Raw genomic sequence first — 57,671 nt, 5'->3', positions numbered from 1 at the left:
CTGAATAAATCTCCTGCAAAAATACTTGCCTCATCACCACCAGTACCAGCCCTTACCTCAACAACTACATTTTTAGCATCGTCAGGATCCTTTGGTATCAGCAAAAATCTTATCTCTTCCTCAATCTCTGGTAATGCTTCTTTGGCTTCTTCTAATTGCATTTTAGCCATTTCTACCATTTCCTCATCAGAACCATCAGCAATAATCTCCTCGGCTTCTGAGATATTGCCCAATATCTCTTTATAAACAAAACCCTTATCTACTATTTTTTTTAAGTCTTTGTATTCCTTATTAAGCTTGACATACCGCTTTTGATCTGCGATAATATCTGGCTGGATTATAAGGTCATTTACCTCATCAAATCGCTGCTTTACAATTTGGATTTTCTCTAACATCTATCTAGTACAATTGAATTTCAAAAATACGATAATTTATGAATTTTTCGCCTTGTAATTAAAGGACATATTAATAGTAAAAAATAAAACACTATAATCTTACGTTTAAATCATTATATGCATCGTTTCCTGGCTATACTTGCATTTTACAAACCGTTTGTAGTTTGGTCTTTTGTAGTTAATGCCTTAATCGGATTTTTAAATCCGCATTTGGTTCCTGCAATTGTTACTAAATTATTTTTAACGGTTTTTGCATGGTACTATGTAAGTGAAACTCCTAACAAAAGAAAACTAATATTTTTTAGAAATTTAGGAATATCACCATTCCGATTATTTTCTATAGTATTTATGGTAGACTGCATCTTAACCATCATCTTCCTTACCGTTTTTAGTGAGTTTACTTAATTAAAAATAAAATTTGAATTAGATAATGTAGAACTTTACTTTAAAAAGAAACGAATTTTAAGTGGTATTTATCTCAAAGCTGAAAGTGGTTTGGTCACCACCATTCTGGGAGCTAATGGCTGCGGTAAGAGTAGTTTACTGCGTATAGCATTTGGTGATTTAAAACCAAAGTATAAACTTATAAGGATTAATGGTAAGCCTTTACTGAAACCACTTTACAAAACTGGATATGCCAAATTTTTACCGCAATACAATTTTATTCCGAATGGAATGAAACTTAGTTTTGTCCTAAAAGCTTATGATCTTAGTTGGGAAAAGTTCATAAAGAACTTTGACGAATTTGAAATTCTAAAAAATTCAAAAATCAATAATCTATCCGGTGGTCAAAGACGTATTATCGAAACTTATATTATCTTAAAATCTAAAAGCCAAATCGTGTTATTGGATGAACCTTTTTCGCAGATGTCATCTTTGCAAGTTGAGCGAATAAAAAAGTTAATCAATAAGGAGAAAAAAGATAAAATAGTCATTCTAACTGATCATATGTACAAGCACATCATTGATGTTTCTGATTCAATCTATCTGCTTAAAAATGGTGCAACAATGCAGATTAAGAAATTAACTGATTTAGAAGACTACAGTTACTTAAATGAAGGTAGTGTCAGTTAGTACTTTTATTATTACTTACAAACTCATCTAAATCAATAACTACACCAATACCAAGTAATTGCTTCCATTGTAATCTAGGACCTTCAACAACAATATCCTCATTTGTAATCTCATTACGAACAATTTCTGTTTTAATGTCATCGTCATATCTCAGATGAGACCCAAACATTGCACTTATATATTTGTTCACCTTAAAATCAAAGTTAACTTCCCATTCTAAATCAATATTCCCAAAACTATTAAGGTAATCTGTATAAAGACGCAGTAAACTATTAACCTTAATATTCTCCATAATCTCCTCTTTATACTGATTAGTTATTAAAATACCCAACTCAGTCCTTACTCTATCACCTTTATTCAAAAGATTACCCTCCATATCATAAATTGCTGGATTTACTCCAAAAGCACCCGAATTAGCCAAATTTTCATCTAAAACAAAGGTGTTTTTCATTGTAAATGGAGATACATAAAGTGACAATTTCTCTATTGCCTTACCATATTCAAATCCAGCTCCCAAAAACAAATAACCAGGTGCCATAAATCGTGAAATAGGATCTTCATCTGGATCATTAAATCCATTTGCAAACTGTGTATTAAAACTAAATCTAATGGAATAAAACCAGTTGCTATCAGGTCTTGATTGAAAGCCAACATTTGAAATTATTGAAATAGCATCATCAGTTTTTCTAAAGGCTTCATCTTCTTGTTTATTGATACCATACCTCAACAACAAAGATGAATTCCAGAAGAACTTGTCATTTTTAAAATTAGCCTCAGCTTTACCGTTGAAAATTGCAGAGATTGAATTTGCACCACCTGCATTCCAATTAGTAAAAGATACTTGATTGACATATAAACCTATTTCCTCATTTAAAGTCCAGCCTTGGTCTTCCTTTTCAACGGGATTTAAAAATAATGAGACAGGTTGAGAATTTATTAAGTTGGTAGAGATACTAAGGATAAATAATAAAATTAAATATCTGTTGTCCTTCATTTGTTTAATACTCAAAGGTTCCGTACTCGCTTTGTATGGTAAGTTGTTTCTTATTTGACGTCTCCACTCTTCCTATAATTTTGGCATCAACGTTAAATGATTTGGAAATTGCAATAATATCCTCAGCAATTGAAGGTTTTATATAAAGTTCAAGTCTGTGTCCACAGTTAAAAACCTGGTACATTTCTTTCCAATCTGTTTTGGATTGTTCTTGTATCAATTTAAATAAAGGTGGCACTTTAAATAAATTGTCCTTTATGATATGGAGATTGTCTATAAAATGTAAGATTTTAGTTTGTGCCCCTCCACTGCAATGAATCATACCATGTATAGTTTTACTACTATATTTGTTTAAAATACTTTTAACGATTGGCGCATAGGTCCTAGTTGGTGATAATACTAATTTTCCTGCATCAATTGGTGAATTATCAATGTTATCAGTAAGTTTTGTGTTACCAGAATAAATTAATTCTTCTGGAACTGCACTATCAAAACTTTCAGGATATTTCTCTGCCAAATATTTTGAGAATACATCATGTCTAGCAGAGGTCAATCCGTTACTTCCCATTCCACCATTGTATTCTGTTTCATAAGTGGCTTGCCCAAAAGATTCTAATCCAACAATAACATCTCCTTCTGAAATATTTGCATTATCGATAACGTCTGCTCTTTTCATACGAGCCGTTACCGTAGAATCTACAATAATAGTTCTAACCAAATCACCTACATCAGCTGTTTCACCACCTGTTGAATGAATAGTCACTCCAAAAGACTCTAAATGTTCAATTAATTCTTCTGTACCATTTATAATTGCAGAAATAACCTCTCCAGGTATTAGATTTTTATTCCTACCTATTGTTGAAGAGAGCATAATATTATCAGTAGCACCAACGCACAATAAGTCGTCAATATTCATAATTAGGGCATCCTGTGCAATTCCCTTCCATACTGATATATCTCCAGTTTCTTTCCAATACAAATATGCCAAAGAAGATTTTGTTCCTGCGCCATCTGCATGCATTATTAAACAATAATTATCATCATTGGTTAAGTAATCTGGAACTATCTTACAAAAAGCCTTTGGAAATAAACCCTTATCAATATTTTTTATGGCATTATGTACGTCTTCCTTTGATGCCGAAACACCTCTTTGTGCATATCTTTTACTAACCGAATTACTCATGAAGAAATAAAAAGTTTAAGGTTATGCAAAAGTAATAATAGATATTAATTATCTCGTATAATTGGGTTTGAATTCTTTATTGTTTTCACCTCTTTTTGAATCTTCTCTTTTTGATTCGTACCACCAAAATAATAATTGACTCCAATACCCAAACGCATAAATTTATCATTTTTACCATCAAACACTAATACCTCTGTATCGTCATCAAAACCGTAATTATATTCATAGAAAATTTTAAAACCTAATTTTTCAACAATTAGTGCTTCAAAACCAAATCCAACTTGAGCTTTCATCGCACTGACATCGGTTTCGGAATCCATACTCATACCAAAACCACCATAAATTAAAGGCGTAAACATTTCATTTGGTATAAATAAATACTCTAAGTTAAAATCCACAGAAAGTAAACTCTGATCTATATCGTTATAAGAAAAATTAAATCCATTTGCAGTTATTCCTGCAAATATAGAGGGTGAAAGTGCGCGTTTATAGCCAGCTCTATAATAGAACCCAATAGAAGTATCTTCATAATCACCAAAAAGCGTTGAACCTCCAATACCTACATCAACGACATTAGTTCCTCTTAAATTGTAAAAATCTAATTTTTGGAATTCTTTTTGGTCGTCAGAGGATTGTTCTTCGTCTTCTTGTCCTAAAATGGAATTGATACTTAATACAGAAAATAAAATACTAAAAAAAAGTAGTCTAAATTTGGTATTCATAGTTCTTCATTGATTAATTATACTGTTGGTTAAGGAGAGGCTTAGGACTGACGCAATATAGAAAAATAATCTTCAAATTAACAGAATATTCTTAATCACAGGGCATAAAAAAAGATAAAACCAAGTATTGATTTTATCTTTTTTTATCTAAATAAGACTAAGTAAACTTTATTGTCTTTTTAAATTTTTAAGATTCAGCCTGTAGCTTAGTCTGTGTATTTACAACATCTTCATTTGTGATGTCATTCAAATCTCCAGAGTTATCTTGAGAAAGTATTAAGGTTGCACCAACTAGTATAGCTACGCTTAAGAATAACTTCTTCATATTTAATAAGTATTGATTAATAGCACTACAAACTTACTAAATATTCTGTCGTCAAAACTGATAGGAATCAGTTTTTTATTGATAAATGACTACCTTTTCGATTATTAGCCTTTGAAATCGATAAACGACATAAAAATGACACAACTATTACAAAAATATACGATGAGTTACCTACAAAATAGAGTGAAAACCCAATCAAACAGGACTATTTCTGTTCAAAACAATTAATTAATTTATAAACAAAAGCTCTCTATACTTAGTTAAAGGCCATAACTCATCGTCAATCATCAACTCTAATTTATCACTATGGTAACGTATTTTTTCAAAGAATGGTTTTACCTTCTCACAATACCCTTTGGCTTTTTTATTGACGTCAATCTGTTTATTATATAATTTACGAGCTTCAATCATGTCAGTAACCAATGAATTTATAGCTTCAATATGACCTGATATTTCCTCAATTAATGTCAATTGTTCTTGAGCAAGACTTTTAAATTTATCACCATAAATATTCTTTAGCCCAGTAACATTTTCAATTAATATATTTTGATAACGAACAGCGGTAGGCACAACGTGATTCCTAGCAATATCACCAAGAACTCTACTTTCAATCTGAATTCTTAAAATGTATTCCTCTATTTCTATTTCATAACGAGCTTCAGATTCTATTTTATTCATAACACTGAGATTTTCAAAAAGATCTATTGATGATTTTGCAATCTTAATCTTTAAGGCTTCTGGAGTTGTTTTATTGTTACTCAAACCTCTTTTTTTGGCCTCTTTTTCCCACGCATTACTATATCCGTTCCCTTCAAACAAAATAGTCTTAGAGTCCTTGATATATTCTCGTAACACATTGAATATTGCATCATCCTTTTTCATAGACTTTTTATCTATCAAATCATCTACCTCGATCTTAAAATCAATAAGCTGCTTGGCTACAATAGAGTTTAAAACTATCATAGGGTTAGCACAATTTGCAGAAGAGCCCACAGCCCTAAACTCAAATTTATTTCCAGTAAAAGCGAAGGGTGATGTTCTATTTCTGTCAGTATTATCTAATAATATTTCAGGGATTTTGCCTACAACATTCAGTTTTAAATCCGTCTTTTCTTTTGGAGATAATTTTCCCTTGGTCACTGACTCAAGTTCTTGCAATACATTTGTTAATTGTTCACCAATAAAAACAGATATAATTGCTGGTGGTGCCTCGTTAGCACCTAATCTATGATCGTTACTTGCAGATGCGATAGCAGCCCTAAGCAATTCCTCATACGCTAAAACTGCCTTTATGGTACTAATAAAAAAGGTTAAAAACTGAAGATTACTCATTGGTGTTTTTCCTGGAGATAAAAGGTTAACGCCAGTATCAGTACTTAAACTCCAATTATTATGTTTACCTGACCCATTTACTCCTGCAAAAGGTTTTTCGTGCATTAATACAAGAAAATTGTGGCGCTTTGCCACTTTTTGCATTATATCCATTAACAAGGAATTGTGGTCTACAGCTAAATTTGCTTCCTCGTAAATTGGAGCCAATTCAAATTGATTTGGAGCTACTTCATTATGCCTTGTTTTTGCAGGAATACCTAATAGCATGCACTCATGCTCTAAATCTCTCATAAAAGCCATTGCTCGTGCTGGTATGGTACCAAAATAATGATCATCTAACTGTTGACCCTTGGCAGGTGAATGCCCAAGTAATGTTCTACCGGTTAATACAATATCTGGACGTGATGCTGCCAATGCATTATCAATTAAAAAATATTCTTGCTCCCAACCCAATGAAGCACTAACCTTTCTTACATTCTTATCAAAATATTTACATACAGCAGTTGCAGCACTATCAACAGATTGTAGCGCCCTTAGCAATGGTGTTTTATAGTCTAAGGCTTCACCTGTATATGCAACAAACACCGTAGGAATACATAAAGTTGTGCCATAGATAAAAGCTGGCGATGTTGGATCCCATGCAGTATAACCCCTAGCTTCAAAAGTATTTCTGATACCACCATGAGGGAAACTTGATGCATCTGGTTCTTGCTGCACTAATTGACTACCATCAAATCGTTCAATAGCTAATCCACCCTCAATTGTTTCAAAAAAAGCATCATGCTTTTCAGCAGTCGCACCTGTCAATGGCTGGAACCAATGGGTATAATGGGTTGCGCCTTTTGAAATGGCCCATTCTTTCATGCCGGTAGAAATATGCTCTGCAGTAACCCTATCTATTTTAGCACCCTTTTCAACAGCTTGTAATATTCCGTTCAATGCATGTTTACTTAAATACTGACGCATTGCTGTTTCATTAAACACATTTGAACCAAAAATTTCAGATCTTCTGTAATCTTCATTTATGGTTAATGGCGTTCTTTTTAGAGATTCCTTTAAAGCGTAAAATCTTAGTGTTGACATTTTGATAATATTTTAGGTCAAAAATAAGAATATTATAATTTTTACCACACTAACCCTTAAAAAAATAGGGTTATCAACAATTATTAATAATATTTGATCTAAAACACCCTATTTTTTTTGACTAAATAAAAAAAATAATAATATTTGCATCGTCAAATTATAAATAGTTTAATGATGAGTAAATCTAAATTGGAGTACATATGGCTAGATGGTTATAGTCCAACTCAAAACATGAGAAGTAAAACTAAAGTTGAAGAAAATTTTAGTGGAAAATTAGAAGATTGTCCTTTATGGTCATTTGATGGTTCTTCAACAAGACAAGCGGAAGGTGGATCTTCTGATTGTTTATTAAAACCGGTTGCTATATATCCTGATCCACAAAGAAAAGATGGTTATTTAGTAATGACGGAAGTTTTAAATGCAGATGGAACACCACATGAATCAAATGGTAGAGCTACAATTGATGATGATGATAACGATTTCTGGTTTGGTTTTGAGCAAGAGTACTTTATTATGGATCGCAAAACACAGTTACCTATAGGTTTCCCTGTAGGCGGCTATCCAGCACCTCAAGGAATGTACTATTGTTCTGTAGGTGGTAGAAATACTCATGGTAGAGAATTAGTTGAACGTCATGCTGATTATTGTATTGAAGCAGGATTGAATTTTGAAGGAATAAATCAAGAAGTTGCTTTAGGCCAATGGGAATTCCAATTATTTGCTAAAGGAGCAAAAAAAGCTGGTGACGAAATTTGGGTTGCTCGCTATCTGTTAGATCGTTTAACTGAAGAATATGGTTGGTATATTGAATATCATCCAAAACCATTAGGTAAAGAGATGGATTGGAATGGTTCTGGTATGCACGCTAACTTCTCAAATTCTGTTTTAAGAACTTGCGGTAGTAAAGAAACTTACGAGAAAATATGTGAAGCATTTAGACCGGTGGTTGAAGAACATATTGCTGTTTACGGTGAGGACAACGACCAACGTTTAACAGGTGAACACGAAACTCAAGCTATCGACGAATTTAGTTTTGGTGTTTCCGACAGAGGTGCTTCAATTCGTATCCCTATCATTACTGTTGAAAAAGGATGGAAAGGATGGTTAGAAGACAGAAGACCAGCTTCTAATGCTGACCCATACAAAGTAGCAGGTAGGATTATAAAAACTGTAAAAAGTGCAGATATATAGATGTATACACTATCAACAAACAATTAAAAGTCCGCAACTGCGGGCTTTTTTATTTTAGTGCTAAGAAAATAAACAGAAGGTAAGCACCAAAGATAAGAATTCCTTTAAGCCTTCCTATTTGATAACGTTCAGGAATTAATATGAGTGGAACCAGAATAAACGCGAATCCAATCATCCAAAAAATATTGGTTGAGAGTATTTCTGGTGTATCTGGATTTACTGTTATAGGTTTAATAATTGCTGTCAGCCCTAAAACAGATGCTATATTGAAAATATTTGAGCCAATTAAATTACCCAATGATATGGCCTTTTCATTTTTAAGCGCAGCTATAACAGAGGCTGCCAATTCTGGTACACTTGTACCAATAGCTATTACAGTAACCGATATAGCATAATCACTGATACCAACTGCTTCCGCCAACTGTATTGCACCTTTAACCAGCCACTCAGAACCATAAAATAATCCTGTAGATCCAATAAGCAACCAAATAATAATTTTAAAATTAGAAACTTCCGCCAATGCATCATCTACCTCTTCTAATTCAATATTTGCGGACTTTGTAGAGCTCCTTATCAGAATATACAAGAATACAATTAAGGCTACAAACAACAATAATCCTTCTAATGTAGTTAGTACATTATCATCTTTTAAAAAGAAATAGAGTGCAAAGGACACTACCATCATCATGGGCCAATTATACCGATAGAAATCTCTATCAACTGACAATGGTGAAATTATCGCAGTAATACCCAAAACAAGACCAATATTAGCAATATTAGAACCAATCACATTACCAAGTGAAATATCTGAAATTCCATCAAAGGCAGCCTGTAAACTTACTAAGAGTTCAGGAGCGGAGGTCGCAAACGAAACAACCGTCATTCCGATTACAAGTTTTGATATTCTAAGTTTAAATGAAAGACCAACGGATGCTCTAACTAAAAAATCTCCACCTACAACCAACAACGCAAGTCCTGCAATAACAAGGAAAATACTCATTTAATTCATTAATTATTTAACCCTCTATTCTATGGATTTGCGAAGATAACATTTGTAATTCATTCTATCACAAAACTAAATATTTCGTTAAATAACTATTAATTAGTTTTTATAAAGATAGTTGCTATTAAATATAGAATTATTGGAAACAAACTAATTGTAAGGCCAAAAAATTACAAGAACCATCAATAAAATAAAGGAAAAGCCAAACTTAATTTATAGAAATTGGCTTTTTAAATATTCTAGTTAATTATTAGTTTTTTGGTATATATCCGATTACCCTGCTTCAATTTAATAATATAAATACCTGACGAAACGTTTAGATCGACATAATTACCTGTACAATAATATTCACTAAGTAACTTGCCATCAATTGTATAAAGATCTATTTGCGTCTCTTTATTTAATCCTTTGATTTGAAAGTGTCCATTTGATGGATTTGGGTAGATTGTCAAATCATTAGAAACTATCTCTTCAATTGACAAAGTTTGATCCCAATTTTCCCCAACATTATTACCCCAAATATACTCAACCAATTCTGGCTGGTCAATAAATGGATTTCTATTGTATTGCCAATTATATACCAAATTATTTCTATTCATTTCATAATCGTCTGGCGGGTCATTTCTATGCCAATCTAATAAGGTGTCTAAATCACCTATCTGACCAACTGCACTTGGAAAACCATTTACAACTTCTAAACCATTATACCGTATCTCTAAATAAAGTACACCCCTTGCCACATCACCACGGAAACTACCAAGTGTGCCTGAAGGTCCAATATATTGTCCATAATGCTGATTCCCTCTAGAACTGTTTTCAGCAGCATCGGCTGCCCTTAATGCATGTGCGTCAGAATTTGCATGGCGCAAAGAATCCGCTTTAGTCTCCCAAAAAATATTGATGCCATCAGCAATTTCATCATCTTCAATATTATTAAAACCGCCTAGAGATCTAGGAAAAGTATGTTCCCTATTCCATTTACCTGCATTTGAACTTGTCGTTTGTAAATCTAATTTTGCCCTTCCTTCTTCTGAATAAACCAACCAAACCTGATTACTATTTTCTGGATTTTGATCTGCCTCCTTCAAAATATCAAAAACATCTGCATATGTTTGGGCTCTCACTACACTAGGATTAGCGATTATATTTTGAAGTGCTTGACGTAAGGCCACACCAGACAAACCATCTAAAGAGTTATAATATCCTGTAGGCTGAGTACTTGTAACCTGTCCAAAAGTCGGATTTACGGGTGTTCCCCAAGGCGCCATGGTAAAATCATTATCCACTACCCTAACCTCTACTTTATTATTGAATGGAACAATTGGTTCAATTAAATTAATAAAACTGATTTCTAATACTTCATCACCTTCATCATCTGTATCATCAACTAATAAAATTGTAGTACTTATTGAATTCTGTCCGTTGGCAATAGTCAAACTAGTGCTTCCTGCATAATCTGAAGTATTAAATCCAAAATTATTTAATGTTATATCAAAGTTTAAGTCTGAGGTAACATTAACTTCACTTGTGAAGGTTATCTCCAAGGAAGCACCTTCATCAATTTGAATATCACTCACAGAAATAGTTATAGGATTAATGGGGTTACCTGAACCATCATTTAATCTCCTTGGTGTGGGAGTTGCAGTAAAATAAGACCCATCATTATTTCTTTGAATGGAATTAGCACTTCCGCTCGAGCCTTCATTTATTTGAGTAATAGAAGCAAAATTTGGGTCATCATTAAAAATATCAATCAAACCAAGATCATCTGGATCACTAGTATCATAAATTAAAACATCAATCAAGTTTGTAATATTAGCCATAGTACCTTCTGGAAATGCGGTTGGTGAATCCTGGTAAATAGCCACGGCATCTGCACCATTTTGAATTAGATTCTCTGATATTAACAGCTGAGGGAATGGTCCTACACCAGCACTACCGATGACTAACAAACCATTGTTGTCGGTTGTATAACCATTAAGATCAATAACTAAATAACTAGAATCATTACCACTAGTAGATCCATTAAAAAAAACTAGAATATAACCATCTGTAGAAAAATTTGGTGTCTGAGATTTTATTTCCACAAATTCTGCTGTATCTGTACTTGGATTATCAGAATCTAGTTCATTTATCACTAATACTTGAGCACTCAGTGTGCAAAAAACAAAAAATAATAATGAGCTAACTAATATTTTCATTCTTTAATTTTTTTATAAAGATAATCTTATAAAATTGACCTAATGTTAAATTTTTAATTTGATGGTGTAATAGAAAAGTTAAGTAAATTATTTAATGATATTTACTAGATCAACTTTTGTAAAAAATAACGAAATGTGTATTTTTTGCGTTTTTTTAAACCAATTGCCTCTACGATTTTTAAAATAGCTCGAAAAACCCCCTATAATTATTTCATTTTTAAACATAAAATATATTTTAATATTACATATAGTAACTTATTTGTAGATAGTTATCATAATTTTATAACTATATCAATTAATATACTTACAAAAGTAAATTCAACTTCGCAGATTTATAACAAATTGTTTGGAGAATTATTTATCGAGGATATATATTGAGAACTCAATCAAACAAAAACACATAATATTAACCTCTAAACCAAAGTAATTATGATGACATTAGCCAAACTGATCATAGATATTATTTTTTCAATGATCTAATTTAAAATTCAGCCAGTCAACCAATCAAAAAAAGTAAAACCTAGTTCTAGAATAAGTTTTACTATTTTTGTTTTAAAGCGCATTACAATATTAAATCTTCGCTTTAAAATTCATGAAAAAAATATTCTTCAAGACCTTAGCCAAACTAAATAAATCTATTCTGCCTTCATACAGCAAAAAACAACTGGACTTAAGCAAGGCCTCTAAATTTCAATTAGCAATTATAGCTTGGCGTGCCTTTATTACAAAGAATGCATTATAATAAAAAAGACCACCAAAAGGTAGTCTATTTCAAAAACTCAATTTGATCAATTGCAATAGCGCGGTATTTATATTGATTCATTTTAAATTCCTTGTAACAGAACCCATAGGTAAAGAACTAAGGTTTTGTCCAAATGCACGAACTGCTGACGCTGTATCGTTACCAGTTATTTCAACTAGTGGTTTCAATACAAAAGGTCCAGCAGAATCTTATGGAACTGGCTCAACTGAAATTACTTCTGTACGACATCTAACATCTAAAAGGAATGTTTCACCTTATGGTTCATTTTCAAAAAAGTTTTCACAAGCTACTAGTTGTCTAGCAGATAGTCTGCTATATGGCGTAACTTCAAATACGGTATTAAATGCTGTAAACGCTCCTGTACACAATCCTGAACCACCTATTACCCATCCTTCATATATATGATCTGTACCTAAAGCTTCTAATCCATCGAGATTTAAGATCAATTCTGAGGTAGAAGGAATTCCATTGTCATTGTCGCTACTGCAGGATACAGAAAAGAACTGTATGCCATTAATCCTAAAACTGTTTTTTTAATCATTACTCGTTATTTTAAATTAATGGTGTAAAATTATAGTACAACAACGCGCCTAAAAGTTAGAACCCTAACAGTTACAGTTTTTTTTATTTCAATAATCTTTTTTTAAATGAATTTTGTGATAGATTAAATTTAATATCACCGTAGAATTGAAACTCTTCTAATAGTCCAAAAAATGGAGTTTATCAATTTGATTTATAATTTGTTAAAGTTATAAATTTAAATAACTTTATATCGCTATTAACTAACACAATTATGAAAAAATATTATTCTTTTTTTCTATTAGCATGCATTGTTATTTCTCTAAAAGCCCAAGAAAATTTGCAATCCAGAGAAATTGAATATCCATTCGCCGCCCCGAAAAGTGAGGTAAATAGAGATGTTTTTGGAAGTAAGGACGACAGAAAAGAAGTTAAAGATGCTGAGGGTTATGAGGATTTTGTGAGAGCTACAGCTGTAATGATTAGAAGGCCAGAAAAAGTGGCGAAAAAATCTGGACACAAGAGTTTGGCAAAATATCTGAAAAAAGCTAGAAAAGGAAGACTCTAAAAAATGACTAACTCTGAATCCATTTGAAAAATGTTTAACAAGATTTCATCCTTTTTATTCTTTACTTTACTCTGTGTGGTTGTCAGTACATCGCAACTTAATGCACAGAACAATCAGTACCTCATTTTTGAAGACGAAACTTTAGTGAAAGGAGATTCTTGCCTATCCAACAGAAGTGATTACAGCAAATTTAGGCTGGACTATGTTAACGATTCTACATTAGTGAAAAATCTTCAGATAATAGTTGGAGCCAATTACAAAAGTGAATATTTTTCTAGCGTCGAACAGTTCAATATTTTTGATTTTAAGTTTTGGTTACTTTCTAATGATAGCTATAAATCCAATGGAGACCTAGAACTAAAAATTACATACAGGGTCAAAAACAAGCTCATGGAACAGGTATTTTCCATCTGTCTTACATATGTTGACCCCAATCCTATTGATAGAGGCGCCAACACACCAGACTTTGTTAAACTACCAATTTATTTTGGTACGGACAGAAACTATATCAAATCAAAAGATTTAAATGATACTTTTGGAATTAAACGTTCTAAACTCAAATATGGCATTGTGGAAGTCAGCATTCCACACGACCATAGAGTTGGTGAAATTGAAAGTCCTGCAATTTGGAAGTTCGAATTTACAGAGGACCCTAAAAAGCACATGATGCTTCAAAAGATCTCGCTATTAGAAAAGAATGAATTTTTCGATAAGCTTTCAAAAGATATTGAAGAATCCGAAAAGAAGAGTACCTTTTTATTTGTGCATGGCTACAATACATCATTCAGTGAAGCCGCGAAGCGCACAGCTCAAATTTCTTATGATTTAAAATTTGATGGTAAAGCAGTATTTTATAGTTGGCCATCACAAGCATCGACATTCAGATATGGAAAGGACGAAGAAAATATTGCTTGGTCCCAATCAAATATGCAACGATTTTTAGAGGATTACCTATCTAAATCACAAGCAGAAGAAATCTATCTTGTAGCTCATAGCATGGGTAACAGAGGGTTAACCCATGCTATCGTTCAGGTAATGAAAAATCACCCTGATTTACGTAATAAAATAAAAGAAATCATTCTAGCAGCACCAGATATTGATGCTGATGTTTTTAAAAATGAGATTGCACCGCAAATGGTTGCTGAAACTAAAAAACCAATTACACTATACGTTTCGGCAGACGACTTAGCCTTAAAGGCCTCAAAACTTCTACATGGTAATCCCAGAGCTGGAGATGCTGGCGAAAAAATGGTTATTGTTGATGGTGTTGAAACTATTGACGCCTCTGGTATAGACACTAGTTTTTTAAGTCATTCTTACTTTGCCGACACAAATTCAATAATTTCAGATATATTCGACATTATACAATCAGGACAACGCGCACTAGATAGAAAGCGTTTATCCTTAATAAAACTCAAAAACAATATTTTTTACTGGAAAGTGAAACAGTAAGAAGAACTTAAATTAGTTATTATGAAAATTAAGCACCTCAAAACAATCAGCATACTAATCATTCTGTTGTCTTCATGTTTATCCTATGCACAAAAACGCTATAGAATTACCTATGACTATGTAACTGATAAAATTGACTACTTACATGTCGATAAAAACAACAAGGTTATTGACACTTTGGATAAACCTAAAATTAAACGGAATAGTCTAATCGAGTTAAAATTATCCAATGTTAATCCATTTGCTGTTCAAGTAGAAACTGATGTGCAAGAAGAAGATCTTATAAATACCGGACAAGGCTTTAATTTTAGTTCGTTATTAGGAAGTATTAATTCCTTTACTGGTGACAACATAGACCTAAACACTTCAAATCTACCTGACTCAAATTTGTTTAAATCCGAAAGAGGCTCCAGAGGAAGTAGTTCTGCCCAAAGTAGTTTAGATGATTTGAACAATCAAATAACCAATGTAGCCGCTTTAAAATCAACTTTAATTTCTAACCTTTTAAATCCAAATTTAGATAAGGAAACTATTATAGAAAATTTAATTAAAACTGCAGACGCAGAATTAGATGCGCGGCTCCCAAGTGCTCAAGACAATTTTTTCGTGTACTTGGCAAAAGTTGAAAAATCAATTAATGATAGTAAATCTCAACTTGAAAGTAACATTAATGTTTTGTCTCAAGAGATTGAAAATACAAGTGCCTCAAAAGATGGAGTGGTTTCTAGAGGTGAATTAGTGTCGCGAAATATTGCCATGGCCGACCTACAACGCTTAATGACAAATCTCAATAGTTCTACAGGAAAAAGTCTTCAAAATTTAGATGAGCTACGTTCGCTTTATACGATTCTAGAGGCATCAAACTTTGAGCAAACCTACGATTACGAATTATCCGCAGATAAGGTGAATATAGAGCTCAAATTTGTTCAAAGCGATTTCTCAAATGATATTGATAATGATGACAATGCCACAATCCTAAAAACTAGAAATATTAAAATGTTTTCGAAAGGTGGTTTCAAAATAAACACGAGTGTTGCAATGACTCTCAATAATTTTGGAAGCAATTCTAACGATTATTTTATTGATGAGTCTGGTGTTATTGGGGCAGATAACAACGACTTTTTTGTTCCTAACCTAAGTACCATGATTAATTTTTACCCGTTTATGGGAGAAAACTTTAATGTTGGTGGTAGCTTTGGATTATCCATACCAATTTCCGGTGACAATAGTATTTCTGGTGTTAACTTCTTGTTAGGACCATCACTATTTTTTGGCAGTAAAAGTAGATTAGCCCTTTCTGGTGGTGTTGCTTATGGACCAGTTAAACGCCTAACTAACGGATTAGAAGTTGGCGATAGCACAAGCTTTACGAGTATAGATAACTTTACCAAAAATGTCTATGACTTTGGCTACTACTTCGGAATTTCTTTTAGCCTTTTTGATCTTAATTAATATTTATCTGCCATGAAAAAAATAACATTACTTATTTTCTTTTTAGCTTTCAGTATAAGCGTTCAGGCAGAAAAACATGCGCTCATCATTGCCGTTGGTGATTATCCCGTAAAAACAGGATGGTCATCCATTAGTTCTGCTAATGACGTACCCTTAATTAAAACAACCTTGTTAAATCAAGATTTTAAAGAAGAAAATATAACCGTTCTTAAAAATGAAATGGCTACTAGAGCAGGAATTTTGAATGCCATTAAAACACTTCAAGCCAAATTAAAACCTGGAGATATTGTGGTCATTCACTACTCGGGACATGGACAACAAATCTATGATGACAATAATGAAGAAATTGATGACAAAGACGAATCCATTGTGCCTTATGATGCTTTAGTACGATTTATTCCGAACAAATACGAAGGCCAAAATCACATTAGAGATGATGAGTTGGGAAATATCATTGCGACTTTTAGAAATATTTTAGGTAATGAGGGTCAACTGTTAATGTTATTAGATAGTTGCCATTCTGGTTCTGCGACTCGTGGTGGTAAAGCACGTGGTGGCGAAGCCACTTTTGCCCCACCAGGTTGGACTCCAAACTCAGAGCAGAATAACAACGGTAGTGGATTATTAGAACCTGTAAAGGCTGGTCCAAATGCTGCTCCTTTTGTAATGCTGTCTGGCGCTTCTGCAGACGAACTTAATTACGAATATGAAGGCTATGGCTCACTGAGCTTTGCATTTTCAAAAGCTATGAACGATTTAGGATCTGATGTCACCTACAGAAAACTCTTTTCTGCTATATCAGCTAATATGAATGTCATTTCACCGAACCAAACACCAACGGCAGAAGGTGATTTAGATTATAAACTGTTTGGTGGAGCGTACGTAAAGCAACAACCTTATTATCCTATTTCTAAAATATCTAGAGCAGACATTATAAAAATTAATGCTGGAAAACTTCAAAGCTTATTCGATGGAACCACAGTCAATATATTACCAGCCGGAACATCCAAAGTAGAGGATAAAGACATTATTGCAAAAGGCGCAATAACAAGAGCACGTTTTAATGAGTCAATCATAAAACTAGATACACCACTTAAAACAACAAATGAGAAGGAATTCTGGGTGTTTGTGGACGAACCAACTTATGGAGATATTTCTCTTAACATTTATTTTGACGAATCTGTAAAATCCAATGCCACTAAAAAGGTTATTGAAACCTTTTTAGTTGAGAAAAAAATAGGACAAATTGTGGAGTCTGCTACAGAAGCAAAATTGATTATTGCCGAAGAAAAAGGTACTATTTCTATTCTTACGGTAAGTGGTCAAGACACCCAACTTATTAGTGATGAGTCTATTTTTAGTCAACCTAAAATAGACGGCAAATATGATTACGATGAAATTACAACTACCCTATTCAATTATGCACAAGGATCTTATTTAAAGGACCTCAATCTTAAGAATTATGATTATGAGTTTGAGTTTCGTTTATTACCTGGAAAATATAATGCCGAAATTGACGAAATAGAACTTTTAGAAGAAGACGCATTCATTGATGAAGCGGGCAAATTTAAAGTAAATACAGAAGATGATGTGGTATTTCTAGAAGTCACTAATAAAAGTGATAAACCACTTTACTTTAGTATTATAGAAATTAATTCTAAAGGTGAAATTGCCACATTTCTGCCAAATGATGATTGCACACTAAATGACAATGAAAGACGTATTATGCCTGGTAAAACCATGGTATTTGAAAACTGTTATTTTCAATTTGGTGATCCATACGAAACACTAATTCTTAAAGGATTTGCAACACCCAAACCAATCAATTTTAAATCAACCGTACAATCTAGAGGCGAAAAAGCCGATACTCGCGGTGCAGGAGATAATAATCCTTTAGAAGATTTTGTGGGTGAAACCTATACACAAACTAGAGGAAGAACAGCCAATAGCAGATCAAGCGGAGGCAAAATTGATGGTTATAGTACAGAATTTGTATATGAGATTGTAAAAAGTAAGGGGTAATTTAATGTAGAAATAAAATATACAAATCATGAAATTCTTAATTGTTATAATCCTTTCAATTCCTCTTCTTTTTAGTTCTGACAGAACTTATGAATATGGTGGAAACCTAGGAGTTCGAAAAAAGAATCCCATTAACATTCATGTTATTTCCATAGGAATTAATAAAATTACACCTTATGGCAATTTCAAATGAATTAATGCTTCACGAAGCACTTCGAAATGCCATTTTAAAATACAAGAATGAAATTAATGATAATCCAAAATTTTGGGCTGCATTCTCAATTTTTGGTGTTCCATATTAATAATAACACTATTGAAATCTCAGTTTATACTTAAATCATTGGTCATTTTAATAATTATCTGCTCTTACGCTTCATTATTTGCCCAACCCAATAAAGAACTTCAGCAACAATTTAGGACTCAACTTTTTAAAATTGATAGTTTAGCCAAAAGTGGCAACCTCACCAGTGCTATTATTGAAGCAGAAGATGCCAAAGACTTTGCTTTTAAGAATTTTAAAGATAGTTACGATAATCAACGTATGATTCTCTTTAAACTGAACTTTTATTATCGGGTTTCGAGAGACAAGGAAAATGAGTTAAAAACTAACATTGAATTAGGAAAACTGCGCAAGAATGAACTTGAATTGGAAAGTGAATCCTTTAAAACATCACTTAAAACTTTAATTGAGTTTTATAAGGCTACAAAAAACCCAAGAGAGGTAGTTCCAACATTTAGCGACGTTAACACGAGATTAGTCAACCACACCAACGATGTACTAGGTAGTAGACTTAATGATGAGAAAGAGTCTTTTTTAAACAAAAATATTATTCCTTATTTCCATTTATTTCAATCGTTTGGGTTTAAAACTAAATACAGATATGGTAGCTTTAATAATCTGTTGGTTGATAATACTTTACTAATAAAAGGAGCATTATTGAACACATCAAAGGATATACTTAATAAACTAAGAGCTCTTGAAAAACCAGAAATTACAAATTTGATTAATGCCTATGTAAATGAAAAGGAATTTATTGCCCAACAACTCAGTATATCAGAATCACAACGTGTGCCAGATTTTGGAATAAGATATGACAGATTAGGTGGTTTAGAGTCTGAAATACTGTACTTATACCATCAGAATATTAATGACAATCGTAAAAGGTCTATTAATTGGAGACGCACTGCTTTAAAAGAAGATGAAATTTCAGTTGAATTCAGTCATTTTAGATATTTTGATCAAACTTGGACAGACAGTATTATTTATGTGGCTCAACTCTTTAAAAAAGAATGGCAACATCCAAAGATATTATCCTTATTTGAAGAAAAAGAACTAAGAGCAATTTTGAGCAAAGGGATTAATACTTCAAATGAAATATCTAGAGGTTCAAAAGCTAAACAAGTCAATGCTTCAAGCTATGATAAGAACTTGTATAATCTTATCATTAAACCTATTGAAACCGAATTAAAGAACAACAAAAAGGTTTACATATCAGCTGATGGCATGCTTCATCAAGTAGCATTTGCAGCGCTAATGGATGCTTCAAACAAAAGGCTCATAGAGCTGTTTGATTTAGAACAAGTAAGTAGTTCTAAAGTAATTACCTTAAGACGACAACAACCCAAAAAGAATTCAGTCTTATTAATTGGTGGAATAAATTATGATTTTAATACTGAAGGCAAAAACATCTTATACAATAGCCAAGTGTCATTTTTAGATCTTGTTTCTGACGAAAGCACCGCATTAAATAGATCTTGGCAATATCTTCAAGGTACAGCTGATGAAATTAAAAATATTGAAACTATTTTGGCCTCCAAAACTACCAAAACCACAACGCTTAATAATGATGAAGCTTCAGAGACTCAATTTAAGAGTTTGAACGGTAAGAGTCCAGATGTTATACACATTGCAACGCATGGTTTTTTCTTTAAAAACGATAAAGCTAAAGACAACAATGATATCGAATTTAAAAATGCCGACAATCCATTATTACGTTCTGGCCTATTGCTTGCTCATGCCAATTATGCATGGCAAAATGGTAACAATCCATATGAGCGCAATGATGGCATTTTAACAGCTTTAGAAATATCCAATTTAGACTTATCTAAGACGGATTTGGTTGTATTATCGGCTTGTGAAACTGGGCTTGGAGATATTGAAGGTAGCGAAGGTGTTTATGGTTTGCAACGTGCTCTAAAAATGGCAGGGGTAAAAAATATAATGATGAGTCTTTGGGAAGTACCAGATAAAGAAACTGCTGAATTTATGGAACTGTTTTACAGTAATTGGCTCAGTGGAAAAAACATAAGAGAAGCGTTTAGAAATACTCAATTAGAAATGTCAGACAAATACAAAGACAACCCTGAAAAATGGGCCGCTTTTGTTTTAGTTGAATAATAAATGAAAAAAATATTACACACCTTCCTAGCTATTTGCTTTTCAATTTTGGCATTTTCGCAGCCTTCTGAAGATTATAATGCCTGGCAAACCTACTTTCAAAATGGTACTAATTATTATAACTACCAAGAATTAGATAAGGCTGCTAATGCCTTCAATAATGCATTTAATATTGCAGAAGAAATTTTTGAGGTGGTATCTAATGAGTTTATGTCAACGGCATACTCTTATGCTGTTATTCTAGTACAACTTGAACAGAATGACCTTGCTCAAGAACCGATGGAAAAAGCCATCATTGGTTTAAAGGCTTTATATGGAGAAACAAATGAACAATATGCTGGTGCACTTACCATTTTAGCTAATATTTATATCGCCAAAAAAGACTACAAACTGGCTGAGGCAAAATATATAGAATCCAACGATTTACTCAAAATTGTATACGGTGAAGACCATATGATGTATGGTATTGGTCTAACTAATTTAGCTGGATTATATAGAGAAACAGGAAACTTTAAAAAAGCGCTCAACACCTTAAATGAAGGACTAGATATTTTAAAAAATGACCCTTATTTTGATAAAGGGTCTTACAACAAACTCAGGTACAATAATCTTCCTAGCATTTATCAAGGTTTAGGAAGACTTGAGGATGCACTGGAAATTGAAAAAGAAAGCCTTGATTATATTAAAAGAAATTATGGCGTATTTAACTCTAATTACGCCAATATTCTAACAAGTATAGGTGGTATATATGTTAATCTTGGGTATTTTAATAAAGCAGAAAAAGTCTTATTAGAGGCTGCAGATATTTTTGAAGAACTCAATGACTCTACAAATGATAAAGCTCTTGGTAATACTTACATGTTTCTGGTGGCTTGCTATACAGAAACATCAGACTATAAAAAAGCATTTTACTATGCTAGTAAGGGAATTGAGCTTACGGAATTAAACGAAACTAATCTAAAAGTTAGCTCAATACAGTACTATGAAATTTTAAGTAACCTGAGTTGGAAACTTCAAAACTACGAACAAGTTGAGGAATATCTAAAAATTGCAATACAACTCACCAAATCGTCTGCAGGAGACAATGCACCAACACTCCCAGTATTGATATCTAGATTAAGTATGTGTTATCTCAATATGGATAAAATAGAAGAAGCAGAAAAATTTGCAAAGCTAGCATTTAATAAGTCAAAGGCCTTAAACCTAACTATAAAAAACAATAGCTACAGAGAATGTTTAGATAATCTTAGTGCAATTCTTGTTGAACAAAAAAAATATAAACAGGCTATTAAAAATATAGAAAGCACACTTAGAGAAGAAGACAAAAATTATCCTAATTATTGGCATAAACAGATAGATCTAGCCAATGTATATCTTATGGATCATCAATGTAAAAAAGCTTCCACTCTTTTGGATGCAGCCATAAAGAGAATAAAAACTTTATATGGTAAAGAAAACCCAGATTATATTGATGCGCTTAATAGCTTAATAATTGCTCAAAAGTGCGAAAAACAATATGGAGAGGTCATTATAAATGTAAAACAAGCAAATGAATTAACGAAGCAGCAACTTGTAAAACAATTTAGTTTTAGTACTAATGATTTAAAACGCATATTTCTTGCTGAGATTGAAGCATCATTTAATATTTATGAATCCATCAATTTTGACAATCCACAAGAAGAACTTACCACAATTAACCTTGAAAACAAATACATATTAAAAGGTCTACTATTAAATCAAGCAAAGAATGTTACCCAAAAACTAAAAGCACTTAATGAACCAGACATTAACAAACTCATTAATGATTATATAGATAATAAACAGTTTTTACAAAGTGTTGAAGACAAAAACAATGAGAAGTTTGACACACTAAAAGAGGAATTAAAAAAAACTGTTGACCACCTCGAAATCCAATTAGTTCAATTGTATAATGACCGCTTTAAAGAACCCATTAATTTTAAAAAAAAATGGACCAAGGTTAGAGACCAATTAAAAGCAGACGAGGTTGCCATTGAATTTTCGAGATTTAATTATATCACGCATGAGGTAACGGACAGCACCTATTACGTCGCATACATTATTAAAAAGGATTCCAAACAACCAAAAGTTATTTCACTCTTTGAGGAATCAACATTGCAAAAACTCTTTTCAAATTCTTCAAATCCAAAAAAACTCTATAATACCAGAGGTTCGAAAGCAAGATCAACGAATCAGACATCAAATACTTCAGAGCTCTATCAACTGATATGGAAACCCTTAGAACTAGAATTAAATCATATAACAAATGTATATTTTGCACCAACTGGCTTATTACATAATGTTTCATTTTCTTCTTTAAGAAACAATAATAATTGGTTAGTTAATAAGTATAACCTAATTCAATTAAGTAGCACCTACGATATAACTTCTAATCTCAACACTCTTAAACCAGACAATGTATTATTAGTTGGAGGGATCACTTACGATTATGAAATAAAAGAAGAAGTGATTAGTGAAAAAGCAAGAGAACCTCAGCCTCTAGATTTAATAGAACTGAATAGATCGAAAAAAAATAACACATGGAATTATTTACCAGGTACTCTAAGTGAAGTGGAAAGTATCGATAGGTTGTTGCTCAATAAAAATGTTGACAAAAACATGTTGACAGGTACTAATGCTAATGAAACGTATTTTAAAAGGCTAAGTGGAAAAAGTCCTAAAGTATTGCATATTGCTACACATGGATTTTTCTTTGAAAACAATGATAAAAAAGCATCACCACTAAAATCTAAAACGAGCATTAAATATAAAACAGATTACAACCCCTTAAATAGAACAGGTTTATTATTTAGTGGTGCAAACTATGCATGGATAAATGGTAGTAATCCACCAAACGAAAAAGAAAACGGTATCATTACGGCAGAAGAAATATCTACTTTAGATTTTTCTAAAACCGATATTGTGGTGCTTTCCGCTTGTGAAACTGGACTAGGAGATATCGAAGGTAGCGAAGGGGTTTATGGCTTGCAACGCGCTTTTAAAATGGCTGGTGTAGATATGTTAATGATGAGCCTTTGGGAAGTACCTGATAAAGAAACTGCGGAGTTTATGACCTCATTTTATGGGAATTGGCTAGGTGGGCAAAATATTAGAGAAGCCTTTAGAAATACCCAATTAAAAATGTCAGACAAATACAAAGACAACCCTGAAAAATGGGCCGCTTTTGTTTTGTTTTAGTAATTGAAATAGAAAAGTCGTAATTTGGAAAAGTTATGAAACACATAATACTATATCTTCTATTAGTTATTTCCGCTTTGAGTTATGCTCAAGATGGTTCACGTGGATCTAAACCAAATACTATTACCAAAACATCTGAAGGTACAAAGCGTGCTATTGTCATTGGAGTTTCTAATTATAATGCCGATGACTTGAAATTAAAGTTTGCCGATAATGATGCTGCGCTTTTTAAAAATTATCTAACCGATATTGAAGGTTTAGAAAATAACAATATCTGTCTACTCATCAATAAGGACGCGGTCGCACTAAACATTGTACAAGAATTAAAAAAGCAGTTTAATCTTGCAAAAGATGGCGATGTTTTATACATCTATTTTGCTGGCCATGGTGATGTAGTTGAAGATTTTGGTGAAAAGGAAGGCTTTTTACTTGCAGCAGATGCTAATACTAATCAAGAATATTACTCTGGTGGTGTAGTACCCTTGGCACTTCTAAATAAAGCTATTGATAACCTTACATTAAAAGGTGTTAATGTAGTCCTCATTTTAGACGCTTGCCGATCTGGTTTTGTATTTGAAAAAGGCACAAAAAAAAATATGGGAACCTTACAGGCCATGTTTGAGAATTCTACCAAAATACTAAGTTGTGGTGCAGATGAATTATCTTATGAAAGTGCAGATTTAAAACATGGGTATTTTACCTATTATTTAGTCAAAGGACTATCTGGCTTAGCAGATGACGATGCAGACAAAAATATTATTTATAGAGAACTTGATGATTATTTATATGACAACGTAAATACTACCGTTGTAAAAAAACACAATAAGAGACAAACACCAATTCTGCGCACAAAAAATGATAGAGCTATAATGAAAGTTATCTCTAACGATGCTACAATAATCAACTTTGAAGACATTGCTTCTACAATTGAAAACACGAAACAACTCGCTGCTAGAGGAATTACAAAAACAGATTTAAAAAACAAATCAAACGGTGAGACTATTTCGAGATTTAATGCTGCAATACAACGTAATTCCTACTATGGCAAATCATCAAGTGCATATGAAATATACAAATCTGTTTTAAACGATAACACTATTTCTGAGGGTATTAAAAGTAAAATGCAAAGCATTTTATTAAAAACTTTATCTAATGAAGCCCAATCTTTAATAAATCTATACATTGAAGGTTCTACCTATTTACCTCCTAGTAAAGAATTTGTTCGACAATCTAAACATCTCGATATCTGTTTAGAGTTAATGGGAGAAGATATTTTTCTGTACAATCGAGTTAAAGCGAGTCAGATGCTTTTAGAGGCATATGCTATTATTAGAAGTAATAATCATGTGAGATTTGAAGCGGCTAAAAGGAAACTTAATTCAGCAATTCAATTAGAACCAAGAGCAGCTTACATTCATAATGCCTTAGGTTTGGTTTACAATAACCAAAGAAAATACGACAGTGCGTTTTATCACTTTAAAAAAGCTAAAAGTTTAATCCAAACATGGCAAAGTCCAGACGTGAATATAAGCGATAATTTTGTTGATCAATATAAGTTCGATGAAGCCACAGCCTACCTTGATAATTCGCTCGGTAAAAACGGAAATGAAGCCAATCTAAAGTTAGGCGAAATTAATATGTTACAAGGCAACTATCAACTTGCTGAGTCATACTTTCAAAAAGCTTTAAAAACAGATCCTAACAATGTTTTGGCGCAACAAAAAATGAGTGAATTACAACGCTTAAAAGGAAATGCAAAAGCAGCAATAGAATGGTATCAAAAAGCCTTAAAGACTGATTCTTCTGATGCAATAACATCGATGGGATTATTGAATTACATCAAACTAAATAACATTGAAAATGAACAGGCTGAAAAACTATTGCTTAATGCTTTAGATAATAACCCAGAAAGTTCAACTGCCTACTCTGAATATGCAGATTTTATTCGTTTAAAATATAAACGATTAACTCGGTTAAGAATTGCAGATTCACTCTATGACAAAGCAATTAAACTTAATCCATATAATATTGAAGCATATTCTGGAAAAGCATGGTTAAAATCACAAATGAGAAAACCACTTGAAGCGCAAAATACTCTAGAAGCATGTTTAGCTGCCAATCCCAATGACGCTAATGCATTTCTCTTATTTGGCCAGTATTTAGAACTAAAGTCAAATAATACAGTTGAAGCTGTAGCAATGTATAAAAAAGCCATTGAAACAAACGATAAGTCTATTAATGCATACACTTCTATTGTAAGACTATATAATGAACAAGGTGAAGTCCAAAAATCAATTGACCTATTGCAAACTGCCATTAAGAACAATTCTAAGGCACCAGATTTTTGGTATTTGTTAGGCCAAACATATTTTAAAACTAAGAATTATAATAGGGCTATCGATGCATTTGAAAAGGCAGTTACTATTGACAAGTCTTTTGTAAAAGGAAATAAAAGTTTAGGTTTTAGCCAGGTTGAAATAAATCAGACCGAAAAAGCTGCTTCTAATTTAATTAGCGCTTCTCAAAATGCTGCGAACAGCAATACAACAAAAGAAATTGTTGAATTTTTACATACAGTAGCGAAAGATAAAAGTAAATTTGGCACGCCAGAAGAAGTCACAAAACTTTATAAACTCGCATACGACATTGACAGTAAAGGCAATACAGCTCTTATTTATGCTAATCATTTGTACTTAAATAATAATCCTGAAGAAGCATTAAAAGTTGCTTTACCAAGTATTAGCAAAGCCAATTCCAAATCGCTCAATGCAGATATATTACGTGTTTTAACTAAAGCCAGTATTGACCTGAACAATAAAGAGAATGCGAACTACTATTATAATTATTTGACTAAAATTGATAAAACCACAGATTACTTATTGGCTTCAGTTTATCTAAAATTTAACGGCAAGTTTTCTGAAAGTGAAGCCATGCGGAGAAAAGTGAATCAAAATCTATTTAGGTCTAACAAGCTTAAAGAATTGTATAGTAGCAACACTATAGAAACGTATATTTTAAATTAATTCAAAAACCAATCCCACTCTAAGTTTTCCGCTCTAGATGTTGGTCGTTGTTTATTATTGGTGAGTTCCTTTACCTTGTTATAGACGTAATCTTTTAATTCTGAAATTGGAATTCCTTGTTCTCCTCTCCAAGTATCGTAACCTAAATCATTCAGTGCACTTAAAAAACTATAAGTAAATACACCATTTTCCCATTTTTCATCTTCATAGGCAAATTCAGACCCACCAGCCGCTGAAATCACATATGCACCATTACCTCTATCAATATCGAAAAATAGAGTTTGCATTAAGTTGAATGATTCTTCATTTTTGGCAGTTTTACTTTTTGCCTTACTTCCCTTTGCACCTTCTGGTATGCGACTTACAACTTTAGTGTTTAAACCAGAACTATTGTTACTGGCATCTAGCTCTCCACTATGACATGCATCTAATAATAACAACTTGCGCCTTGCAGGAATATCTGTCAATAAATCTTGAATTTCTGAATAAGATAAACCATGTTCTTCTGGAGTATCAAAATTTATATTGTGGGTAGCGAAAAAGAACTCGTTATCCTTACCAATTAGACCATGTCCAGAAAACGAAACAATAACTGTATCATCTATATCTGTAGATCGTAACAGCGTTTTCAACTCTTGCACAGACTTTTTATTTACTTGATCATTAAGTAACGTCTTAACAACAATGTTGTTTTCGTATTTTGAATTTAATACCTCACTTATTCTGGCAACATCTTTATCTGCATATTTCAGATTCATGGTGCTATCTTGGTAATTTGACACACCAATACCAATGTAATACAATTTGGACTGCGATCTTTTTATAGTACTTGTTACTTCAAAAGAAATAGGCTCGGATTCAGTACCGGAATCATCTTTCGATATTATTGAAACTCTATTAATACCGCTATTGAGCTCAATAGTTTCCTTTAGAATAGATTCGTTTTTAAGTAAGCGTTTATTTGTCGGCACACCATTGATGTAAACAATTAACTCTGAAGATTTTGAAGTGTTTTCTATGTTTAAATCTATTTGCCTTTGGTCTGTAAGAATAGATATTTCTTGTCGATTTAATAGTTTTAATTTTGGCCTTTCTAAATTAAAAATATCCGTATTCTCTTGATACCCATTCCTTACAAGGCGTTTTAAATAGGCATTTTTATATAAGTCATAAAACTTAGGTGAGGCAAAGCCAAGACGTTTCATGATAATATCAGGACGATTAAGAAACATTTCATAATCTATCAATGGTAATGCTCTTCCGTCTTTGACAAAATGAAATTTTCTTATATCGCTTTTGTTTGCTTTAAAATAACCCTCTGGTGTAATCCATGCTAAACTTATTTCGTCTTCTTTCTCAAAGATTTTACATGAGACTTCTAATTTCAGGGTGTTGAGATTTACAACACTTATTTCAGAATCTTTAGATAGAATATAAAGCAAATCCTTAATTTGTTGCATTCGAATAATTTCAGAATCCGAAATTTGCTCGATTTGTTTTGGTGAACTATTGTTTTTATCCCAAAAGACTAAGGCACCATTATATGTACCTGCAACAAGTAGATCCTTTTCTTTTATAAAAACTGAAGTACTTAAGGAGCGTCTTGCATAATAGGACTTTATCTTTTCTACGGTTTCACCACTTCTGTTATAGTGTAATAAAAACTCATAGTCAGTAAATACGTAACTATTCTCATCTACCTCATCGTCAAAATCCGTAGTTATCTCTTTAATCTTTTTTAAACCATTTATATCATAAAATACAGTCTTTATGTCCAATTGCATAATGTCTGAATGAGAGTTCAGAACAACTTGCAGTGCATCATCTGCAAAACGCGCTTTCTTTATTTTAAAATCGACTTTCTTACTGACTAATAGTCTATTTTTTACATCAATGAGATAAACCGTCTGATTTTCTGTAAGTTGAGATGAATTATAGTAAAGCACATAATTTTTATCTTTTGACCATACTCTTGAGCTAGGTCTTTCGTTAAAATCAATGCGTACAGTTTTACTCTTCCATAGTACAGAATCAGTTTTTTGTGCACTCACAATTCTAAAATTATAATCTTTTGAACCGTATTTATCACTATCTGTATCTAAGGACACTATTTCATCATCTTCTAAAAGCGTATTTGCAGTAAAACTTGGTAGTTGCTGTTCTAATTCTAATTTTTTTAAATCAATTAACCATTGACCGCCATAAAGAAGTTTTCCATTACTACTGATATTTAAATCATGTTCTTGAGTATAATTTGGTTTATGACTACTCCATCCAACTTCTGCATCTAACGTCTTATTATATGTATAAAAAGAATCTAAACCATAATAATTAATACCTTCAAAAGTTTTGAATAATCCATTCTTATAACCATCAATCTTATATGATTCCTCTATTTTATTATCCTTAAAATTATAGCTTGTTATTTGGAGGCTATCGCCATAGCTATTGGCTTTATCTACAATAATATCTGCTTTATCACCTAATACCAAAACGTCTTTAATTAGGGAATTTTCTTGAGTCGTTGATATATCTGTGAATGTATTGGACACAACATTATATAATTGCAGCCTACTCTCATCTTTAAGAATTATGCTACTATCATTAACAGGAATTGCATATTGATATTCTTGTATTGATGGTAAGTCTGAGGTTAAACCATTGTCAGGACTGAAAATTTTGAAACCTTCAAAATTAGATTCTGTAATACTATGATTTGGTGCAACATTTACACTTCTTAAAGCAAGCAAAACATTGTCGCTATCTGGTATACCTTCAAAAGCAGTCACATCTGTCCGATAATAGGACTCATTAGATAAATCTTTAATTAGATTAACCGATAGGTCATCCGTGTTAATCCTCCAGAATTTTGCAAAGCCGTCACTACAAACCCATTCATTTGGCTTGGTTTTAAGATTATGGCATTTAGCACTTAATGCATTAAAGTCTGAGTCTTCATATAAAGCGACCTTAACTATTCCGGTTGAAATATCAAGGACTTTTAATTTAAATTCATCGAAAGCTTTACCTTGATGTTGCTCAAAAAATAAGACCTTTTCACCATTATTATCTAGCATTGGATTTACCGTTTGAGGCAACTCAATGTCGTATAACTTTTTCTTATCTAAAGTAGACCACAACTCAAAGTTTGTCGGTTTATATACTTCTTCTTTTACAAGAAGTTTGTTACCTTTTTGACTATAATCTACCGCATACACCTTTGTTTTATTATCCATTATTCGCACCTCTGACGGGTTGAATAAGGTATCTATAGTACTTACCTTTTTCACTTCAGAATAAACAGCTTCATCCTTTAACTGAAATTTATAAATCCCGTTTTTAACAGTACCATAACCGTAGCCTTTATTCCCATATATTAAAACTGTATTACCATCCACTTTTTCAAAACCATCAATAACAGAAAAAGGTGTAAGATTAGACCAAATTCGTTGTAGGGTCTTTTTAGTATTAAAATTTTCTTGAATGATCTCTGCGTCATAATGTCTCCATACCGTATTATTTTCAATGACACCATTGACATTTAAACTTTCAGGAAGAATCTCAACGTCACTCAATGTTGAAGTATCATATATTTTAAAAAACTCTTTGCGAGATAAGGACGAGGAACTAACCTGAGCTTCGTCTTGCTTTAATATTAAATAATTATCATCATCAGAAAAATAAATATCATGTGTTTTATACTTAATTTTCTTAGAGGTAATTGAATCTAAACTTGGTAAATCTCTAAGTTCTAAAATATGATCATGCGGATCATCCTTCCCAAAATATTTTTGATAAATAATAGCAACCTTATTACGACTATTGTTGACTTTAATCTTTCGTATTGTTCCGCTAGATGCAACCGCGATACGATTTGGTAACGACTCTAATTTACCTGTTAATGGTGACTTGTTAACATTACCGTAATCATCCTTAAAGTCAAAGAACTCATTATAACCAACAACAGCTATAGAAGGGTTTTCTTCATTAAATGAAGCGTATATATTTCCTGAAAATTTATTAATTACTTTTTTCTGAGCACGATTAAGAAAGTAAATGGAATCTTCTGGATACTCAAAAAAATTCTGATAGTATTTTTGCTTTGTTTTTGTCTTAATTACAATAAGCGGTTGTGGAGTATTTAAATATTCAAAACTGCTTATATACTTAGAATTATCTGTTATTAACGTTACAGAATCTTTTGGTTCTAAAGTTTCATAGTCCACAAAATAGAGTCTAGTATCATTTGCATAAACAATCTCACCATTTGTTGAACTGAAGTAAAGATCATTTATAACATACTGTGTTTCTAAAAATGTCTTTTGAGCATTTAATTTCACACATAGTATTAATAGTATAAATGCTACAAAATTGGTTCTGAACATGGTATTTAGTTTTTACAAATCCCATAAGTTTCACAGAGGGCATCTTCAATCTCTGTGCTAGTTAGACCAACAGCTTTTAAATCCTTTATTAGGTCGCTGTAACTAGATTTTAAGGCTTCATATTCTGATCTATCAATCAATGTAAATGTAAAAAATGGAATATTCTTTAGGCTAGGAAATTCTGAGGGTGAAACACTCCATTCAAACTCAATATTATCAGAAAAAATAGGATTGTCTTTATATACTATAAATTCGTTACCATTAGTAGCGAATTTATAGACAGTCTCGGAATCTTTGGCTCTAATAAAAACAAAATATTTTGAAGCATCGGCTTCAGTTTTCCATCTAAATGTAATTTTAGAGCTCGCAATTTTTGTACTATCCATAGGTGATTCTATCAAAACATCACCTCTAAAAACACCACCAATTATTGTTTTATTAGAATTCCTTTTTAATAATTCATCCCAAATGAGTTTAAAGTATTTAGAGGTCAATGACTTTTGATCATCAAGCGCTTTATACTTTAGGATATTCTTATATGAATAAGTCCCTGCATTCTTAATATTAAATGCTTCACCTTGAGAGTTTATGAGCATTACCTCCGAAGATGTAGACATGTAAATTGAACTTTTTGCACTTATATAATCGCCCTTACTAAGTGGTCGCTTATTTCCATTATCATTTAATAATATCCCAGGTTTAGTCTTATACACACAAAGACTATCTTGGGCATGGAGTAGAGCGGTACTCAGGGCTAATAAGATTATAACAATCGACTTTCCCATTTAAACTTTTTATTGAGATACTTAACCAAGTATTCATAATAATCTATCATTTCAATCCCTATTATAGATAATAAGATAACAGGCACTACACTAAGATATATATTGGCTTGTAGCAATGCTAATCCCAAATAAACCAACACTATAGAAAGTATGAGCTGAATTAATTTTTCTGAGACATCAAAAACAAAACTACTTTTTATGTAAAGCTTTATACTTAAAAGTATGGTAAGAAAGCAAACTATAAATGACAATAAATACGTTGAAAATTTTGAAACCCTATAGATCATATTTCCTTTAGACAACATGTTTAAAATATTCGCATGCACAATAACACCAAAAGTATCAGGAACTGCCCTACCAACCCACTCAGAATTTAATGGTGTAAAATGTTTGTCTTCTATGTCAAAACTTTCATTACCATCTCCTAAATAGCCTAGTATTACAACAGCATCTTTGAAGGCCCGAATTTTTTCTTTATTTATGACCTCTTCAATATCAAAGCATAAGAAAATATCTTTATTTCCGATATAGTTTATTGGAAGCTGATTTTTTAATTCTTTTTTAACATAAGTCTCATTTAAATATCCTGCTTTTAAAGCCAGTTGTGTTGCAAATGCATACTCATCATTATTATGGCCTTTTACACCAAGAAAATTCCGAATCACAGAATTTTGACCTTCTAAATCTAAGTTAATGTAACCTTTTGTCTCTCCATAAAACTGAAAATATTCATGATTGTTAACTACAGAATCATTTTCATGAAAGTAAGCTGTTACAAGTGACTTAGCTGATACAAGGGAAGACTTCAAAAGGGAATCTATAAATTCTGATTTTCTATCCTCAAATATGATATCTAAACCTATAACACTTGGTCTCTGTGTGTTAATTTTATCGATAGCTTGAGCAATTTGAAAACGATTGGCGTGTTTTATATTTACTAAGACTATTTTATTATTTCTCTCTTCATTATTCATACGTTCAGAATAATATATATCCGTAAACTTAAAATCTTTAAAAGCTTTCTCAAAAGGATCTAAAATAGACAAATTCACAAATGCAAAATATAAAATACTAGCTATAATAAATGTCAATATGGTACAGAAAAATGCATCTCTCAAAAGAATTTTATCTGTTTTAATTCTCATTAAATTAGTTTGTTATTTTCTCAATTGCTGAAGCTCCATCAGAAATGATCGCGTCTTTATTATCACTCAGCATACTTGGAAGTTTATTAATATACTTACTCCTGTTACCCTCATACTCCTCTAACCTAACATTTATTTTAACTACACCATAATTATCATTATCGTCTAATTGAGTAGTGATTGGAATATCGTAATACCAAGGTGATAATAACGGCGTATTAATGAGGTTGTCAACACCATATTTAAGATTTTTAAAATCATATTCCTGCTCTATCAAAGTTGCGCTTTTTGGTGTACCATCTTCACCTCTCCATTGTCCCTCAATTGCAATTGAAATCCTTGCATTAAGGTTCTCATCAGCATATACTTTCGTTTTAGAAAAGAACACTCTAAGTTCATTAAAACTCAATCTTGTTACTCCTGGATTCTGTGGATCGCTAATTAATTCTACAACTGCATAAAAATTCAATAAATCATCTTGTTCGAGCCTTATAACGTCCTGAACATTCAAGGCCATATTATTACCTCTGGATTTTGGCATTGCATTAATTTCATCTTTAACTAACGTTGTTATTTGAGCTTTCTTCTCAGGGCTGTTAGGTTTTGAATATTTTTTAATATGAATTTCTTTATAGGTCTTCTCAACCTCCCCCAAATCTGTATTATAATAATTATTTATTGATATGGACTGTGAATATTTACTAACTAGAGATTCTGAGGTTTTTTCTGCTAAATACGAAGCGCCAAAAAACACTCCTTGAAGAACAGTTTCTGCAAGACCACCTCTTGTATCCGCTCTTTTCATAACTACAACAAACTCTTCCTCAGATTCTATGTTAGATCTATGATGCACCTTACACGAGCACATTAAGACAACAAGTAATACTGGTAATAATTTTTTCATCTTAAGAACTTTAGGTGGTAATTTATAAATTTAATTTAGATTTTCTTTGAGATGAAGGTTCATTCTACTTTTTCATTTGGAGATTTCTTAGATTTTAAAGACTTGGAATATCAACTTTAATCAAGAATCTCATATATCAAAGGAATTTAGTTAAGATGACGATTTGCTTACAATTAAACACTTTTCTAATGATGAAAAATCATCAAAGGTAAAATCATATTTTTACTGATATTTGTTTTACTGGCATCACTGAATAATCTATTGAATAAGCCCTTAAATTGACCAACTAAGGTTATTATATGAGCATCTTGAGCGAGTTCTTCATCTACCAAAATATGAGATAAAGGAATGTTTGATACTGTCCTATAAGTAAACTTATTTTCATGAATCAATTCTAAAAGCAAGTCTTTATCTAGTTGTATTTTGGATTGGACATTTTCATTAGTAGAAACTATCCTAACCACATTAATATTAGCATCGAGCTTTTGAATTAACTCAGTAATATCAAAAACAGTTTTATGATCTGCATAATCATCAACATCAAGAGCCAATAAAAATCGCTTAGGCTTTTTGTATTGATAGCCTTCTGGAATTACTAATGTATTACAATTTATAAAACGTAATACTTTTAAAGCATTACTTCCCATTATGGCTTCTCGTAAATTAGAGGCCCCATTAGTACCCATTACTACAAAATCAATATTCTCCTTTTTGATAGTTTGCTTAATGGCGTCTATAAATAAATCATAATCAACAATTGATTTAAATCTGTGTAATCGCTCGTTAGCATTTAGTTTCAATCCTTCAACAATAGATGTTAAACGTTGCTTATTTTCAGCTATCAAAACTTCATAAAGACTCTCTCTAGGCCTACTAGCCATTAAATCGTCCGTAGCATAACTCAAAGAACTCTGTACATTAAGTACAAAAAAGTCACAATATTCATTTTGAAATAATTGCAATCCATAATTCATGGCGTTAATTGAGTTCTTTGAAAAATCGGTAAGTAGAAGTATTTTTTTCATCCTAGTTTCATTTTCTATTAATGTATAAAAATTGTTTCAATACTATAATGATAATTATCATTCCCAAATTATTTTATTTTTAAAAATCGTTAACACTCAAACAGTATTTCATGTTTAAAAATATTTAAAACTGATTTATGTCAGTAAAAATTTAATCTAGAGTGAGTATCTTAAGACAAATAATTTTTACGTCATGATTAAAAGTATAGACAAAGATCAATGTACAGATATTTTAAAGAACAATTATCTAGGATATCTTTCATATGTAAGCAATAATTCTCCTTATACAATACCTATTACCTATTACTTTAATGAAAAAGAGAACTATATCATCTTCTATTCCGGCTTAGGACATAAGATTAACTCTATGCGTAAAAATATTTCCATCTCATTAGCAGTGGCAGATATTTTTGCGGCTAAAAAATGGCAATCTGTTTTAGCTCATGGTAAATATGACGAAATTAGTGGAGGAACAGCCAAACTTTACCTGCATGAATTTTCATTAGGTATCAAAAGTATAATTCTACGCAAGGAACATAAGGATATGGATTATATAAGTGATTTTTCAAGCAAAATCTACAATCAGGACATACCAATAGTATTCTTAATAAGGATTGATGAGATGACAGGCAAAATGAGATCTTAAAATAGAAAATCTGTTATAAGTAAAAAAGCAAGCCCATTTTTAGCTTGCTTTTTTTTCATTTGTGACCTCGACAGGATTCAAACCTGTAACCTTCTGAGCCGTAATCAGATGCGCTATTCAGTTGCGCCACGAGGCCTTTTTAAGTGGGTGCAAATATAATACAATTCTTAAAAATCAACCAAACTATTTATTTGAAAAACCAAAATGATTACTTTTGATTTATGATTGAAAAAAATATTTTAGAAAAGTTTGATTATCTGTTTGATAAAGAACTTATAGACATTTTAGCAAAGAAGGCTAGTTTGTATAGATTTAATAAGGGTGATATTATTATTGATTTAGGGCAAAATATTGAATTTGTACCTCTAATTATTGAAGGCAATATTAAAGTTTTATCTGAAGATAATCGCGGCCATGAATTACTTTTATATTTATTAGAATCTGGTGATACATGTGCGATGTCATTAACGTGTTGTATGTCTAAAAATATAAGTAAAGTAAGAGCTATAGCGGAGCAAGATGTTGTCTTGGCATCAATTCCAAAAGAGGACATGGAGGAGTTATTTAACACTAATAAAAACTGGAGAAATTATATATTGCAAAGCTATCAGTTTAGGTTCAATGAAATGCTAGAAGCTATTGATACTTTAGCTTTTATGCAAATGGATGAGAGGCTTTTTAAGTACCTTACGGATCAGGTTAAGTTAACCGCAGATACAAATCTCCAAATCACACACCAGGAAATCGCTGAAGATCTTCATACATCTAGAGTAGTTGTTTCACGCCTATTAAAAAAACTTGAAAAAGAAAACAAAATTGAATTAGGAAGAAATAAAATTATAGTTATAGACTTTTAGTAACTTTTATAGCAATCAACAAAATAATAGAATTCTATTTTAGCTAAATAATTAATTTATGCGTTATATTTTAGATTTTTGGGCTATGCTGGGCACTTTGTGGTGTTTGTCCTGGAGCAATGTATATCTTAGTTGGTACAGGAGTATTCTCTATACTCTTTGTAATTACAGGTGCACACTATTAGAAACATATGCATATGGCGTGTTTAAAGACAAACTACCTCATTAAATGGATGTAACAGAAATACTAGGTTATCTTGGTGCTGTTATAGTTGGATTAGTTCTTGGTTTAATTGGTGGAGGCGGTTCAATTCTAACGGTTCCGATTTTGGTTTATTTAATTGGTTTAAATCCTATTGTTGCAACTGCTTACTCGTTGTTTGTTGTAGGGGTAACATCTTGCATTGGTACCTTTCAGAATATTAAAAAAGGCAGAGTAGATTTTAAAACAGCAATTATATTTTCAATCCCGGCCTTTATAGCCGTTTTTCTAACAAGACGCTTTCTAGTTCCAATGATACCTACTGAGGTATTTTCAGTTGGTGAGTTTACTGTAACTAATAATATCTTCATTATGGTATTTTTTGCCATTATTATGTTACTGGCTAGTATTTCCATGATTAGAAATAGAAAAGATAAAGTTGAAGAATCAAGCCATCAAAATATCCAATTTAATTATCCTCTTATTGCTTTAGAGGGCATCGGAGTTGGTATACTTACGGGTATCGTGGGTGCAGGTGGAGGGTTTTTAATTATTCCCGCTCTTGTGATTTTAGCAAAACTACCTATGAAAACTGCCGTTGGCACCTCACTTTTAATTATTGCGATAAAATCCTTGATTGGATTTCTTGGCGATATTGCCAACTTAGAAATAGATTGGAATTTTCTATTAATTTTTACCTTTCTTTCAATAGTAGGAATAATTATTGGAGTTTGGTTGTCAAAATTTATTAGTGGTAAAAAACTAAAAAGGGGATTTGGCTATTTTACTCTCTTTATGGCCATCTATATTATCTACAAAGAGTTATTTTAAACCAATGTGATAAAAATCACTTTACAAAAAACTAAGTTTCATAACTTTGTATCACTTGAAAAAAACTAATTATGAAAATTGAACAATTATATACAGGATGTTTAGCACAAGGTGCATACTATATTGAGTCAGCTGGTGAGGTTGCTATAATTGATCCATTACGAGAAACGCAACAATATGTTGAAAAAGCAAAGAAAAACAACGCCAAAATAAAATATATTCTAGAAACGCATTTTCATGCGGATTTTGTCTCTGGCCATGTAGATTTGGCAAATAAAACTAATGCCACCATTGTTTTTGGTCCAGCAGCGCAAACAGATTATGACATTCATGTTGCAAGAGATGGAGAAGAATTAAAATTAGGTAACCTAACTATTAAAGTATTACATACTCCAGGCCATACATTAGAATCGGTTACGTATTTACTCAAAGACGAAAACGGAAAAGATCATGCAATTTTCTCGGGAGACACTTTATTTTTAGGTGATGTTGGTAGACCAGACTTAGCTATAAAATCAGATTTAACAAAGGAAGATTTAGCCGCAATGCTGTTTGATTCATTGCGAAACAAAATAATGACCTTAGCAGATGATGTTATTGTTTACCCTGCGCATGGAGCAGGTTCTGCATGTGGGAAAAATCTTAGTAAAGAAACTGTAGGTGTATTAGGCGAACAAAAGAAAACAAATTATGCCTTACGCGCAGACATGTCAAAAGCAGAATTTGTTAAGGAGGTTTTAGATGGCATTGCTCCTCCTCCTCAGTATTTTGCTAAAAATGCTATGATGAACAAAATGGGATATGATACTTTTGACACCATATTACAAACTGGTGATACACCATTGTCTCCTGAAGATTTTGAAGCATTGGCGAATCATGAATCCGCATTAATTTTAGATGTTAGACGCGAATCAGAATATATTAAAGGTCATATTCCAAATTCTATTTTTATTGGATTGCATGGCCAGTTTGCACCTTGGGTAGGAGCGCTAATTACGGATATAAAACAACCTATCTTACTAGTTGTTCCTGAAGGTAAATCTGCTGAAGCTGTAACAAGATTATCAAGAGTAGGTTACGACAATACATTAGGTTATCTAGAAGGTGGCATTGAGGCTTGGAAAAATGCTGGCAAAGATGTTGAAACTTTAGATTCAATTTCAGCAATAGAATTTGCGGACAAGGCAAAGGCTTCTGAAATAAATATTTTAGATGTTAGAAAGCCAGGCGAATACCAATCTATGCACCTAGAAAATGCGCAGCATTTTGCTTTAGATTTTATTAATCAACAAATGAATGAAGTTGATAAAAACAAAACATATTATATACATTGTGCTGGTGGATACAGATCTGTAATTGCGGCCTCAATATTAAAAGCTAGGGGTTTTAACAATCTCATTGATGTGGCTGGAGGTTTTGGAGCAATTAAGAAAACTGATTTACCCACAACCGATTTTATTTGCCCAACTACACTGTAAAACAATAAATTATGAAAAAAAACATGAGCAACGCTGATAAGGGCATACGTACTTTAATTGCTGTAGTTATTGCAGTATTATATTATATGGATGTTATTGAAGGGACTTTAGCCTATATTTTAATGGCAGTTGCGATTGTTTTCTTAATTACAAGTCTAGTCAACTTCTGTCCACTTTATAGAGTATTTGGCATAAGTACTTGCAAAATAAAAAACGAATAGGTATGGAAGCGACGACAATAAAAATTCAAAATTTAAAGTGTCATGGTTGTGCGAATACAATCGTAACACAACTGTCTAAATTAGATGGTATTAGTGAGGTTGCTGTAAACAATGATACAGATGAGGTAAGTTTTAGTTATAATTCTGACAATGACATATTAAATGCAACCAAAAAGCTTTCAGATTTGGGTTATCCAATTGAGGGTGAAGCTAATACATTACCTACTAAGGCCAAATCTTTTGTTAGCTGTGCTGTAGGAAGAGTGAAAAAATAAAAACCACATAAAAGCGGTTTTTTATACTATTTCTGCACTTAAGCCTGCCTCTAAGAGCTTTGAACACCTAGGTTCTAAATCTTCATAAGGACCTGTTTTTACAGTGCATTTACCTTTGTAATGAACAATTATAGAACATTGTTCAGCTTGCTCTGGTGTATGATCACAAGCATAAATTAAGGTATCTATTACATGGTCGAAAGTATTAACATCGTCATTAAATAATATGATTTCGTTCTGCTTTACAACCTCTTCCTTAAGGAGTAATTCTTCGGATTGTTTTTCTTTAGGACTCATAACAATACTAATTTATAAATTTTAACGATATCCAATCACCTCTTTCAATTATTTCGTCCAATTTTAACATATACTCTTTGCATTTCTTCTCAATTAAAAGAATATCATTTTTATAGAAACCACTTAAAAAAAGAAAACCGTCTTTATTCAGACATCTCGCATAAGCAGGAATATCACTTAGTAGAATATTTCTATTAATATTTGCAATGACAACATCATAACTTTGATCTTTGAGTAGAGATACATCGCCTTCATAAACAGAAATATGTTCACATTTATTTCTGTCCACATTCTCTAAACTGTTTATGTAGCACCAATTGTCAATATCGATAGCATCTAGTGAGATTGCCCCAACTTTTTCTGCAAGAATAGCCAGAACTCCCGTACCACAGCCCATATCCAAAACAGATTTACCCTTAAAATCGTTTTTTAGAATATGTTGAATCATCATGTGTGTAGTTTCGTGATGACCAGTTCCAAAACTCATTTTTGGTTCTATAATTAAGTCATATTTAGTATCTGGCTTGTCATGAAATGGCGCCCTAATAGTAACCAAATCATCTACTACAATGGGTTTAAAATTGTTTTCCCACTCAGCATTCCAATTTGTTTGTTCAATTTCATTAAAGCTGTAGGTAATCGCAAATTGAGAAGATTTCAAGATGTTTATACCATCAAGAATAAATGCATTCCAATCCTCTTTTTGAATATAAGCGGTTAGACCTTCATTATTTTCAACAAAACTTTCAAAACCAGCATATCCTAATTCTGCAATTAAAATCTCTGTTGCCGGCTGTAAAGGATTCATCTTAAATTCATACCCTATGTAAATGGGAGCCGCCACTGCTATATAGCATTAACAATTGCAAAAAAGTCTTCTGCTTTTAAAGATGCTCCTCCGATTAATCCACCATCAACATCTGGCTTAGAAAAAATTTCTTTAGCATTATTTGGTTTTACACTACCTCCATATAAAATAGAAACCGAATCGGCAACCTCTTGCCCGTATTTACCTTCTAAAGTTTTACGAATAAATGCATGCATATCTTGAGCTTGTTCTGGTGTAGCAGTTTCTCCTGTACCAATAGCCCAAACCGGTTCGTATGCCAAAATGATGTTTTTAAATGCACTCTCATCTAAATGAAACAATGCATTCTTAATTTGACTTTCTACAACCGCTTCCTCATTTCCAGCTTTACGATCAGTAAGCTCTTCACCAAAACAAAAAATCATATTCATATCATAAGATAATCCTGCATCAATTTTTTTGGCTAACGCTTCATCCGTTTCGTTGTAATAAGCGCGTCTTTCACTATGTCCAAGTATCACTGTTTGTATACCTATACTTTTAAGCATCCCTGCACTGATTTCACCAGTATATGCACCATTCTCAGCAAAATGCATGTTCTGTGCTATAACTTCAATATCATGTTGTCTCGTAGCTTCAAATGCATGCCACAAATTCGTAAAGGTTGGTGCAATCAAAACCTCAGCATTAGAAGTTTTAGATTGTTTTTTTAATTCTACAATTAACGATTCTGTTTGTATAAGGCCATTGTTCATTTTCCAATTACCTGCAACTATTTGTCTTCTCATGATATTATGAATTGAATTTTATTTTGAATTTAGATTACAAAAATAAGGTATTAATGAGGAAACATCCTTGATATGTGTCATGTAATTGCCTAATATAACTTCACCCTTGGATCTAACCAAGCATATATGACATCTACTAGAATATTTATGGTAATAAACACAATAGCTATAACAAGTACTGCACCCATAATGACTGGTAAATCTAGTGTATTTAATGCATTTACTATTTCTTTACCCAGACCATTCCAACCAAATATGTATTCTACAAATACCGCTCCGGCCAACATGGAAGCAAACCAACCAGAAATTGCAGTCACAACAGGATTTAAAGCGTTTTTTACTGCATGATTTTTAATAACTTGGAATTCACTTAGTCCTTTTGCTCTTGCAGTTCTAATAAAGTCCTGACCTAACACATCAAGTAATGAATTTCTCATTAATTGAATGACCACTGCCAATGGCCGAATTCCTAAAACGATTGCTGGTAAAATTAAATTTTTCCATTGAATGGTCATCTTTTCGCCAAAGTCATCCAACTCATACAAGCTACCTGTCATCTCTAAATTTGTGTAGTCGTGAAGCACAAAACCAAATAGCCATGCAAATAATATTGCGCTAAAAAATGAAGGCACACTCATACCTAGAGTACTTAATACCTGAATTAATTTATCTATCCATTTATCCTTAAACAAAGCAGAAACAATACCAAGGGCAATCCCTAAGAATATTGCAATTACTATGGCAGAAAAAGCTAAAACGAATGTATTAGGAATAGTCTCACCAATTACCTGAGTTACCTTTTTTCCTTGTTTTGTGAATGATTCCCTCAAATAAGGAAACTTTAATACGGTCGTTGTTTTACCTATAGTCCATAAATCAGTGGAGGTGTATTTATTTGGACCTAAAAATGTGTAATCCTCAGGATTATTAGAGTGAAAAGATATTGGAGATAAATCGTTGAGATAATTTAAATATTGCTTTCCCAAAGGTTTATCAAAACCATACTTTTTTTTAACAGCTTCAACTTGATCGGCTGTTTGGTTTTGTCCTAACATCATTTTTGCAGGATCACCAGGTAAAATGGTAAACAAAAAGAAAATTACTGTAATGACACCTACTAAGGTGATAAATGCATACAGTAATTTATTTAAGAGATATTTTATCAAACTTAAAGTTGTATATCTTCAATATCATTCCAATGTGCCTTATTGACAACCGTCCCTTTGTTTAAAATTACCACTCCTGGATTCGCACGAACAATAGTCTTAATTACCTTTTCATCACAGAGGTAAAAATTAAAATTAAGATTGTAATCTGATTTCACCTTTTGTTTTTCAGCTTCTCCAGATGATGTTAAACCTATTACAGTAAAACCAGCATTTATTGCACTATCCGTAAAGCCTTTTAGTTTTATTAACCCATCTTCTTCTGATGAAGAAATATTATACATGGCAACAACCACCAATTTTTCTTTATCTAAGTAATATGAGGTTAAGTCTTCATCATCTGATTCTATTGAAAAATCTTGAATTGGCGGTATGTATCCTTCATCTACAGTTTCAGTTTCAACACCTACGTATACTCCATCAACTGTTGGATAACTACCATTAGTCACAAACTCCTGTTCTTCCCCATTAACATTAAATGTCCATGTGTATTCTAAATCCGGTTTTGGTGCATCTTCAGGTATAATCATCTGTTCTTTGATATTTTTCCCTATGGCGTATGCTCTAAAGTCAATTGATGGCAAATGCATTAATACATGATATCCAAACCAAAGTGAAACAATAAAACTTAATATTGCAAGAACAGTATTTGGCAATGATTTAAATAATGGTTTAATATGTTTTATACCATATACTAAAATCAAAATAAACACTAGCAGTATAACATCTTTGGTGAAACTCTCCCATGGTGTTAACTTTAACGCATCTCCAAAACAACCGCAATCTTTAACTTTATCAAAATAGGCCGAGTAAAAGGTTAGGAATGTAAAAAACACTATCATAGCCAATAAACTATAAACAGTGAATTTTGGTTTATATCCAATAAGAAGAAAAACACCAATTACTACCTCAAACACAACAATAAAAACTGAAAATATCAAGGTATATGGAATTAAAAACTCCAAGTTTAAAACATCTGCGCCAAAATATTCTTGTAGCTTATACGAAAAACCTAAAGGATCATTAAGTTTTATAAAACCAGAGATAACAAATAAAATGCCAACAAATATTCTGCTAATATGTACTAGATATTTCATAAATACTTTTTAAAGTTAAGACTTAGATTCTCCTAGATGAATCATTGCAAACACAGCATAATTAATCATGTCCTGATAATTTGCATCAATACCTTCACTAACTATAGTTTTACCTGCATTATCCTCAATCTGTTTAACGCGTAATAATTTTTGCAATATTAAATCTGTTAAGGAACTCACTCTCATATCTCTCCAAGCTTCTCCATAATCATGATTTTTATCTAACATTAGTTGCTTGGTTAACCGTATTTTTTCATCATATAAATCTACAGCTTCAGTCGTCTCCATATCCGGTTGCTCTACAACTCCTTTGTCTAGTTGTATTAGTGCCATTATGCAATAATTAATTATACCGATAAACTCACTCGCCTCTCCCTCATCTACCTTTCTAACAGCATTTTGCTGCAGACTTCTTATACGTTGTGCTTTTATAAAAATTTGATCGGTCAATGAAGGTAATCTCAAAATACGCCAAGCACTACCATAATCACTCATCTTATTCTTAAAAAGGGTTCTACATTGTTCAATTACGGCGTCGTATTGTTTGAAAGTGTTTTGCATTTAATTCAATAATAATTTCCGTAAATTTCGCATAAATAAATTAGAAGTTCAAAGTTTGACCTTTAAAGTTTTTAGCTAAGTTTTAAAATTTAATATGACCATAAATTGTAAAGGCAGGTTGCTTGATTTAAACTCACCAAAGGTAATGGGAATACTCAATGTTACACCAGATTCATTCTACGATGGTGGTAAATATAAAGATGAGCTTGAAATTTTGAATCAAGTAGAGACCATGTTAAATGATGGCGCGACAATTATAGATGTAGGTGGCTACAGTTCTAGACCAGGCGGTAAAGAAATTAAAATTAATGAGGAAATTAGCAGGGTTGTACCTGTGGTTGAATTAATATTAAATAAATTTCCTGAAACGTTAATCTCTATTGATACCTTTAGAAGTAAAGTTGCACAAAAAAGTATTGTAGCAGGTGCTTCAATTGTAAACGACATTTCGGCCGGACATCTTGATAGCGATATGTTGTCAACCGTTGGAAAATTGGGAGTCCCTTATATTATGATGCATATGCGTGGTAATCCCAAAACAATGCAAAACCAAACACAATATGAAGATTTGGTTAAGGAAGTTAACTCTTATTTTGCTGAACGAATTTCCATTGCCCATGAACACAAGATTATTGATATTATAATAGATCCAGGATTTGGTTTTGCAAAAACATTAGAACAAAACTTTGAACTTTTGAACAAATTCGAATTACTTCAAATTGTTGGCAAACCTATTTTAGCCGGTGTGTCTCGCAAATCTATGATATACAAAACCTTAGATACATCAAGCGAAAAAGCATTAAATGGCACAACCGCACTTAACATGTTGGCACTTCAAAAAGGAGCTAAAATTCTACGCGTACATGATGTTAAAGAAGCTATGGAATGTGTTACATTGTTTAATAAATTACACACTAACTAAATGAAAAGGCATTTCTATTATTTAATATTATTATTTGCTCTTAGTTGTAATAATGAACGTGTATTACAGCTTCCAGAAATTGAAAATGCTAAAATATCAGAGGTTCTTGATGTATCACCTGCTTATTTATTTTATGATGAAAGTCTAAACGATATTTCATTTTCTACTTCTTTAGATCCAAACACAACATTATCCTTAGATAATATAGAACAATCATTAGAAACCATAATACGAGAATGTGGTAAGGACGAAAAAAAATTTCTTGTTTTAAACCCTAACTTGAGTTTTCAAAATTACATTAGCTTAAAAAACGTATTAAGACCTTTAGAAAATAGAATCTTAAATAACGAATTCATTTATTAACATAAATTCTTAAATTAGCAAAAAGCACAAAACTTGGACGATTTACAACTTTGGGATTTTAGATTTATTGATTTTGTAGATATCTTCCTCGTAGCTATACTTCTCTACTATATTTATAAACTAGTAAAAGGCACAGTTGCAGTAAATATATTTATTGGCATACTGGTTATATACCTCGCTTGGCGTCTTACGGACTACCTTCAAATGTATATGCTATATAGCATTTTTGACGGATTTATGAAGGTTGGTATAATTGCACTAATAGTGGTATTTCAGCCTGAGATTAGAAAATTTCTATTACTTGTGGGCTCGACAAATATTGGTGGTAAAAAAAGTATTTTCAAAAATTTTAAGTTTCTAAAAAACGAAGATCAAACCACGACAGATGTTGATGCAATTATCAATGCTTGCAGCAAAATGGGAGCTTCAAACACTGGTGCGTTGATTGTAATTGAGCGAAACAACAACTTAGATTTTTTAACTACTACAGGTGATGAAATGAATATATTAGTATCGCAACCAATAATAGAAAGTATTTTCTTTAAAAATAGTCCGCTTCATGATGGAGCAATAATCGTAGATAAAAATGTAGTTAAAGCAACACGTGTTATACTCCCTGTTAATAATGAAAAGAATATTCCAGCTCGATTTGGATTAAGGCACAGGGCGGCAATAGGCATAACTGAAAAAACAGATGCCATTGCTATAGCCGTAAGTGAAGAAACTGGCCAAATCTCTTATATAAAAAATGGTGAATTTATGATGTACAAGGACACACACGATCTAACAGAAAAAATCAAGAAAGACTTAGCCTAGTGCAATGTAAAAATTGTCATACAGAACTACAAAAACAAGACGACTTCTGCAGTTCATGTGGAGGACGAGTTATTAGAAATCGTCTTACATTTCGCAATTTGTTTGAGCATTTAAGCGAGACATTTTTTAATTATGACAATAAGCTACTTAGAACAGTTATAGATTTATTCAAAAGACCAGAGGATGTAATTGTAGGTTATATCGAAGGTGTTAGAAAGAAGTACGTAAATCCAATTAGTCTATTCGGGTTAGCACTTACCGTTACTGGATTATACATGATTATTATCAACAAGTTTTTTCCAGAAATGATTGATTTTTCAAATTTAGCAATTGAAGGTCAGGAAGAAATGCAACGCAAGAATATGCAATTTATTCAAGAGTATCAATCAATCATTATGATGCTCTATGTTCCAATTTATGCTTTAATGGCCAGGCTTGTTTTCTTTGACAAAAAAAGATTTAATTACACAGAGCTTCTAGTAGTTTTTATGTATATACAAGCACAGATTTCTATTGTCAGTGCTTTACTTACTATTGCAATTGGCCTAATAGGTTATTCAAGCAGCATGGTAGGTGTGTTTATGTTGATTTTAATGATCATTTACACAGCCTATGCTCTAAAACGAATATATAAATTTAACTTTTTTGAAATCATTGTAAGAACTTTGTTATTTGGTGTTGTGCTAGCCATAACATTTGTGATACTTATAGTTGTTGTTTTTATTTTCATGTATCTCAACGGTGATGTACAAGAGATGATAGAAGCACAAAGAGCCACAAAAGAAGCCACTCAAGGTTCTGGTTAAAACACTTCTGATTTCAAAAACTGAACTTCATAAAGATTCTTGTAGTAGCCATTTTTCTTTTTGAGTAAAGATTGATGAGTGCCCATTTCTACGATTTGACCAGCATCCATTACAATGATTTTATCAGCTTGTTGAATTGTAGCGAGTCTATGGGCTATAATTATAGACGTTCTACCCGAAGTAATTTTATCCGTTGCATCCTGTATCAATTGTTCAGAATAAGAATCAACTGAAGATGTTGCCTCGTCTAAAATTAAGATACTAGGATTTGTAACATAAGCCCTAAGAAATGATATTAGCTGCCTCTGACCAGAAGAGAGCATTACACCACGTTCCTTAACGTTATAGTGATAACCACCAGGTAAGCTAGAAATAAACTGATGTATACCAATAGCTTTAGCTGCAGTTACAACATCCTCTTCTGTGATGTATTCGTTGTTTAGTGTAATGTTTTTTAAAATGGTATCTGCAAATAAAAAGACATCTTGTAATACAACAGCAATCTGATTTCTCAGTGAATTCAATGTCATATTCTTAATGTCAGTACTGTCAATTTTAATTACTCCAGAATCAATCTCATAAAATCGGTTAAGCAGATTTATTATAGTTGACTTTCCTGCACCTGTGGCTCCTACTATGGCAACCGTTTCTCCAGCTTCGACACTAAAGGAAACACCTTTTAAAACTTCTTCATCTTTAATATAAGAGAATCGTACATTCTCAAATTCTAAATTGCCTTTAAAGTGGTTCGCAATTTGGGTTCCTGTATCGTCAATATTAGAATCTGTATCCAATACTTTAAATACACGATCTGCTGCTACCATACCCATTTGCAACGTATTAAATTTATTAGCTATTTGATACAATGGTCTAAATAGCATTGGTATAAACATGGTAAATGCTATTAAATCACCAAGTGTGGTACCTGGCAATGTAGCAACAACTCCATAACCTCCAATCAAAATAACCAAGGCCATAGTTACTGACGATACAAATTCTGCAACCGGGAAAAATATAGAGTTGTACCAAACGGTTTTTAACCATCCTTTTTTATGACGTTCGTTTATGGCTTTAAATTTTCTGTATTCTATTGTTTCACGAGTGAATAGTTGGACTATTTTCATTCCTGTGACACGTTCTTGTACGAAGGAATTTAAATTTGAAACCTCAGTACGTACATCTTCAAACGCACGCTTCATATATTTTTGAAAGATCTTTGTAGCAAACACTATAATTGGCATTGCTAAAAATACAATAAGGCTCAATTTTAGATTAATGAAGGCCATAAAACCAGCAACAACGGCCATCTTTAAGATATCACTAAATATCATGAACAGTCCTTGCCCAAAAATATCGGCAATACGCTCCATATCAGTTACTGCACGTGTAATTAAAACTCCCACTGACGACTTATCAAAATAGGTCATTTTAAACTTAAGCATGTGCTTAAAAAGTTTTACCCTTATATCCCTTACAACAGACTGACCTAGCCAACTTGCATAGTATATGAATAGCAATTGAGAGACAACCTCAAATATTAATAATACCAGCATTATTAGCATGTAAAAAACAAATCCATCGTATTCCTTATTCGCTATTTTTACATCAATGACTTCTTTTAACACATAAGGTCTAAACGCACCGAAAACGGCCAATCCAATAACACAAATAAGGGAAATAATAAATACTGTACGATAAGGTCTTATGTACTGTAACAATCGCTTAAATAACGAAACATCAAATATTTTCTTTCCTTCTTCTGCCATATTATGCCGAAACTAAACCGGAATCTCTTTTCTAAATATCTTCAGGATATTTAATATCCACTAAACTTAATCCTTGTGCTGGCACCGAATATCCTGCCTCACTTCTATCTTTAGAAGTAATAATCTTATGCAATTCATTAGGCGTCATTTTTCCTAGACCAATATTCACCATAGTACCAACTATTGCTCTTACCATATTTCTCAAAAATCGATCTGCAGAAATCACAAATAGAAGTTCGTTGTTCTTTTCTTGCCAGTGAGCTTCCTTAATATCACAATTATACGTTTTTACATCTGTATTTGACTTAGAAAAGCATTGAAAATCCTTATACTTAAATAAGATTTTGCAAGCATCATTCATTTTGCTTACATCCAGTGGTTTTTGCAATTGATAAGAAAAATCAAAATTAAATACATTTTTATGTGTTGAGATTCTGTAATGATAAGTCCTACTCATTGCATCAAAACGAGCATGCGCATCATTTTTCACCTTCTTTATTTCAGATATAGCTATATCTTTTGGTAAGAAAGAGTTCAATTTATAAACTAATTCAAGTGAATCTAATTTACCTTCATAATCAAAATGGGCAAACATTTTTGAGGCATGCACACCAGTATCAGTTCTACCTGCACCAACAATTGGAATTTTATCATTTAACAAAGTAGATAATGCTTTCTCTATCACCTCCTGCACAGTAATTACATTAGGTTGATTTTGCCAGCCATGATAGGCCTTGCCATTGTACGATAGTTCTATAAAATATCTCAAAAGATTACCTATTTTTGCTATATAATTCACAAAGATAAACAGATTTAAGAGTTATAATCACAATATTATCTTAATGCAAAAAATCCTCCTTCTCTCAGATACTCATAGTTATATAGACGATAATATTATTAAACATGTTAAGCAAGCTGATGAGGTATGGCATGCAGGTGATATTGGTGATTTGGATGTAACTGACACAATAAAAAACCTCAAACCTCTTAGAGCTGTATACGGTAATATAGACGATTCAAAAGCAAGAGCAGAATTTCCATTGCATAACAGGTTTAAATGCGAAGAATTAGACATTTGGATAACACATATTGGAGGATACCCACCGAAATATAATAATAGAATACGTGAAGAATTAAAGAACAATCCTCCAGATATTTTTATTTGTGGCCATTCTCATATTTTAAAAGTAATGCCTGATAAAAAGTTGAACTTATTACATATAAACCCTGGAGCAATTGGTAAACATGGTTTTCATAAAGCCCGAACAATGTTAAGATTTACTATCAATGGAAGTAGCATAAACAATTTGGAAATTATAGAGTACAAAAGATAGAAAATGAAAAACCCAGACGACAGCGTCTGGGTTTTTCGCACTAATACTACTAAGATTTTAGGTTCTATCGTAATCTGTCTACAGATTTTACAAGATCTTCGTCCTTTTTTATAGCCTTGTTAGCCAAGGCTAAACACACAATAGAAAAAACTGGAAGAAGAATCCCAATACCTTTCTCAGAAACGTTAGTTTCTCCAGATAAATTTAGAGATTGAGTTACAAAGATTCCTAGTAAAATAAAGTTTAATATTATATTAAGTCGACCCAAGACAAACTGAGTCTTCCTTTTCTTAAAACTAAAAACCGATATTAAAGATAACAAAGCAGAGCCAATAAATAGGGCTAAATACAAATAATTATCTAAAGCAAATACTCCTACGCCCTCGTTATTTGTCCATAAACGAAATACAAAAATAAGACCAGCAGATATTATGGCTGTCAGAAATAAATATAGTGTCTGTATTCTCTGAATCATATCTTTTATTAAAAAAGCTTTGCAAAATTAGTAGTTTATTTTTTAAAAAGATAGAATTTAATTTAAAATAAAATTGTATTATTGCAATAGAAAGTAAAGACACGACGAGATGTCGCTTTCCAATCTTCCGAATTAATTTCACTTTTTTTCTTTTTATTTCATTTAGAAAATCTTGAGTTAATAATATCGAAACTATAATACTTTATATTACATATACGAATGTTTGAAATTTCACAGTTAAAAGCTAAGAAGCTACCTGAATTGCAGGATATAGCCAAGCAACTAAACGTACCCAAATTTAGAAGTTTAAAAAAACTAGATTTAGTTTATCAAATCCTAGATTACCAAGCAGCAAATCCTGCCGCAGTAAAAGAAAAAGTTGACGTAAAACCACGATCTGATTCTAAACAAAACAATCAGAGACAAAAACGTAGTAGAGTTCAGCGTCAACCTCAGGATAATAAAGGGCAACAACAACAGTCCAGCAACAATCCAAAACTTCAGGAGGAAAAAAATACCCCAGACAACAAGCAGAACAAACAACAAGATCACAAGGGTAAGGATAAAAATGAGGATAAGCCTAAAGATCGTAATGATGACAAAAAAAGATCTAATAACGATAATAGACAGCAACATCGCTCTAAAGATCAAAACCGAAACAACAATAATAAAAACAACGGCAATAAGGATAACAGAAACCGTTATCGAGAGCCTGATTTTGAGTTTGACGCAATTATTGAAAGTGAAGGTGTCTTAGACATAATGCAGGATGGTTATGGGTTTTTAAGATCATCAGACTATAATTACCTTACTTCACCAGATGATATTTATGTTTCACAATCTCAAATAAGATTGTTTGGATTAAAAACAGGTGATACTGTACTTGGACATGTAAGACCGCCCAAAGAAGGCGAAAAATATTTTCCATTAATTAAGGTAAGTAAAATTAATGGTCAAAATCCACAAGTTGTAAGAGACCGTGTGGCATTTGAACATTTAACACCATTATTCCCACAAGAAAAATTTAATATAGCGGAGCGTCAATCCACAATTTCTACAAGGATTATGGATTTGTTCTCTCCTATAGGCAAGGGCCAACGTGGTATGATTGTTTCTCAACCAAAAACAGGTAAAACAATGTTACTTAAAGATGTTGCAAATGCAATTGCAGCCAATCACCCTGAAGTATATCAAATGATATTACTTATTGATGAGCGACCTGAAGAGGTAACAGATATGCAGAGAAACGTTCGTGGAGAAGTAATTGCATCAACGTTTGACAAGGAAGCACATGAACATGTTAAAATTGCAAATATTGTTTTAGAGAAAGCTAAGCGTTTAGTAGAATGCGGACATGATGTTGTTATTTTACTAGATTCAATTACAAGATTGGCACGTGCTTATAATACCGTACAACCTGCATCTGGAAAAATTTTATCAGGTGGTGTAGATGCTAATGCACTTCATAAACCAAAACGTTTTTTCGGTGCTGCAAGAAATATTGAAAATGGAGGATCATTGACAATTATTGCTACGGCACTTACGGAAACTGGATCTAAAATGGACGAAGTTATTTTTGAAGAATTTAAAGGTACGGGTAACATGGAGTTACAATTAGATAGAAAGATATCTAATAGACGTATTTTCCCTGCAATCGACTTGACTAGTTCAAGCACAAGACGTGATGATCTATTATTAGATGATAATACAATTCAAAGAATGTGGGTAATGAGAAAATATCTTGCAGATATGAATCCTGTTGAAGCAATGGAGTTTATTAATGATCGATTCAAACAAACTAGAAATAATGAAGAATTCCTAATTTCAATGAATGGTTAGGTAATTCAATTATAAAAAGCAAAACCTCAAGAAATTCTTGAGGTTTTTTATTTATGTAAAGATTTATATATAGTAGCAAAAAAAAGCCTTTCAGATAATGAAAGGCTTTGAATTTTTTATTTAAGTCTGATTACAACGCTGCTACGTGCTTTGTTAAATTAGCTTTTAAGTTTCCTGCCTTGTTTGAGTGGATTACGTTTTTCTTCGCCAATTTATCAATCATACTAATAACAGAAGGTAACATTTTTTGAGCTTCTTTAGCATCAGTTATTTCACGTAATTTCTTAATTGCATTACGTGTAGTCTTGTGCTGATATCTATTAAGCACTCTTCTTTTTTCGTTACTTCTTATTCTTTTTAAAGCTGACTTATGATTTGCCATTTTATTTTTCTTATTAAAAGTTGTAGCCCGTAGGGGAATCGAACCCCTCTTACCAGGATGAAAACCTGGCGTCCTAGCCGATAGACGAACGGGCCATTTAGTTATTTCATCATTAAATGAACTTGCAAAGTTTCCATTGCGGATGCAAAAATACAACTATTTTTAAATGTTGCAACTACTAATAAATTTTTTTTGATTTTTTTTAGTAAGCCTTTGCAAAAAGAACACGCTTATTAGATGGTTTACCACTGTAAACACAAGAGCCTTCCTCCTCTACACTGTCAATTGGTATACACCTAATTGTTGCTTTGGTAAGATCTTTAATTTTCTGCTCTGTTTCTGCAGAACCATCCCAATGTGCAGAAATAAAACCTGTTTTATTTTCTAAAACTTTTTTGAAACTTTCAAAATCATCAACATCCGTAATATGAGAATTCCTAAATTCCAAAGCTTTATTAAACAAGTTTTCTTGGATCTCCTTTAATAAATCTTCAACCACAACGGACAACCTATCTAGAATTACCGTTTGTTTCGATAAATTGTCACGTCTTGCTATTTCTACGGTCTCATCTTCCAAATCCTTAGGACCTATAGCTATACGCAATGGTACGCCTTGTAATTCGTGTTGTGCAAACTTTGCTCCTGGTCTCAACGTATCTCTTTTGTCAAATTTTACAGAAATTCCACGCTCCTTTAAATTGTCAATAATCTCATCAGATAGTTCAGCTATCTTGTCAAATTGCTCTTCATTTCTATAAATAGGCACAATTACTACTTGATATGGTGCCAAGTTTGGTGGTAATACCAGTCCCTTATCATCACTATGAGTCATAATTAACGCACCCATTAAGCGTGTTGAAACACCCCAAGATGTTGCCCAAACGAAATCTTGCTTACCCTCTTTATTGGTGAATTTAACATCAAATGCTTTTGCAAAGTTCTGGCCTAAAAAATGCGAAGTACCTGCTTGAAGCGCCTTACCATCTTGCATCAGTGCTTCAATGCACATGGTCTCTTCAGCACCTGCAAATCTTTCACTTTCCGTTTTTAAACCTTGTATTACAGGAATTGCCATGAAATTTTCTGCAAATGTTGCGTAAACATTATTAATAAGTTTAGTCTCTTCCCAAGCCTCTTCCTTAGTTGCATGTGCTGTGTGGCCCTCCTGCCATAAAAATTCTGCAGTTCTTAAAAACAATCTTGTACGCATTTCCCATCGCACAACATTGGCCCACTGATTTACAAGTATTGGCAAATCACGATAAGACTGTATCCATCCCTTATAAGTATTCCAAATAATTGCCTCACTCGTTGGGCGTACAACTAACTCCTCTTCTAATCGTGCTTCAGGATCAACTCTTAATTTCCCTTCATTATCTGGATCATTTTGTAACCTATAATGAGTAACAACAGCACATTCTTTGGCAAATCCTTCTGCATTCTTCTCTTCTGCCTCAAATAAACTTTTAGGTACAAAAAGTGGAAAATAAGCATTGACATGTCCTGTTTCCTTGAACATTTTATCTAATTCCGCTTGCATTTTCTCCCAAATAGCATAGCCATATGGTTTTATAACCATACACCCTCTGACTGCAGAATTCTCAGCCAAATCAGCTTTTACAACTAATTCATTATACCATTTTGAATAATCCTCAGCTCTACTCGTAAGATTTTTACTCATTTTCAGTGTTTTGGCACAGATATTGTGTTTATGTTAAATAAAAAAATAGTTCAGCAAAACTAACTATTTTTACTATGTTCAACAATAAAATAAAAGAGATATGCAATTTAAACCCATTACAAGCCAAAAATTGCCGTTTTATGTTGCTCTCGGTTTAATGGCCGTGCTAACTTCATGTGGCTCATACCAATATGCAGGATATGACAATGATGGTATTTACTCTACCAATGAAACCAATGAAAATATTGTTGAACAAACAGTTGCAACTACATCAACTGACGATTCAAATTACTACAAAAATTATTTTGCTGAAAATAAAGCACAATTAGATGCTTATCAGTCAGAAGATGAAATTTTTATTGATGTAGACTCTTATTCAAGTAATTATACTGAAAAAGCGCAAGATTCTTTAGAACAAGGACAACCTTATGGGGGTTGGGGACAAGATAATAGCACAGTGACTATAAATGTAATTGATAATGGTTTTTGGGGTTGGAATGATCCTTGGTTATGGGGTCCTGGATGGGGCTGGAATAGCTGGGCCTATGGTTACCCAAACAGATGGGGTTGGAATCGCTGGGGCTGGGGATACCCTTACGGATACGGTTGGAATACTGGATGGAATGTCGGATGGGGTTGGAACGCAGGCTTTGCATGGGGCTGGACTGGATATGGTTGGGGTCCTGGATATAATTATTGGGGCTGGAACAATAATTACTATCGTAATTCAAACAGATATGCCTATAATTCGGGTAGACGAGGCTCATCTTTATATAATAGAAACTTAAATGGTTTAGGTCGAAGTAATGCTGCTGTATCACGTAGAAATTATTCTACAAGTAGGTTATCTAATGCTGTCACAAATACAAGAAGAGTACGAACTTCTAATAATTCGATAAGTCGATCTAACAATGCTGTTAGAACTAGTAATGGTGTAAGATCCAACAATGGTGCTAGAGTGACTAGACCAAGCAGAACGGTGAGAAATTCTAATTCAAATCGCACAAGATCAAACACATCTTCAAGAAGTTCAAGGCCATCAGGAACTGTAAGGTCTTCAGGAAGTTCGAGATCAACTGGTAGTGTTAGATCATCTAGTGGTTCATCATCGAGATCTTCTGGAAGCATAAGATCTTCTGGTGGATCAAGAAGAGGTGGCAGAGGTTAAAATTTATAATTAATACCGAATTTAATAATTAAGAACTTATGAAAAAAATTCTTATGCTTAGCATAGGCTTAATAAGCACGTCTTTAATCTTAGCACAAGATATTACTGATGCTGTGAGATATTCAATGGATGAAATACAAGGTACTGCCAGATTTAGAGCAATGAGTGGCGCCTTTGGAGCTCTTGGTGGAGATATGTCTAGCGTCAATATAAATCCTGCAGGTTCCGCAATATTTAATAATAGCCATGCATCGCTTACTTTGGGATACTTTGATGAAAATAGTGATGTGACTTATTTCAATTCAACAAGAAATGCGTCTAATTCAAACTTTGATTTAAATCAACTTGGAGCAGCATTTGTTTTTAGAAATATGAATCCTAATTCTCCTTGGAGTAAATTCACAATGAGTATAGCCTATGATAGATCAGCAAATTACGATAGAGACTGGTTAGCTATTGGAACAAATCCAAACACCAGCATTAGTGAATATTTCTACGCCTATGCAGAAGGATTAAGATTAGATGAAATATCAGCATTCCCAGGTGAGACAATTTCAGAGGCTTATAATGATATAGGTTCCATTTACGGATTTGGTCATCAACAAGCTTTCTTAGGATTTGAAGGATATATAATTGATCCGGTTGAAGACACTGATGATAATACGCAATACATCAGAAATATAAATGGAACTAACTTTAATCAACAATACTCTTTCGCAAGTAGAGGTTATAATGGCAAATTAGCTTTTAATTTAGCTTCAAGTTATGAAGACAAATTGTTTTTTGGATTAAATCTCAATGCACATTTCATTGATTACGAAAGAAGTACATTTCTTCGAGAATCAAATTCTAACATCTCCTCTAATGTGAGTCAAGTGGATTTTGAAAACAATCTATTAACTACAGGTAGTGGATTCTCATTTCAATTAGGTGGTATAGCAAAACTAACAGAAGAATTTAGAGTTGGTCTATCATATAATTCTCCTACTTGGTATAGAATCAATGAAGAAACATCTCAATATTTAGCTTCAACAAGATCTGAAAACGGTTCTGATATTAACCAAGTAATTAATCCTAATGTTATTAATATATTTCCGGAATATAAATTACAAACCCCTTCAAAAATAACGGGTAGTTTAGCATATGTTTTTGGTAAACAAGGATTATTAAGCTTTGACTATTCAATTAAAGATTATGCAAATGCAGAATTTAGGCCAACATCTGATGTTTTCTTCTCTGCATTAAACAATGACATAAGTGATGCATTAGACACAACAACTTCGTATAGAATTGGAGGCGAATATCGTCACAAACAATTTAGTTTTAGGGGAGGATATAGGTTCGAAGAAAGCCCATATCAAGATGATACTTTTTTTGGGGATTTAACTGGGTATTCCTTAGGTCTGGGATATAGCTTTGGCAATTTAAGTGCGGATATAGCATTTAGTCAATCAGAAAGAGATATAAATTACCAATTGTATAATGCAGGGTTAACAGATTCTGCACTTATTCAGTCACGTTTTACTGATGTGGTTCTTACATTCGCATTCAACATTTAGGAGAATAAAATTTTATATAATAAAAGCCTGAACATATGTTCAGGCTTTTTTATTTATACTAAATCTTATCTTATCGTTTCAATGTAAAATGGGCTTTCAGTTCCTTCCTTTGGTTTGTTATCGGCTCGTCGTACTCTACGGTGAACCAGTAATCGCTACTCGGCATGCTGTTC

Annotated in this window: 51 protein-coding genes and 2 tRNA genes (1 of these 53 running past the window's edge); 27 read left to right on the top strand and 26 right to left on the bottom strand. The window is 32.5% G+C overall.

Features of this window, described 5'->3' with window-relative positions; genetic code table 11:
* Window positions 1–395, bottom strand: partial view of a peptide chain release factor 1 gene (gene prfA, locus DUZ96_RS00945; RefSeq protein WP_114299512.1) — the start only. It extends 682 nt beyond the left edge of the window; only the first 395 of its 1,077 coding nucleotides appear in the window; it begins with the start codon at window positions 393–395; its stop codon lies off the left edge, out of view.
* 117 nt (window positions 396–512) lie between these two features.
* Between prfA and DUZ96_RS00940 the strand changes: the two genes are divergently transcribed.
* On the top strand, window positions 513–800 hold the full coding sequence (locus tag DUZ96_RS00940; protein ID WP_114299510.1) for a hypothetical protein: 288 nt from the start codon (window positions 513–515) through the stop codon (window positions 798–800).
* A gap of 6 nt (window positions 801–806) precedes the next feature.
* A complete protein-coding gene (locus DUZ96_RS00935) occupies window positions 807–1,469 on the top strand; it encodes an ABC transporter ATP-binding protein (protein WP_114299508.1) in 663 nt (220 codons plus the stop codon).
* Here DUZ96_RS00935 and DUZ96_RS00930 read toward each other — a convergent pair.
* The 5 genes from DUZ96_RS00930 to DUZ96_RS00915 all read right to left on the bottom strand — a co-directional run bounded on the left by DUZ96_RS00930 (window position 1,462) and on the right by DUZ96_RS00915 (window position 7,108).
* The gene (locus DUZ96_RS00930; RefSeq protein ID WP_114299506.1) at window positions 1,462–2,463 is read right to left on the bottom strand and encodes a DUF3078 domain-containing protein; all 1,002 of its coding nucleotides are present in this window, start codon (window positions 2,461–2,463) and stop codon (window positions 1,462–1,464) included. The two genes, DUZ96_RS00935 and DUZ96_RS00930, sit on opposite strands and share 8 nt — an antisense overlap.
* A 4-nt stretch (window positions 2,464–2,467) precedes the next feature.
* The gene (locus DUZ96_RS00925) at window positions 2,468–3,646 is read right to left on the bottom strand and encodes an AIR synthase related protein (protein WP_114299504.1); all 1,179 of its coding nucleotides are present in this window, start codon (window positions 3,644–3,646) and stop codon (window positions 2,468–2,470) included.
* Between the two features lie 44 nt (window positions 3,647–3,690).
* On the bottom strand, window positions 3,691–4,368 hold the full coding sequence (locus DUZ96_RS00920; RefSeq protein WP_114299502.1) for a Curli production assembly/transport component CsgG: 678 nt from the start codon (window positions 4,366–4,368) through the stop codon (window positions 3,691–3,693).
* Window positions 4,369–4,555: 187 nt separating this feature from the next.
* Window positions 4,556–4,693, bottom strand: a complete 138-nt coding sequence (locus DUZ96_RS12850) for a hypothetical protein (RefSeq protein WP_181855206.1) — start codon at window positions 4,691–4,693, stop codon at window positions 4,556–4,558.
* Window positions 4,694–4,921: 228 nt separating this feature from the next.
* Window positions 4,922–7,108, bottom strand: coding sequence for a glutamine synthetase III (locus DUZ96_RS00915; protein WP_114299500.1), 2,187 nt, complete (start codon window positions 7,106–7,108; stop codon window positions 4,922–4,924).
* Window positions 7,109–7,282: 174 nt separating this feature from the next.
* On the opposite strand from DUZ96_RS00915, the gene DUZ96_RS00910 reads away from it, so the two are divergent.
* The gene (locus tag DUZ96_RS00910) at window positions 7,283–8,299 is read left to right on the top strand and encodes a glutamine synthetase beta-grasp domain-containing protein (protein WP_114299498.1); all 1,017 of its coding nucleotides are present in this window, start codon (window positions 7,283–7,285) and stop codon (window positions 8,297–8,299) included.
* A gap of 49 nt (window positions 8,300–8,348) precedes the next feature.
* Here the strand turns inward: DUZ96_RS00910 and DUZ96_RS00905 are convergent, their stop codons facing one another.
* Window positions 8,349–9,299: a calcium/sodium antiporter gene (locus DUZ96_RS00905; RefSeq protein WP_114299496.1), complete on the bottom strand. Its 951-nt coding sequence runs from the start codon at window positions 9,297–9,299 to the stop codon at window positions 8,349–8,351.
* Window positions 9,300–9,541: 242 nt separating this feature from the next.
* Window positions 9,542–11,503: an endonuclease gene (locus DUZ96_RS00900; RefSeq protein ID WP_114299494.1), complete on the bottom strand. Its 1,962-nt coding sequence runs from the start codon at window positions 11,501–11,503 to the stop codon at window positions 9,542–9,544.
* A gap of 592 nt (window positions 11,504–12,095) precedes the next feature.
* On the opposite strand from DUZ96_RS00900, the gene DUZ96_RS00895 reads away from it, so the two are divergent.
* From DUZ96_RS00895 to DUZ96_RS00855, 10 genes are all read left to right on the top strand, one after another.
* Window positions 12,096–12,245, top strand: coding sequence for an SsrA-binding protein (locus DUZ96_RS00895; protein ID WP_114299492.1), 150 nt, complete (start codon window positions 12,096–12,098; stop codon window positions 12,243–12,245).
* 72 nt (window positions 12,246–12,317) lie between these two features.
* Entirely contained in the window at window positions 12,318–12,671 is a 354-nt protein-coding gene (locus DUZ96_RS00890) for a hypothetical protein (RefSeq protein ID WP_114299490.1), read from the top strand.
* 388 nt (window positions 12,672–13,059) lie between these two features.
* Complete coding sequence (locus DUZ96_RS00885) at window positions 13,060–13,353, top strand: hypothetical protein (RefSeq protein ID WP_114299488.1); 294 nt, start codon at window positions 13,060–13,062, stop codon at window positions 13,351–13,353.
* Window positions 13,354–13,383: 30 nt separating this feature from the next.
* Entirely contained in the window at window positions 13,384–14,805 is a 1,422-nt protein-coding gene (locus tag DUZ96_RS00880; RefSeq protein ID WP_220222674.1) for an alpha/beta hydrolase, read from the top strand.
* A gap of 21 nt (window positions 14,806–14,826) precedes the next feature.
* Entirely contained in the window at window positions 14,827–16,257 is a 1,431-nt protein-coding gene (locus DUZ96_RS00875) for a hypothetical protein (RefSeq protein ID WP_114299486.1), read from the top strand.
* 12 nt (window positions 16,258–16,269) lie between these two features.
* Window positions 16,270–18,279: a caspase family protein gene (locus DUZ96_RS00870; RefSeq protein WP_114299484.1), complete on the top strand. Its 2,010-nt coding sequence runs from the start codon at window positions 16,270–16,272 to the stop codon at window positions 18,277–18,279.
* A 176-nt stretch (window positions 18,280–18,455) separates the two neighbouring features.
* Entirely contained in the window at window positions 18,456–18,581 is a 126-nt protein-coding gene (locus DUZ96_RS13015; RefSeq protein WP_258774279.1) for a hypothetical protein, read from the top strand.
* Between the two features lie 11 nt (window positions 18,582–18,592).
* Window positions 18,593–20,677, top strand: a complete 2,085-nt coding sequence (locus DUZ96_RS00865; RefSeq protein ID WP_114299482.1) for a CHAT domain-containing protein — start codon at window positions 18,593–18,595, stop codon at window positions 20,675–20,677.
* 3 nt (window positions 20,678–20,680) lie between these two features.
* The gene (locus tag DUZ96_RS00860; RefSeq protein ID WP_114299480.1) at window positions 20,681–23,893 is read left to right on the top strand and encodes a CHAT domain-containing protein; all 3,213 of its coding nucleotides are present in this window, start codon (window positions 20,681–20,683) and stop codon (window positions 23,891–23,893) included.
* 35 nt (window positions 23,894–23,928) lie between these two features.
* Complete coding sequence (locus tag DUZ96_RS00855; RefSeq protein ID WP_114299478.1) at window positions 23,929–26,916, top strand: tetratricopeptide repeat protein; 2,988 nt, start codon at window positions 23,929–23,931, stop codon at window positions 26,914–26,916.
* Here DUZ96_RS00855 and DUZ96_RS00850 read toward each other — a convergent pair.
* The 5 genes from DUZ96_RS00850 to DUZ96_RS00830 form a co-directional block, all read right to left on the bottom strand.
* Window positions 26,913–31,301, bottom strand: coding sequence for a caspase family protein (locus DUZ96_RS00850; RefSeq protein ID WP_114299476.1), 4,389 nt, complete (start codon window positions 31,299–31,301; stop codon window positions 26,913–26,915). The two genes, DUZ96_RS00855 and DUZ96_RS00850, sit on opposite strands and share 4 nt — an antisense overlap.
* A 5-nt stretch (window positions 31,302–31,306) precedes the next feature.
* Entirely contained in the window at window positions 31,307–32,086 is a 780-nt protein-coding gene (locus DUZ96_RS00845; protein WP_147267041.1) for a hypothetical protein, read from the bottom strand.
* Window positions 32,065–33,231 (bottom strand): CHASE2 domain-containing protein, encoded by a 1,167-nt coding sequence (locus DUZ96_RS00840; protein ID WP_114299472.1) that lies wholly within the window; start codon window positions 33,229–33,231, stop codon window positions 32,065–32,067. Before DUZ96_RS00840 ends, DUZ96_RS00845 begins: the two co-directional genes overlap by 22 nt.
* 4 nt (window positions 33,232–33,235) lie before the next feature.
* Window positions 33,236–34,135, bottom strand: a complete 900-nt coding sequence (locus tag DUZ96_RS00835; RefSeq protein WP_114299470.1) for a hypothetical protein — start codon at window positions 34,133–34,135, stop codon at window positions 33,236–33,238.
* Between the two features lie 185 nt (window positions 34,136–34,320).
* Entirely contained in the window at window positions 34,321–35,160 is an 840-nt protein-coding gene (locus DUZ96_RS00830; RefSeq protein WP_114299468.1) for a universal stress protein, read from the bottom strand.
* 193 nt (window positions 35,161–35,353) lie between these two features.
* Between DUZ96_RS00830 and DUZ96_RS00825 the strand changes: the two genes are divergently transcribed.
* Window positions 35,354–35,806, top strand: a complete 453-nt coding sequence (locus DUZ96_RS00825) for a pyridoxamine 5'-phosphate oxidase family protein (RefSeq protein WP_114299466.1) — start codon at window positions 35,354–35,356, stop codon at window positions 35,804–35,806.
* 62 nt (window positions 35,807–35,868) lie between these two features.
* On the opposite strand, the gene DUZ96_RS00820 is transcribed toward DUZ96_RS00825, so the two are convergent.
* A tRNA-Arg gene (locus DUZ96_RS00820) sits at window positions 35,869–35,942 on the bottom strand.
* An 85-nt stretch (window positions 35,943–36,027) separates the two neighbouring features.
* Here DUZ96_RS00820 and DUZ96_RS00815 point away from each other — a divergent pair.
* The 5 genes from DUZ96_RS00815 to DUZ96_RS00790 all read left to right on the top strand — a co-directional run bounded on the left by DUZ96_RS00815 (window position 36,028) and on the right by DUZ96_RS00790 (window position 39,670).
* On the top strand, window positions 36,028–36,663 hold the full coding sequence (locus DUZ96_RS00815) for a Crp/Fnr family transcriptional regulator (RefSeq protein WP_114299464.1): 636 nt from the start codon (window positions 36,028–36,030) through the stop codon (window positions 36,661–36,663).
* Window positions 36,664–36,892: 229 nt separating this feature from the next.
* Complete coding sequence (locus DUZ96_RS00805; RefSeq protein WP_114299462.1) at window positions 36,893–37,696, top strand: sulfite exporter TauE/SafE family protein; 804 nt, start codon at window positions 36,893–36,895, stop codon at window positions 37,694–37,696.
* Window positions 37,697–37,767: 71 nt separating this feature from the next.
* Window positions 37,768–39,174, top strand: coding sequence for a rhodanese-like domain-containing protein (locus DUZ96_RS00800; RefSeq protein ID WP_114299460.1), 1,407 nt, complete (start codon window positions 37,768–37,770; stop codon window positions 39,172–39,174).
* A 23-nt stretch (window positions 39,175–39,197) separates the two neighbouring features.
* Window positions 39,198–39,395, top strand: a complete 198-nt coding sequence (locus DUZ96_RS00795; protein WP_258774278.1) for a DUF2892 domain-containing protein — start codon at window positions 39,198–39,200, stop codon at window positions 39,393–39,395.
* Between the two features lie 2 nt (window positions 39,396–39,397).
* Entirely contained in the window at window positions 39,398–39,670 is a 273-nt protein-coding gene (locus tag DUZ96_RS00790) for a heavy-metal-associated domain-containing protein (protein WP_114299456.1), read from the top strand.
* A gap of 21 nt (window positions 39,671–39,691) precedes the next feature.
* Here the strand turns inward: DUZ96_RS00790 and DUZ96_RS00785 are convergent, their stop codons facing one another.
* The 6 genes from DUZ96_RS00785 to DUZ96_RS00760 form a co-directional block, all read right to left on the bottom strand.
* On the bottom strand, window positions 39,692–39,967 hold the full coding sequence (locus DUZ96_RS00785) for an ATP-dependent Clp protease adaptor ClpS (protein ID WP_114299454.1): 276 nt from the start codon (window positions 39,965–39,967) through the stop codon (window positions 39,692–39,694).
* A gap of 7 nt (window positions 39,968–39,974) precedes the next feature.
* Window positions 39,975–40,811, bottom strand: a complete 837-nt coding sequence (prmA, locus tag DUZ96_RS00780) for a 50S ribosomal protein L11 methyltransferase (RefSeq protein ID WP_114299452.1) — start codon at window positions 40,809–40,811, stop codon at window positions 39,975–39,977.
* A 2-nt stretch (window positions 40,812–40,813) separates the two neighbouring features.
* Complete coding sequence (gene tpiA / locus DUZ96_RS00775) at window positions 40,814–41,563, bottom strand: triose-phosphate isomerase (RefSeq protein ID WP_114299450.1); 750 nt, start codon at window positions 41,561–41,563, stop codon at window positions 40,814–40,816.
* A gap of 89 nt (window positions 41,564–41,652) precedes the next feature.
* Complete coding sequence (locus tag DUZ96_RS00770) at window positions 41,653–42,729, bottom strand: ABC transporter permease (RefSeq protein WP_114299449.1); 1,077 nt, start codon at window positions 42,727–42,729, stop codon at window positions 41,653–41,655.
* Window positions 42,730–42,731: 2 nt separating this feature from the next.
* Window positions 42,732–43,826: a BT_3928 family protein gene (locus tag DUZ96_RS00765; protein WP_114299447.1), complete on the bottom strand. Its 1,095-nt coding sequence runs from the start codon at window positions 43,824–43,826 to the stop codon at window positions 42,732–42,734.
* Between the two features lie 15 nt (window positions 43,827–43,841).
* Entirely contained in the window at window positions 43,842–44,387 is a 546-nt protein-coding gene (locus tag DUZ96_RS00760; RefSeq protein WP_114299445.1) for a DUF1599 domain-containing protein, read from the bottom strand.
* Window positions 44,388–44,481: 94 nt separating this feature from the next.
* Here DUZ96_RS00760 and folP point away from each other — a divergent pair, with 94 nt between their 5' ends.
* From folP to DUZ96_RS00740, 4 genes are all read left to right on the top strand, one after another.
* Window positions 44,482–45,309, top strand: coding sequence for a dihydropteroate synthase (gene folP / locus DUZ96_RS00755; protein ID WP_114299443.1), 828 nt, complete (start codon window positions 44,482–44,484; stop codon window positions 45,307–45,309).
* Complete coding sequence (locus DUZ96_RS00750; RefSeq protein WP_114299441.1) at window positions 45,310–45,672, top strand: hypothetical protein; 363 nt, start codon at window positions 45,310–45,312, stop codon at window positions 45,670–45,672. It abuts the gene before it with no gap.
* A 33-nt stretch (window positions 45,673–45,705) separates the two neighbouring features.
* Window positions 45,706–46,488, top strand: coding sequence for a diadenylate cyclase CdaA (gene cdaA, locus DUZ96_RS00745; RefSeq protein ID WP_114299439.1), 783 nt, complete (start codon window positions 45,706–45,708; stop codon window positions 46,486–46,488).
* A 98-nt stretch (window positions 46,489–46,586) separates the two neighbouring features.
* Window positions 46,587–47,294, top strand: a complete 708-nt coding sequence (locus tag DUZ96_RS00740) for a DUF3667 domain-containing protein (RefSeq protein ID WP_181855205.1) — start codon at window positions 46,587–46,589, stop codon at window positions 47,292–47,294.
* Here DUZ96_RS00740 and DUZ96_RS00735 read toward each other — a convergent pair.
* Together DUZ96_RS00735 and truA are read right to left on the bottom strand one after the other, a co-directional pair.
* On the bottom strand, window positions 47,291–49,060 hold the full coding sequence (locus DUZ96_RS00735; protein WP_114299436.1) for an ABC transporter ATP-binding protein: 1,770 nt from the start codon (window positions 49,058–49,060) through the stop codon (window positions 47,291–47,293). The genes DUZ96_RS00740 and DUZ96_RS00735 overlap by 4 nt on opposite strands.
* A gap of 31 nt (window positions 49,061–49,091) precedes the next feature.
* On the bottom strand, window positions 49,092–49,829 hold the full coding sequence (gene truA / locus DUZ96_RS00730) for a tRNA pseudouridine(38-40) synthase TruA (protein ID WP_114299591.1): 738 nt from the start codon (window positions 49,827–49,829) through the stop codon (window positions 49,092–49,094).
* Between the two features lie 73 nt (window positions 49,830–49,902).
* On the opposite strand from truA, the gene DUZ96_RS00725 reads away from it, so the two are divergent.
* Window positions 49,903–50,394, top strand: a complete 492-nt coding sequence (locus DUZ96_RS00725; RefSeq protein ID WP_114299435.1) for a metallophosphoesterase — start codon at window positions 49,903–49,905, stop codon at window positions 50,392–50,394.
* 64 nt (window positions 50,395–50,458) lie between these two features.
* Here DUZ96_RS00725 and DUZ96_RS00720 read toward each other — a convergent pair whose 3' ends face one another.
* Window positions 50,459–50,869: a DUF4293 domain-containing protein gene (locus tag DUZ96_RS00720; protein ID WP_114299434.1), complete on the bottom strand. Its 411-nt coding sequence runs from the start codon at window positions 50,867–50,869 to the stop codon at window positions 50,459–50,461.
* A 219-nt stretch (window positions 50,870–51,088) separates the two neighbouring features.
* Here DUZ96_RS00720 and rho point away from each other — a divergent pair, with 219 nt between their 5' ends.
* Window positions 51,089–52,708, top strand: coding sequence for a transcription termination factor Rho (gene rho, locus DUZ96_RS00715; RefSeq protein WP_114299433.1), 1,620 nt, complete (start codon window positions 51,089–51,091; stop codon window positions 52,706–52,708).
* Between the two features lie 130 nt (window positions 52,709–52,838).
* Here the strand turns inward: rho and rpsT are convergent, their stop codons facing one another.
* The 3 genes from rpsT to proS all read right to left on the bottom strand — a co-directional run bounded on the left by rpsT (window position 52,839) and on the right by proS (window position 54,771).
* Window positions 52,839–53,090 carry a 30S ribosomal protein S20 gene (rpsT, locus tag DUZ96_RS00710; protein WP_114299432.1) on the bottom strand — a complete coding sequence of 84 codons (252 nt, stop codon included), beginning with the start codon at window positions 53,088–53,090 and terminating at the stop codon, window positions 52,839–52,841.
* Between the two features lie 23 nt (window positions 53,091–53,113).
* Window positions 53,114–53,185: transfer RNA gene (locus DUZ96_RS00705), tRNA-Glu, on the bottom strand.
* A gap of 107 nt (window positions 53,186–53,292) precedes the next feature.
* Window positions 53,293–54,771, bottom strand: a complete 1,479-nt coding sequence (proS, locus tag DUZ96_RS00700; protein ID WP_114299431.1) for a proline--tRNA ligase — start codon at window positions 54,769–54,771, stop codon at window positions 53,293–53,295.
* A gap of 100 nt (window positions 54,772–54,871) precedes the next feature.
* Here proS and DUZ96_RS00695 point away from each other — a divergent pair, with 100 nt between their 5' ends.
* Window positions 54,872–55,939 carry a hypothetical protein gene (locus DUZ96_RS00695; RefSeq protein WP_114299430.1) on the top strand — a complete coding sequence of 356 codons (1,068 nt, stop codon included), beginning with the start codon at window positions 54,872–54,874 and terminating at the stop codon, window positions 55,937–55,939.
* A 38-nt stretch (window positions 55,940–55,977) separates the two neighbouring features.
* Window positions 55,978–57,498 (top strand): OmpP1/FadL family transporter, encoded by a 1,521-nt coding sequence (locus DUZ96_RS00690; protein WP_114299429.1) that lies wholly within the window; start codon window positions 55,978–55,980, stop codon window positions 57,496–57,498.
* The last annotated feature ends 173 nt before the right edge of the window (window positions 57,499–57,671 follow it).

This window comes from Winogradskyella sp. KYW1333 (assembly GCF_003335675.1).
GTDB lineage: Bacteria > Bacteroidota > Bacteroidia > Flavobacteriales > Flavobacteriaceae > Winogradskyella.
Note: the sequence above shows the minus strand (reverse complement) of the source record. Positions and strands in the feature narration are given on the sequence as shown.

Excerpts from the sequence above, each read along its gene's own strand:
- DUZ96_RS00940 (WP_114299510.1), top strand. The coding sequence starts at position 513 with ATGCATCGTTTCCTGGCTATACTTGCATTTTACAAACCGTTTGTAGTT.
- DUZ96_RS00930 (WP_114299506.1), bottom strand. The coding sequence starts at position 2,463 with ATGAAGGACAACAGATATTTAATTTTATTATTTATCCTTAGTATCTCT.
- DUZ96_RS00925 (WP_114299504.1), bottom strand. The coding sequence starts at position 3,646 with ATGAGTAATTCGGTTAGTAAAAGATATGCACAAAGAGGTGTTTCGGCA.
- DUZ96_RS00920 (WP_114299502.1), bottom strand. The coding sequence starts at position 4,368 with ATGAATACCAAATTTAGACTACTTTTTTTTAGTATTTTATTTTCTGTA.
- DUZ96_RS12850 (WP_181855206.1), bottom strand. The coding sequence starts at position 4,693 with ATGAAGAAGTTATTCTTAAGCGTAGCTATACTAGTTGGTGCAACCTTA.
- DUZ96_RS00915 (WP_114299500.1), bottom strand. The coding sequence starts at position 7,108 with ATGTCAACACTAAGATTTTACGCTTTAAAGGAATCTCTAAAAAGAACG.
- DUZ96_RS00910 (WP_114299498.1), top strand. The coding sequence starts at position 7,283 with ATGAGTAAATCTAAATTGGAGTACATATGGCTAGATGGTTATAGTCCA.
- DUZ96_RS00905 (WP_114299496.1), bottom strand. The coding sequence starts at position 9,299 with ATGAGTATTTTCCTTGTTATTGCAGGACTTGCGTTGTTGGTTGTAGGT.
- DUZ96_RS00900 (WP_114299494.1), bottom strand. The coding sequence starts at position 11,503 with ATGAAAATATTAGTTAGCTCATTATTATTTTTTGTTTTTTGCACACTG.
- DUZ96_RS00895 (WP_114299492.1), top strand. The coding sequence starts at position 12,096 with ATGAAAAAAATATTCTTCAAGACCTTAGCCAAACTAAATAAATCTATT.
- DUZ96_RS00885 (WP_114299488.1), top strand. The coding sequence starts at position 13,060 with ATGAAAAAATATTATTCTTTTTTTCTATTAGCATGCATTGTTATTTCT.
- DUZ96_RS00880 (WP_220222674.1), top strand. The coding sequence starts at position 13,384 with ATGTTTAACAAGATTTCATCCTTTTTATTCTTTACTTTACTCTGTGTG.
- DUZ96_RS00875 (WP_114299486.1), top strand. The coding sequence starts at position 14,827 with ATGAAAATTAAGCACCTCAAAACAATCAGCATACTAATCATTCTGTTG.
- DUZ96_RS00870 (WP_114299484.1), top strand. The coding sequence starts at position 16,270 with ATGAAAAAAATAACATTACTTATTTTCTTTTTAGCTTTCAGTATAAGC.
- DUZ96_RS13015 (WP_258774279.1), top strand. The coding sequence starts at position 18,456 with ATGGCAATTTCAAATGAATTAATGCTTCACGAAGCACTTCGAAATGCC.
- DUZ96_RS00860 (WP_114299480.1), top strand. The coding sequence starts at position 20,681 with ATGAAAAAAATATTACACACCTTCCTAGCTATTTGCTTTTCAATTTTG.
- DUZ96_RS00855 (WP_114299478.1), top strand. The coding sequence starts at position 23,929 with ATGAAACACATAATACTATATCTTCTATTAGTTATTTCCGCTTTGAGT.
- DUZ96_RS00850 (WP_114299476.1), bottom strand. The coding sequence starts at position 31,301 with ATGTTCAGAACCAATTTTGTAGCATTTATACTATTAATACTATGTGTG.
- DUZ96_RS00845 (WP_147267041.1), bottom strand. The coding sequence starts at position 32,086 with ATGGGAAAGTCGATTGTTATAATCTTATTAGCCCTGAGTACCGCTCTA.
- DUZ96_RS00840 (WP_114299472.1), bottom strand. The coding sequence starts at position 33,231 with ATGAGAATTAAAACAGATAAAATTCTTTTGAGAGATGCATTTTTCTGT.
- DUZ96_RS00835 (WP_114299470.1), bottom strand. The coding sequence starts at position 34,135 with ATGAAAAAATTATTACCAGTATTACTTGTTGTCTTAATGTGCTCGTGT.
- DUZ96_RS00830 (WP_114299468.1), bottom strand. The coding sequence starts at position 35,160 with ATGAAAAAAATACTTCTACTTACCGATTTTTCAAAGAACTCAATTAAC.
- DUZ96_RS00825 (WP_114299466.1), top strand. The coding sequence starts at position 35,354 with ATGATTAAAAGTATAGACAAAGATCAATGTACAGATATTTTAAAGAAC.
- DUZ96_RS00815 (WP_114299464.1), top strand. The coding sequence starts at position 36,028 with ATGATTGAAAAAAATATTTTAGAAAAGTTTGATTATCTGTTTGATAAA.
- DUZ96_RS00805 (WP_114299462.1), top strand. The coding sequence starts at position 36,893 with ATGGATGTAACAGAAATACTAGGTTATCTTGGTGCTGTTATAGTTGGA.
- DUZ96_RS00800 (WP_114299460.1), top strand. The coding sequence starts at position 37,768 with ATGAAAATTGAACAATTATATACAGGATGTTTAGCACAAGGTGCATAC.
- DUZ96_RS00795 (WP_258774278.1), top strand. The coding sequence starts at position 39,198 with ATGAGCAACGCTGATAAGGGCATACGTACTTTAATTGCTGTAGTTATT.
- DUZ96_RS00790 (WP_114299456.1), top strand. The coding sequence starts at position 39,398 with ATGGAAGCGACGACAATAAAAATTCAAAATTTAAAGTGTCATGGTTGT.
- DUZ96_RS00785 (WP_114299454.1), bottom strand. The coding sequence starts at position 39,967 with ATGAGTCCTAAAGAAAAACAATCCGAAGAATTACTCCTTAAGGAAGAG.
- tpiA (WP_114299450.1), bottom strand. The coding sequence starts at position 41,563 with ATGAGAAGACAAATAGTTGCAGGTAATTGGAAAATGAACAATGGCCTT.
- DUZ96_RS00765 (WP_114299447.1), bottom strand. The coding sequence starts at position 43,826 with ATGAAATATCTAGTACATATTAGCAGAATATTTGTTGGCATTTTATTT.
- DUZ96_RS00760 (WP_114299445.1), bottom strand. The coding sequence starts at position 44,387 with ATGCAAAACACTTTCAAACAATACGACGCCGTAATTGAACAATGTAGA.
- folP (WP_114299443.1), top strand. The coding sequence starts at position 44,482 with ATGACCATAAATTGTAAAGGCAGGTTGCTTGATTTAAACTCACCAAAG.
- DUZ96_RS00750 (WP_114299441.1), top strand. The coding sequence starts at position 45,310 with ATGAAAAGGCATTTCTATTATTTAATATTATTATTTGCTCTTAGTTGT.
- DUZ96_RS00735 (WP_114299436.1), bottom strand. The coding sequence starts at position 49,060 with ATGGCAGAAGAAGGAAAGAAAATATTTGATGTTTCGTTATTTAAGCGA.
- DUZ96_RS00725 (WP_114299435.1), top strand. The coding sequence starts at position 49,903 with ATGCAAAAAATCCTCCTTCTCTCAGATACTCATAGTTATATAGACGAT.
- DUZ96_RS00720 (WP_114299434.1), bottom strand. The coding sequence starts at position 50,869 with ATGATTCAGAGAATACAGACACTATATTTATTTCTGACAGCCATAATA.
- rho (WP_114299433.1), top strand. The coding sequence starts at position 51,089 with ATGTTTGAAATTTCACAGTTAAAAGCTAAGAAGCTACCTGAATTGCAG.
- rpsT (WP_114299432.1), bottom strand. The coding sequence starts at position 53,090 with ATGGCAAATCATAAGTCAGCTTTAAAAAGAATAAGAAGTAACGAAAAA.
- proS (WP_114299431.1), bottom strand. The coding sequence starts at position 54,771 with ATGAGTAAAAATCTTACGAGTAGAGCTGAGGATTATTCAAAATGGTAT.
- DUZ96_RS00695 (WP_114299430.1), top strand. The coding sequence starts at position 54,872 with ATGCAATTTAAACCCATTACAAGCCAAAAATTGCCGTTTTATGTTGCT.
- DUZ96_RS00690 (WP_114299429.1), top strand. The coding sequence starts at position 55,978 with ATGAAAAAAATTCTTATGCTTAGCATAGGCTTAATAAGCACGTCTTTA.